This is a genomic window from Novosphingobium rhizosphaerae (assembly GCF_050920675.1).
In the GTDB taxonomy this organism is placed as follows: domain Bacteria; phylum Pseudomonadota; class Alphaproteobacteria; order Sphingomonadales; family Sphingomonadaceae; genus Novosphingobium; species Novosphingobium rhizosphaerae.
In genome coordinates, this window is record NZ_CP137861.1 from 3,371,969 (window position 1) to 3,429,639 (window position 57,671).

Genomic DNA, 57,671 nt, shown 5'->3' on the forward strand with positions numbered 1-57,671 from the left:
TCAGATGGGTCTTCATGCCTCTCCCCGCCCCGCCATCTTTCGCAGGTGCTAGGTTTTATCCTAGCACCTGCACGGTATTTTCGCAATTCTTTGCGTCGTCTGCGCAAGCCTATCCTTGCCCCACAGATCGCGCGGTCCGCCAGAGGCTGCCGGCCACATGGGAGAAGGAAGTTGGACGCGACCCCAGGACAGTCCACGCACGCCAATCGCCTTGCCGTTCCGCAGGCCGGGCCGCGATCGCGTTGGGCCGCAAAGCCTCTCGCCTTGGAAACGCGCGCATGAATCTGGCGCGCATGGCGGCCGAAGCCGAGGTCATCGTCGTTGGCGGAGGATCCGCCGGCTGCGCCATGGCCGCGCGGCTCGCCGAGGCCGGGGTGGCGACCTTGCTGCTCGAGGCCGGGAAAAGCGACGTGACGCTGCGCAGCTACGTTCCCGCGCTGACGTTCGCGGTGGTCAACAACCCGGCTTTCGACCGCAGCATTGCGGCCGAACCCGATACCAGCCTGGGCGGGCGGCGCTACCTGTGGCCTGCGGCGCGGCGCCTGGGCGGTGGCAGCGCGATCAACGGCATGATCTACGTGCGCGGCCATCGCCGCGACTATGACGGCTGGGCCGAGCGCGGTGCAACCCGGTGGGGCTTTGACGATGTCGTGCCCTATTTCCGGCGCATGGAACGGGCCGAGGCCGGTGGCGACGCTTGGCGCGGCGATTCCGGCCCGATCACGGTGGCGCGCAATCGGATGTCGTATCCGGTGGTCGATGCTTTCATTGCGGCTGCTGGCGCGGTCGGCATCCCGCGCAATCCCGAGCAGAACGGGCGCCTTTCTGGCGAGGGCGCGTTCCACTCCGAGGCCACCCAGCACGGCGGGCTGCGATGCAGCGCGGCGCGCGGCTATCTGCGCGGCGCGATCGACACCAGCCGCCTGCGCGTGGTGACGGGGATCGACGTCCTCAAGGTGATCATCACCGCTGGCCGCGCCACCGGCGTCCTGGTGCGGCACGAGGGTGTCGAGCAGGTGCTGCCCGCGCGCCTGGGCGTGGTGCTGTCGGCCGGCACGCTGAACACACCGCGCCTGCTCATGCTCTCGGGCATCGGCCCGGCCGCCGACCTTGCCCGCCACGGCATTGCCTGCCACGCAGACAGCCCCGAAGTCGGCGCCAACCTGCAGGAGCACGTCGGCGCGCACGTCGTGCTCGCCACCCGCAGCCGGTCGATCAACAGCGATACACGGGGATGGCGCGCCCTTGGCGAAGGGCTGTCGTTCCTGCTGCGTCGGCGCGGCGCGCTGACCACATCGATGTGCCACGCCAACGCCTTTGCGCGCACTTCGGCAGAGGCAGACATTCCCGATGTGCAGATCTCGTTGACGGCGATGGCGTTCACCTTCGGGCCCAACGGGAGGGCGGTCCTGCTCAAGCGCCCGGCGGTAAGCGTCACGGTTTGCCTTGCCCGCCCGGAAGGGCGCGGGCGCGTGGAGTTGCGGTCTGCCGATCCTGATGCCCCCCCGCTGGTGCAACATCGCCTGCTGGGCAGCGACGCCGATCTTGAGCGGCTGGCTCGCGGCATTGAAATCGCCCGCGACATCGCCGCGCAACCGCCCTTGGCAGACCTGGTGGAGGCCGAGCTTGCCCCTGGCCGAGCGGTATCCGGCCCAGCGCTGCGGGCGCATCTGCGCGACAACGCCATCCCGCTCTACCACCCGGTCGGCACCTGCAGAATGGGCAGCGACGCGGCCGCTGTGGTCGATCCCGACCTCGCGGTACGCGGGGTGGCAGGGCTGTGGGTGGCCGATTGCTCGGTCATGCCGACGCTGCCGGTCGGCAATACCAACGCGACTGCGATGATGATCGGCGACAAGGGCGCCGACCACGTCCTCAAGGCCATCCGCCAGGCTGGCATGGCCCGCGCTTCATAACAACGGGGAGAGAAGAACCATGACTGATCGTACCGCCATTGCGCAACGGCGCGTTGCCCGCGCCGCCTGGCTTGCCGCCGGCAGCGCGTTTGCACTCGCGGCCGCGCCGGCTTTCGCGCAGGACACCGCCGCCGCGCCCACGCAGGCCGGCCCGGCCGAGGCCGAACGCACCCCGGCGATCGAGGAAATCGTCGTCACCGCGCAGTTCCGTGGGCAGAAGGTGCAGGATACACCGATCGCGATCACCGCGATCAGCGCCAGCACGCTCGCCGCCAAGGGGCAGCTCAGCATCACCGACCTTGGCGCCACGGCACCCAACGTCAATCTTTCCAGTTCGACCGGGCTTAACGGCAGCGCCGTCGCTGCGTTCATCCGCGGCGTCGGCCAGGGCGATTCCAGCTTTGCGCTCGAACCTGGCGTGGGCATCTACATCGACGACATCTATTATGGCACGACCTACGGCGCGGTGATGGACCTGACCGACCTCGATCGGGTCGAGGTGTTGCGCGGCCCTCAGGGCACGCTCGCCGGCAAGAATTCGCTGGGCGGCGCGATCAAGCTGTTCTCGGCCAAGCCCAATGCCGATGCCGGCGGTTTCGTCGAAGGCACCTATGGCCGCTTCAACCGCGTCGATTTGCGCGCCAGCGCCAACATCCCGATCACCGACGGCGTCTATGTTCGCCTATCGGGCGTGTCGAAGCACACCGATGGCTACATGCAGTTGCTCGACTACGGCTGCGTCAATCCCGGTAGCGGCATCGCCCCGACCACCGGCAACAACGATTGCCGCAACGGCACTGAAGGTGGCATTGATGTCAAAGCCCTGCGCGCCGCGCTGCGCATTGCCCCCGCCGGCTCGAAGCTCGAGGTCAACCTCGTCGCCGACGTGGCGCAGAACGATTCCGAGCAAGTCGCGACCAAGCTGGTTTATGCGAACAACCCTGGCGTGCGCAGCTATGTCGCCGGCGATCCGGCGGGCGGCGTGCCGTTCGACAGCCGCTTTATAACCTGCGCCCATTGCTACACCTCGTATGCAAACTATACGAGCGGCGGCAATTACACCTCCGGCTTGCCCAAGGTGTACCCCTTCACCCTGTTTCCCAACCTCCAGGTTGCGCCGGGCGGTTTTTCCACCAGCCCCAAAAGCGCGGTGAAAAGCTGGGGCGCGGTGGGCACGATCGACTATGCGCTGTCCGATGCGCTCTCGATCAAGTCGATCACCGGCTACCGCTCGGCCAAGGGCACCAGCGGCATCGACCTTGATGGCTCTCCACTGGCGATCCTGCTCCAGGAATTCGGTTATGAACACCGTCAGTTCACCCAGGAACTGCGCCTCTCGGCCAAGTTCGGCAGCCTCGCCGACCTGACGCTGGGCGGCTACTATTACGATGCGCGCGACCATCTCACCGGGCGGGCGCAGATCCCCAACGTGGCCTTCGACTTCCGCACCGACGATCCCGTCAGCAACGTCAGCAAGTCGGTGTTCGGGCATCTCGAACTGCACCCGATCGCAGACCTGACGGTGATTGGCGGCCTGCGCTATACCAATGACCGCAAGACCTACACATTCGGTCGCCGCAATCCCGACGGCAGCGCAATTTCCCCGGCCAATTTCCCGCTCAACATCCTGCTGCTCGGCCTCGACGGGGCTAGCTCCACCTTCCGCGGCGAGCGGGTCGACTATCGTATCGGCGTCAACTACCGCTGGAGCCCGGAATTGATGACCTATGCCCAGGTCTCAACCGGCTACAAGGGCGGCGGCATCAATCCCCGCCCCTATTTCGCCAGCCAGGTGCAGCCCTTCAACCCAGAGACGCTGACGACCTACGAAGCGGGCTTCAAGTCGGATCTGCTGGGTCGTGCGCTGCGCCTTAACGGCGCTGTGTTCTATAATGATTACAAGAATATGCAGATCCAGTTGCAGGTCTGCCCGGCCTTCACCGATCCGTTTCCGTGCGCGGCGATCGGCAATGCCGGCAATGCCCACGTCAAGGGTGTCGAACTGGAAGCCACCTTGCGCCCGGTGCGCGGCCTGACGATCGATGGCAACGTCGGCTATCTCGACTTCCAGTATGCCTCGGTCAATGCCAACACCGGCATCAGCCGCAGCATGAAGGCCCCGTTCAACAACAAGTGGCAGGCGTCCGGCTCGGTCCAGTACCAGGCAGACCTCGGCAGCGCGGGCACGCTGACCCCGCGCCTCGATTGGACCTACCAGTCGAGCTTCTATTACAACGCGGTCAACACGCCGCTCGATCTCGTCGCCGGGCGCAGCCTGTTCAACGCCCGCCTGACTTACGAAGATGCCCGCAAGGCCTGGTCGGCAAGCCTTGGCGTCACCAACCTCGGCAACAAGTTCTATTACCTCGGCACCAGCTACAACGCCACGTACGGCGTTGCGAGCGGCGCCGTGGGCCGGCCGCGCGAATGGTCGCTGACCTTGCGCCGCACGTTCTGACCGGGCGGGGAGACGCGGGCGGGGTATCGACACCGCCCGCGTCCAGCCCGCGTCTCGCGTCAGCTCCCAGCCTCGATTCCGATACGCAAGGAATGCCCGACATGCCCCATGCTCCCGTGCTGCCGAACCTGCGCCATCCCCATCACCTGTTTATCGACGGTGCGTGGCGCGAGCCCCACAGCCGGGAGCAGACGCACGTGGTCTCGCCCACCACGGGCGCGGTGATTGCCACGCTTGCAAGCGGCGATGCCGACGATATCGCCGCCGCTGTCGACGCCGCACGGGCCGCTTTCGATCACGGCCCCTGGCCGCACCTCTCCCCGACAGAGCGGGCCGCGTACTTGCGGCGGATGGGCGAGCTGCTGCGCGCGCGCATTCCTGACCTCGCCAATGCCTGGATCGAGCAGATCGGCGCACTTGCCGGGGTCGCGCCGCTTGTGGTGGGCGGTGGCGTCGCCTGGTTCGACAGCTATGCCGACTTGGCCGACCGCTATGCCTGGAGCGAGACGCGCGCCCTGGCCGATGCGCCGGGCACAGCCCTGGTGGTGCGCGAGCCGGTCGGCGTCGTTGCCGCGATCGCGCCGTGGAACAATCCGTTCGGGATCATGGCGGGCAAGATCGCCCCGGCCCTGCTCGCCGGGTGCACCGTGGTGATGAAGCCCGCGCCCGAAACGCCGATCGAAGCCTGGATCATCGCCGAAGCGGCACAAGACTCCGGCCTGCCGCCAGGCGTGCTCAACCTCGTCGTTGCCGATCGCGCCGCGTCCGACAGCCTCGTGCGCCATCCGGGCATCGACAAAGTGAGCTTCACCGGCTCGGTCGCGGCCGGCACGCACATTGCCGCGGTCTGTGGCGCGCGCATGGCGCGCTGCACGACAGAGCTGGGTGGCAAGTCGGCTGCCATCGTGCTCGACGATTTCCCGATCGAGACGGCGGCGCGCACGCTCGCGCGCACTATCACCATGTCGGCCGGGCAAATCTGCGCCGTGCTGAGCCGCGCGATCGTGCCGGAAGCCCACCGTGCGGCCTTCGTCGCTGCAGCGGTGGACGAAATGCGCCGCGTGCGCATCGGCCACCCGCGCGATGCCGCGGCCGAGATGGGCCCGCTGGCCATGGTCCGCCAACGCGAGCGGGTCGAGGCCTTCGTTGCCCAGGCGATCGCCGAAGGTGCCACGCTGGCCACCGGCGGCGCGCGCCCCGCCCACCTGCCCGATGGCGCCTATTACGAACCCACGCTGCTGACCGATGTCGACCCCGCCAATATCGCCGCGCGCGAGGAAATCTTCGGCCCGGTGCTCACCGTCTTGGGCTATGACACGCTCGATCAGGCGATCGCACTGGCCAATGCCACGCCCTATGGCCTCTACGGCACAGTCTTCACCCACGATGCGGCGGCTTTTTCCCGCGTGGCGCGCGGCGTGCGCAGTGGTACCCTTACCCAGAACGCCTTTCGCTTCGACAGTGCCCTGCCCTTCGGCGGCTTCAAGCTGTCTGGCTGCGGGCGCGAGGGCGGGAAGGAAGGGCTCGACAGCTTTACCGAATACAAGGCGGTCATTCCCGCTGCAGCAGCACCGGCCGGTCATTCGGTGCTGTAACGCGGTTTGCGCATCAGCCGCCGGTCACGGCCACCACGTTGTCGTCGCTCTTGCGATCGATAAAGGTGTTGTAGGGATCGACCCCGGCATAGGCCGGCTTGCGACGACTGGTCAGCACGATCGTGGCGGTGCCATCGCGCAGGCGATGCCGTTCCATGGCGATGACGTCGGCCGCCCCAAACGCCCCCTCGCCCGGCTGCGCGGTGAACAGCCCGATGTCGACATCCTGGTCGAGCGGCGTGGGCGTGCTTGCCCCCTTGCCATCGTCGCGTGCCATGCTCGCCGTCAGCGTCAGCGTGGTATGCCAGGTCCCGTCGGGCATGCGGCGGGTCACGGCGCGATCGGCCTTGAAATCCCACACCGTGATGGTTTCCAGCAAGTCGTGCACCAGCGCATGTTCCTGCGCGGTACGGGCCAGCGCATGGGAGCCGCGCACAAGGTCCATCGAGGTGGCGTAAGGTGGCCCCTGGAAGCGATAGCGTGCGAGGATCTGCCGAAGCATGCCGTTGACCCGCGCTTCGCCCAGCCGATCCTGCAGCAGGTAGAGCGCCACGGCACCTTTGCGATAGTGGATGTAGGGCTGGTCCTCCACCCGCGCCAGCGGCACTTCCTCCACCGCTTCGCGCCCGCGCGAGGCAAGGTAGCGATCAAGCTCATAGCGCAGGAAGCGGCGGATCTTGTCGGGCCCGTACAACTGCTTCATGACCATCAGCGCCGAATACTGCGCCAGCGTCTCCACCATCATCGTGCCGCCCTGCATCTCGGCGCTGATTTCCTGGTGGCCCCAGTACTGGTGCGACAGCTCGTGCGCGGCGACATAGGTGGCGTAATCGATCTTGTCGGGATCGCTGAAGTCACCCAGAAAGCCGATCGATTCCGAGAACGGCATGGTGCCGGCAAAGGCTTGGGCAAAGCTGGCATAGCCCGGAAATTCCACGATGCGGGCATAGCCGAACTGATAGGGGCCGAATTCGCGGCGATAGTAGCCGAGCGCCACGCGCGCGGCGCGCTGCAGCCGGGCCACGTTATAGGCGTGGCGCGGATCGAAATAGATCGAGACCTGCACGCCATCGGCATCGCGCGTGTCCACGCCATAGCGGGCAGACTGGATCGACCAGAAGTTGAGGATCGGAACGCGCGAGACGAAGCGCGCGGTGCGCCATCCGCCCTGCACCGTATCGGCAACCTTGTCACCGGGCGCCAGCGGCACCTGGTCCGCCGCTGTGGTCACCGTGATGTCGCTGGTCACCCAACTGGCGTTCGACAGGTAATTGAAATGCCGCGCGCCCTGATCTTCCAACTTGGCCATGCGATGCTCACCGGGCAGGCCATGTTCGCGGCGCTTGACCGGATCGCTCAACATCGCCGCCCGCTGGATGCCGATCGTGGGCGCGATCTGCGTGGAATCGAGGAACGTGCCGTTGGCAAGCAAGCGGGTATCGTCGCCCAGCGGATTGAGGCCCGGCTGCCAGCGCTGCACCTTGAAATGCATCAGCGTCGTCTGCCCCGGGCGCAGCGGATGGTCGAACGTGAAGAAGCGCACCTGGCGGCGGTCGTCATCGTGGGTGGCGCGGGCACCGTCGATCGTCAGTGCGAGCACGTCGCGGTCGTGCTGGGGCAGCATCAGGTGCACGGTGCTGAGCGGCGCGCCGGTGGCATTGACCAGGGCATATGTCCCTTCGGCTTCCATCCGCGGCTGCGCCGGATCGATCGTGACCTTGAGCGTGACATGCGTGACGCTCGGTTCGGGCGCATGCTCATAGCGGGCGTAGAGCTTTTCGAGATCGGCGGCGTCGATCTCCTGCTGCGCACCGTTCTCGTAGTGGTTGCGAACGTCCATCTGGTAATAGAGCCAGGCCCCCGTGGCGGCCATGCCTGCCAGTGCGGCAAGGATCAGCACCCCGGCCGGGCTACGCAGCCGGCGCAGCGCCTGGCGGCTGCGCACGCCGACGCCATCGTTGGCACCGCGCGGCCAGAGCAGGTGGGCCGCGGCCATCAGCGCCACGAGCAGAAAGCCCCAATAAAGGCGCAGCCACCAGTTGGTCACCCAGCCCACCCGCGCACCGTTCATATCGGTCAGCGGGTTGGGCACGCTCGACGCGTATTGGTAGAGCGGATGGTCCCAATGCATCGCCGACGCCACGATGCCGAAGACGAACCACACCAGCAGCAAGCCCCAGCCAACATACTTGCTGGGCGAAACGACCTGCAGGAACACGGCAAGGCCGGCGAGCAGCACCATGTCCATTGCTGTCGGCACAAGGTACCACCACAGATACTGCCCAGGTTCGATCGCCGTGAAGCCGCTTGCCAATTGCACGCCGATGCCGACCAAGGCCCCCAGCGCCACGGTGACCACCAGGACCAGTGCGAGCGCCAGCACCTTGGGCAGCAGCAAGGCCCAGCTTGGCAAGGCGCTGGCATCGATGATCGCGCTGATCCGGCGCTCGCGATCGCGCCAGACGAGTTCGCCTGCATAGAACGCGGCGATCACGATCGGGCCGAGCGTGAACGCGCCGCGCAGTGCCGTGACCTGCAGGAAAGTCGCCGGGTAGCTTTTGCTACCATAGAGGCTGTCGCTCAGGCTGAGTGCGGCAAGCGCGTTGATCGCCCCCACCGCCACCAGCACCAGGAAGGCCGGACTGCGCAGGATCATCCGCGCTTCGAACGCAATGCGTGCAAACAGACGCGGCCAGCGCGCGCGGGCCTGGTCGGGATCGGGCAAGCGCGCGACCCGGCTTGGCGTCGCCACGGCGAGCTTGCGTGCGCGTTTCGCCTCGCGCCGCAACTGGCGCTTGCTGGCGGCAGGCGCGGTAAAGCTGAAGCGCCACCACGCCATGGCAAGCGCCGCGATCGTCACGGCCAGCCAGATCGCACGGTTTTCGAGAAACAGCGTGGAGAACGGAAAGGGCCGTGTGTTGATTTCGGCCAGGGTCCAGTACCGGGTTTCAAGCGTGATGGCGACGACGCCGAACGGATCGGTGAGCGCCGCCAGCGTGCGCAGGTCGGGATGGCTCGACAGGATGCCGCGCGTCACGCCCCAGATCAGCAGGCTGGCAACCACTGCAACATACGTCGCCATCATCGAGCGCGTGAGCGTTGCCACCGCGAAGAAAAACGCGGCGCACAACAGCAACGTGGGCATCGCCACGATCACAAAGGGCCGCAAATAGGCGTCGATCCGGTTGGGACCGATCGTTTCAGGGTCCAGCCAGGGCATCAGCGAACCCACGAAGCTGCCCAATGGCACCGCCGCGAAAACCAGCAGAGAGACCAGGTAAGCACCAGCGAAACGGCCCAGCAGATAGTCGGCCTTGCGCACCGGCGTGGCGCGGACCAGGGGGCCAAAGCCGCTGTCATCATCCCTGACGATCACGTTCGCGACAAAGGCCGTCGTCGCAAACAGCGCGAAAATGGTCATCACGCCCTGGGTCATCGTCAGCGACAGCGTGCCGTTCTGCCACGCGTTGTCGGGCGTGCCACCGATGGTCAACTGGCTCGATGCCATGGCGCCATAGGCCAGCAGGAAGAACAGGGCAAACACCACCCAGAACACCGGGCTGCGCAGCTGATAGCGGATCTCGAAGGCGGCGATGCGGCCGAGCATGGCGGTGCCCCTTACTGGTTCAGGCGCCGACGGCCGGCGCGGCGGTGCGGGCAGCAAGCAGGGCGGAGAAATAGACGTCCTCGAGCCCACCGGGAACAGCCACGAAGCCGTCACCAGGGATGGTCTCGGCAATCACGTGCACGACCGTGCGCCCGCCGCGCAGGCGGGTGGAAATCACGCGATGTTCGGCGCTGACCGCGGCGAGGTCAGCCCGGTCGATCGCGCGTTCCCACACCTGGCCGGACAGCGCAGCGATCAACGTGGCCGGCGCGCCTTCGAGCAGTATCTGCCCCTGGCCCAGGATCGCCATGCGCGGGCAAAGGTCGGTGACATCGTCGACGATATGGGTCGAAAGGATCACCACCACGTTCTCGCCGATCTCGGCCAGGAGGTTGAGGAAGCGATTGCGCTCTTCGGGATCGAGCCCGGCGGTCGGTTCATCGACGATGACGAGGCGAGGATTGCCGATCAGCGCTTGGGCAATGCCGAAGCGCTGGCGCATCCCGCCGGAATAGCCGGCCACCGCCTTGCGCCGCACATCCCACAGATTGACTTGCGCAAGCAGCGTTTCGACCGTGTCCCGCCGTTCGCCGCGCCCGGCGATGCCCTTGAGCACCGCCATGTGGTCGAGCAGATCATAGGCGCTTACGCGCGGATAGACGCCAAAGTCCTGCGGCAGGTAGCCAAGCTGGCTGCGGATCGCCTGGGGATCGGCGATCACGTCGATGCCGTCGAACGTAATGCGCCCGCTGCTGGGGATCTGCAGCGTGGCAACCGTGCGCATCAGGGTAGACTTGCCGGCGCCGTTGGGGCCGAGCAGCCCGAACATGCCCTTGGGAATTGTCAGCGTGACGCCGTCGAGCGCACGGGTGCCGTTGCCATAGACGTGCGAAACACCCTGAAGTTCGAGCATGTTCTCAAGTGCCTCGCTGCCATGGTCGGACGAGCGCAGGCTAGGCGGCAGGCAGCGCGATGGCAAACGCGGCTCGACGAACGCCTTTTGACGGGCAGGTCGGGCCGCAACGCCACGCGCAATCGTGCGTCCTTGAGCTTTGCGAGACCAAGCCCGCGATCATCACAGCGCGGTCGGCAAGCCGATCCGCCGCTTGAGCTGCTCTCGCGAAGCGCGCAACGCAATCGATGCCGTCTCGTCGTCCAGCGTTCGGGCCAGGGTCATGGCGCCGACCATCTCGGCCAGGACCGAGGCCGCCAGCACGTCCGGTTCGGACGCGCCAAGCCCGGCCAGGGCCTTTGCCAGCGCGGCGCGAAACGCGGCAATGCCTTGGGCAAAACGCTGGCGAGCGGCCTCCGGCATGCGGCTCGATTCCCCCCCCAGGCTGGGGATCGGGCAGCCCACATCGGTCCGCCGCCGCGCTTCCTCGGAAAGGTAATAGTCGATGAGCAACGACAGGCCCCTCGCCGGCTCGTTCCCGGTGAGATATCGTCTTACCATCGCATCGCTATCGCCAAACATCCGGTCCACCGCATGGGCAACCAGATCGTCACGGTTTTCGAAATGCGCATAAAAGCCGCCATGCGTCAGCCCCGCGCGCTTCATCAGCGCGGCAACGCCGATCCCGTCGGCACCCTTTTCGCGCATCGCCTTTGCCGCTTCATCCAGGATGCGCGCGCGCGTGCGCTCCTTGGGCGTCATGGTCTCGCTCATCAGCTTCGTGGCTCCCATCCTCCGCCCAACGCACGAACGGCCGAAACGGATGCGCGCGCCGCCTGGGCGCGTGCCTCCGCAAGGTGGTCGGCGGCATCCAACAGCGCGCGGTCGGCATCCAGTACGTCGATCAAGGCCAGCGCGCCACCCTCGTAACCCTGCCGCGCCTGATCGCGCGAACGGGTCAGCGATGCAACCTGCTGCTGGCGCAACGCGATTTCCGCCCGCGTTTCGGCAAGGCGGGTGATCGCGGTTTCCACCTCCTCGGTCGCCTTGAGCACCGCGCCGCGAAGCTGCGCCAGCGCCTCGGCCTCCTTGCCGCGTGCCTGCGCCACTTCCGCATCGGCACGGCCGAAATCGAACAGGCGCCACCGCAGCGCCGCGCCGCCGCTCGCCTGCAGGGCATTGCCGGCAAACAGGCCGCCGGTGCCGATACTGGCAAAGCCGAGCAGGCCGTTGAGGGACAGACGCGGGTAATAGTCGGCCATGGCCGCCCCGGTCCGGGCGCTGCTCGCGGCCAGATGCCGTTCGGCTGCCACCAGATCGGGGCGCCGGCGCATCAATTCACCCGGGATCGCGCTGCCGCTGGGATCGGGCGCGTCGGGCACGGGCTGCGCCGCAGCCACATGCAGCAGGTCCGATCCGGCCTGCTGGCCGGTCAGCACATCGAGGCGGTTGATCTGGCCGGCGATCGCCGCGCGTAGCGGCGCCAGCGTCGCCTCCAATCCAGCGCTTTCGCCCAAGACCCGCTGGTGTTCGCGTTCGGCAACCAGGCCCTGCGCCGCCTGTTGGCCCAGAAGGTCGGCCAACTGGCGTTCGGTCGAAAGTTCGTGCGAGACGACATCGTACCGTGCCTGCAACCCACGCAACTGCAGATAGGCATCGGCCGTTTCTGCAGCAACGCTCAGGCGCACGGCGTCCTCGCTTGCCGCTGCGGCGGCAAAGTCGGCCCGCGCCGCCTCGCGCCCGCGCCGCAAGCCGCCGAACAGGTCGATATCCCACGATGCCTGCGGGCCCACGGTATACAGAGAATAGTCGCGCGGCAGGTCCAAGCGACTGGACACCGCGCCAACGGGCGTGCGCAGCGACTGGCGCGTGCGTTCGGCCGAGGCGGCAAGGCCTGCCTGGGGCAGCAGCGCCGCACCACTTTCCTGCACGGCGGCGCGCGCCTGGCTTACCCGCGCGGCCGCGGCGGCCACATCGAGATTTTGCGCCAGCGCCATCTCGACCAGGGAATCGAGCACAGGATCGCCGAAACGGCGCCACCATTGCGCATCCGCCGCCGCGATGGGCACAGGCGCATGATAGGCAGGGGACAGGGCAATCTTGGGAGGAACATAATCCCTGCCGGCGGTGCAGCCAGAAAGGGCCGAGACGGCAAGCAGGATAGCGGCAAGGCGCATGGCAAAGAACTCCTCAGTGCGCCAGATCGGGCGACGGCGGCGTGGCATTGGCGGGTGGGCGGCAGAACGGCACCATCACCAGCGCGGCGATGAACATCCAGGCGAGCAGCCGGAAGACGTCGTTGAAAGCGATGGTCAACGCCTCGCGGCCAACGACTTGGGCAAACAGACCTTGTGCCATCGTCAGGGCCTGGTGCGGATCGGGGGTGGCTTGCGCCAGGCGCTGCGCGATGCCCGCGACCATGTCCGACGCCGCGCCGGACTGATGGCCAAGCGCTTCGCCGATCCGGCTTGACGCGATGCGGGCATGGTCACGCAGCAGGGTATTGACCACGGCAATGCCGATGGCGCCGCCCAGATTGCGCATCAGGTTGAACAGGCCAGAGGCATAGCGCAGTTCGGCTGGCTGGAAGCCCGACAGCGCCATGCTCACGCTGGGCACGATGCACAGCATCAGGGCAAGGCCACGCACGGCTTGCGGGAAAAACAGCTCCCAGAACCCCCACGCGCTGGTCATGTTGGACGTGAGCCACAGGCTTGCGGCGAACAGCGACAAGCCAACCGTGATCATCCAGCGCATGTCGACCCGCTGGCTGAGATAGGCGCTGACGACCACGCTCAACAGCTGCGTCACGCCCACCACGAACACCGTGGTGCCGATCTGCAGCGAATCGTATCCGCGGATGCGTGCCAGGTAGACCGGCACCAGATAGATCGCCGAATACATGCCGATGCCGATCACGAAATTGAACGTGCAGGCGAAGGCGAAGGTCGGCCGGCGGAACGGCTGCAACCGCACCAGCGGATTGCCGGACCGGAAGGAACGCTCAAGAAACAAGACGAAAGCGACGGCCGAGCACCAGCCGGCGATGGCAATGGTGGGATCGCCGAACCAGTCCTTGCGTGGTCCTTCCTCCAGCACATATTCAAGGCCGGCAAGGAATACCGCCATCGCCACGAAATGGCTCCAGTCGATCCGGCCGAACATGGATGGATTGGCCCGATCCACGCGAAGAATCTGCCAGGCCAGCAATGTCACCACGATACCGGGGATGATGTTGATGAAGAACAGCCATCGCCAGTCGAGCGCCTGGGTGATCGCGCCGCCGGCACTGGGCCCCAACGTAGGTGCCAGCACGCTGACGGTGCCCAGGATGGCGGGGATCAGCGCCCGTTGCGCGCCGCTGAAGATCGTGAACCCCACCGCGAAGACCAACGGCACCATCGCCCCGCCGGTAAACCCCTGCAGCGCGCGGAAGGCGATCATCGATTCCATGTTCCACGACAGCCCGCACATGAGGCTGGAGAAGGTGAACATCCCCGCCGACATGACAAACAGCCAGCGGGTCGACATCGCCCCGGCGAGATAGCCCGACAGCGGGATCATCACGAGCTCGGCCATCAGATAGGCTGTCTGCACCCAGCTCACTTCATCCGGGCCGGCAGCGAGCCCTGCCTGCACGTCGCTGAGTGAGGCAGACACGATCTGGATATCGAACAGCGCCATGAACTGGCCGAACGCCATCACTCCAAAGATCAGGAACTTGCGCGCCGTCGGCATCGCCGAAGGGTCTGCCGACCAGTCCTGACCAAGTTCCATCAGCCATCCCACGAACCCGCTTCCTTTCCGATCGCCGAAATATGACTCGACATATGATGAACGTCATATGATATGATACTCATCATATGCGCAAGCAATCTCTGCAAGGAGGCGCGCGGTGAGCGCAAAGCCAATGGATGAACAATCGGAAGGACAGCAGCAAAGCGAAGGCTTGCCGCCAGCTGCGCAGAGTGCCGGCGCGCCCGCGAAGGCGCAACGCCGCGGGCCCGGCGGCCGCACGTTGCTGGTTTCGGCACTGGCGCTGGCGGCAGCGGCAGGCGGCGCCCTGTGGATCATGGCGCGTCCATCGGTCGAAGCGACCGACGATGCTTATGTCGCGGCCGATTCAACCACGGTGGCGCCGAAAGTTCGCGGCCTGGTTGGCGCCGTGTTCGTACGCGACAACCAGGTCGTGCACGTCGGTGATCCCCTCGTGCGGATCGATTCGGAAGAATTCGATGCCAAGGCGGCGAGCGGGCGTGCCGATCTGGCGGATGCGGAAGCCGATGTAGCCGCAGCGCGCGCGGCGCTCGTCAGCCTTGACGCAGAAGAGCGGTTGGCCGCAGCGCAGGTTACCGCGGCGCGCACCACGATCCCTTCGACCGCCGCCGAGGCTGAGCGCGCGGAAACCGATCGCCAGCGCTATGACGCCCTGGTTGCCACAGGCGCTGTCGCACGCCGCGATGCCGAGACCTATCGTGCCACAGCGATCGACGGCGCGCAGGCGGCCGCCCGTGCCAAGGCACTGCTGGCCGTGTCGCGGCAGCAGGCAAGCGTGACAGCGGCACGCCGCCCCACCTTGCTCGCCGCGCTCGAAAAGGCGCAGGCAACACGACAGCGCGCGATCGCCGCACTCGATCTCGCGCGTCAGGATCAAGCCCATACGATCATCCGCGCCGCTGTCGATGGCGTGGTGGGCAATCGCCAGGTCCACGTTGGGGATTATGTTCAGCCCGGATCGCGTCTGCTCACGCTGGTGCCCATGAACGCCCTTTATGTGACGGCGAACTTCAAGGAAACACAGACCCGCGACATGCGGGCCGGGCAACGCGCGACGATCAGCGTCGACGCGCTCGACCATGCGCTCTCCGGCCGTGTCGAAAGCTTTGCACCGGGCACCGGCTCCAGTTTCTCGCTGCTGCCGTTCGAACCCGGCACCGGCAACTTCACCAAGATCGTCCAGCGGGTGCCGGTGCGCATCCGCTTCGACCCCGGGCAAGCCGCCAGCCCGGTGCTGCGGCCCGGCCTGTCCGTCACCGCCAAAGTCCGACTGTCCAACTGACTCGCTTTACAGGAGAATGACCATGTCCCTCGGAACAGCTCTCATCACCGGCGCATCCACCGGCATCGGCGCCATCTATGCCGACCGCCTCGCCCGCCGTGGCCACGATCTCGTCCTCGTCGCGCGCGATGTCACCCGGCTTGAAGCGCTGGCAGCGCGCCTGCGTTCGGAAACCGGCGCCCATGTCGACGTGCTGCCCGCCGATCTGAGCGATCGATCGCAACTCGCCAAGGTCGAGGCGCGCATCGCCTCGGACGAGACGCTGACATTGCTGGTCAACAACGCCGGCATTTCGCTTGAAGGCACGCTGATCGACACGCCCGCGGTGACGATCGAGCACCTGATAGCCATAAACGTAACCGCGCCAACCCTGCTTGCCGGCGCAGCGGTGCGGGCATTTGCCCCGCGCGGTGCGGGCGGGATCATCAATCTTTCGTCGGTGCTCGCCCTCGCGCCGGAAATGTTCGACGGCACCTATAGCGCAACCAAGGCCTTCATCCTGAACCTGACCCAGGGCCTTGCCAAGGAAGTTGCCGACAAGGGAATCCGCGTGCAGGCCGTCCTGCCGGGGGCAACCCGTACCGAAATCTGGGCGCGGTCGGGCAAGGACATCGATTCCTTCCCCGCCGAATGGGTGATGGACGCCAGCGACCTTGTCGATGCGGCGCTGCTGGGCTTCGATCGTGGTGAGACGGTCACCATTCCGCCTCTCGCCGACGAGGCAAAGTGGCACGCGATGCAGGAAGCGCGGCTCGCCATGGCATCCGAACTTTCCCGCCGCGATGTGGCACCGCGCTATCGCGTATCCGCAGAAAGCGCGGCGGTGTAAAAACGGAGCGAGGCCGCGGCACGGGGGCGCAGGCCGCCTTCGGCCGCAGTAGCCCAACGTGGCAATCCCGTGCCGTCAGTGGAAGGCGGTCACGACCAGCATCGCGGCCATGGCCAGCATGGTCGTGCCGACAATGGCATCCAGCACGCGCCATGCGGCGGGCCGGGCAAAAAGCGGCGCCAGCAGCCGCGCGCCATAGCCCAGCAGGGCAAACCAGCAGGCACTGGCCGAGGCCGCCCCGGCAATGAAGAATGGCCGCAGGGGAGCGGGATGGGTCGCCCCTGCCGCACCCATCAACAAGACCGTGTCGAGGTAGACGTGCGGGTTGAGGAACGTGAACCCGGCAAGCGTGGACAACACCTTGCCCAGAGACTGCGCGCTTCCCGCGTCCACCGAAACCGCCTCGCCCTGCGCCATGCGGCGAAAGGCGAGAAGGCCGTACCAACCCAGGAACATCGCCCCGCCCAGCGAGAGAATGCGCGTCAGTTGCGGCATGGATTTGAGAAAGGCTGCAACGCCGCTGACGCCCACGGCGATCAGCGACGCGTCGGCCGCAATGCAGAAACCAACCACTGCAAGCACGTGGCGCCGCAGCAATCCCTGCCGCAGCACGAACAGATTCTGGGCTCCAATGGCAACGATCAGGGCTGCGCAGAGCGCGAAGCCGGCGGAATAAGTGGCGGTGATGCTGTTCATGGCAGGCGCTATGGCCAAGTCTTAATCTTAAGAGAAACTTGATCTCCTTATCCAAATGAAGCTATGCTTCATCACATGCTCGATTATGCGGCGCTCTCGGTCGTGGCGGCGGTGGTGCGCGAAGGTACGTTCGAACGCGCCGCTGCCGCGCTCCACATCTCGCCTTCGGCCGTGTCGCAACGGGTGCGGGCGCTGGAAGAACGGCTGGGAGCGATCCTTGTGCAGCGTAGCCAGCCATGCCAGCCCACCGCGCTCGGGCGGCGTTTGTGTGCCCATTTCGAGGCCGTGCGCCTGCTCGAAACCGACCTGCTCCCAGACATGGGCGCCCCGCAGACGGCTGCCTCGCCGCCCGTCACGCTCAAGATCGCGGTCAATTCGGATAGTCTGGCCAGTTGGATGGCCCCTGCCATCGTCGGATTCTCCCGCGAAACCGGCCTTCTGGTCGAACTCGTCGTGGATGACGAGGCGCACACCGCCGATCGTCTGCGCGGCGGGGATGTTGTGGCCGCGATCACATCGGAAAGCGCACCCGTGCAGGGATGCCGCACCACCCGCTTGGGCGCCTTGCGCTACCTTGCCTGCGCCAGCCCTGATTTCGTCACGCGCCATTTTCCCACCGGCGTGACCGCACAAGCGCTCCTGCATGCCCCGGTGATGCGCTTTGACCGGCGCGATGATTTGCAGGCGCGCTGGGCGATGGACCATGTCGGGGCGCCCGTGGGCAACCAGGTGCACTGGATCCCATCGACCCGCGCGTTCCTCGATCTGGCGCTGCGCGGCCTGGCCTGGGGCATGCAGCCAGCCGTCCTCGCCCTCCCTCACCTCGATCAAGGCACGTTGGTGGAACTGGTGCCGTCCACCCCGATCGGTGTCACGCTCTACTGGACGGTTGCCAGGCTGCATGCCGCAGCGCTTCGCAAATTGACCGAAGCAGTCCGGCATGCGGCCGGGACCGTGCTGGAAGATGCTGCCGGGTCCGGCGTCCCCGCCTAGCAGGCATTCCGCTGCGGGCAATCGATGGCATGATCGTTGACCATGCCGACGGCCTGCATGAAAGCGTAGACCGTCACCGCGCCCACGAACTTGAAGCCACGTTGCTTGAGCGCTTTGGACAGCGCGAGCGAGGTGGGATCGCTCGCCGGGAGCGTCAAGCCATCGCCCAGTCGCGGCACGCCATTGACGTGGGACCAAACGAATTGCGCAAAATCCTCGCCCTGCTGAGCCATGCGCAGATAGGCGCGGGCGTTGCCGATCGTCGCCTCGATCTTGGCCCGCGCCCGAATGATGCCCGCATCCTGCATCAGCGCGGCGATCTTGGCCTCATCATATGCGGCCACCACCTCCGGCACGAAGCCGTCGAAAGCCCGCCGGAATCCCTCGCGCCGGTGCAGGATCGTGCGCCACGAGAGGCCTGCCTGAAAGCCTTCAAGCATGAGCATTTCCCACAGCGCGCGGGATTCGTGCAGCGGGATGCCCCACTCCGTATCGTGATAGGCGGCCATCACCGGATCGCCATCGGCCCAGGTGCAGCGTGCAAGGGCGGTCATTTTTCTGCGCAAACCTTCCAAGATGCATTTCGCCGTCGTGGCCCGGATCGACCACCAGCCGGCCAACTGTAATCCGCCGCTCCTGATTGCGCCAGTCAAGCGATCCGCCATTCGTGGCCTCCCAAGAGCCTGGCACGGCAGCGATCCAAGTCGGCACTTGCCTGCAAACTTATCAATGATTAGATAGTGCCATTCAACAAGCGCCGTCCCGCGCCAGACAGGGCCGGCGGAGAGAGGAATGCCATGGGCCTTTGCCCGCCACCGCCAGCACCAGCGCTAACTTATAAGGAGATCGGCGTTCATGGCCGCGCCTGAAACCAATCCACCGCCCGCCGCCGGAATGGCGCAAGGCGTCATCGTCATCCTGGCGGGTTTCCTGCCGATCCTGGCCATCGTGGCGCTGACGCCGGCGGTGCCGCAGATGGTTGCCCAATTCGCGCAGGTGCCCGGCGCCAGCACGCTCGTGCCTCTTGCCGTTACCGCCCCTGGGCTGATGACCGCGCTGTTCTCGCCGCTGATGGGCTGGTGTGCCGATCGCCTGGGCCGTCGCAGCTTGCTGATCTGGGCCACGGCGATCTACGGGGTTTTGGGGATTGCGCCGTTCTTTCTCGACAGCCTGACCGCGATCTTTGCCACCCGGCTGGCCCTGGGCATATGCGAGGCGGCGATCCTGACCGTCACCAACACGCTGATCGCGGATTACTATCCCGAAGCGGGGCGGCGGAACTGGTTGACCGCGCAAGCAGCGTTCGGGCCGGTGTTCGGCGTTTCGGTTTTGATCGGTTCGGGTGCCCTGGCTGCGGTGAACTGGCACTGGTCGTTCATGATATACGCCGTCGCGCTGCCGATGGCCGTTGCGATGGCGATCTGGCTGTTCGAACCCGCGCACAAGCGCCAGGAACAAGGTGCCAGGCCGGCGCCCTTCCCCGCCCGCCACGCGGCCGCGTTCGGCGCCGTCACGCTGTTTTCGGCCTCGCTCTATTATGTCTACATCGTCCAGATCGGGCTCGCTTTCGAAGGGATCGGCCTGCGCGCTGCAGACAAAGTGGGCATGCTGGTCGGGCTGGCCAATATCGGCGTGTTCCTGGGCGGGCTGGCCTTCAAGCCGCTGTCGCAACGCTTGAATGCGGCTGGGCAGGTCGCGGCGTTTCTTGCCTTTGTCGGCGCAGGGATGATCGGCATCGGCCTTGCGGGCAGCGTGCCGGTCATGACCACCTTTGCCACCATCCAGCAATTCGGGGCCGGCATTCTGATCCCCGCGCTCGTGTTGTGGGCGATGAAGGATGTGCCCTCGCACCACCGCGGGCGCGTGATGGGCATCTGGAGCGCCTGCTTTTTCCTGGGCCAGTTCACCAGCCCTCTCGCAGTTTCGATAGTGCGGTTGACCGGCCTTTCGATCGGTGGGGCGTTTGCAGCGTTGGGCGGGACGGCAATCGCCGCGGGGATTATCGCCGCGGTCAAAGCCCGCCGCAACGCCTGATCGGGGGGGCACGGGCGCCGGCGGAAGCAAGTAAGCGTGCCCGGCACCCGTGCCCGATTATTGCGCGCAAGACAGGAATGAAAGCGCCATCAGGGCCAGATCCTTCTTGTACACCATCCACTGCTGCGGCTGATGGTCTTCGCGCGCGCTGCCCAGCCCCAGTTGCCGGCACAGCACGGCATAAATCGCACGATAGATCGTGTCGGCCTTTTCCTCTGCCCGGTTGCCACCGAAGCGATCGCGATACGCCAGCAGGGCTTGCACCACCCGCTGCGCGGCGCGTTCGGCCTGGGCCTTGCCAATGGCGCTGATCACGGGATCATGTTCGGCCCGGTCCATGCACAGGCGCAAGATCCGGGCGTGCCGCTGCAGCACCTGGGAATAGGATTCGATGAACGCCGAGAGAAACCCGGCAAGATCCACGCTATCCCGGCAGAGTTGCGCCATCATCGCCGCTTCTTCCTGCTCGACCACAATCAGCCGACGCTGCATGGCCGCGCGGATGAGATCGACCTTGGTCGGAAAGCGAAGATAGATCGAGCCGACGGAAACACCACCGATCCGGCACACTTCGAGCAAGGTGAACGCCTCGCTCTGATGGTCCGTCATCAAGCGGTCGGTGGCATCGAGCATCCGTTCCAGCGAGGCAGCACTGCGTTTCTGCCGCGCGACGTGATCCTGCCTGGGCACACAGCCGCTTGCGCAAGGGACACCGGGATCGGGGACAAGATCGAAGCTCATGCGCCTGCCCCCGAAGATTGCCTGACCGGCATCACCACACCTTCCCTTCGCCCCGGCGCGGCAACGCGATGAGCAATGCCTGGCGCCCGGTTCCTGGCACAGACATGCCCGCTACCATGGCAACCATGGCAGCGGGCGCTGCCGGGATCAGTAGCTATAGGCGATGCGCAGGCCATACGTGCGCGGCGGCATGAACTGATAGGCGTTGATGTAAGGCGTTGCCGTGAAATTGCGCTGGGCATTGGCGAACACCACCTTGTCGGTGAAGTTGCGCACGAACGCGGTTACGGTCAGACCCTTGGCTGCAGGGGCATAAGTCAGCGACAGGTTGCCCATGGCAAAGTCCGCCTGGCGGGTGTCGGCGTTGTTGAACACGTCGAAGTAGTAGTCCGAGCTATACTTGCCATCGATCCGCGGCGTCAGCGAACCCGCGCCACCCATGTCGATCTTGTATTCAAGCCCGGCGGATACGGAAAGCGCCGGCGCATTGGGCAAGCGATTGCCGATCACGTTGCGCGATACGCTGCCGCCGGTCGCCGGGTCGGTGGTCAAAATGGCCGCCGTGCCGCTGCCGAAACGGGTGTGGAGATACGTGCCATTGAGATCCAGGCGCAGGCCGCCGCGGGCAACGACAAGCTGGGCTTCCGCGCCATAGATCTTGGCATTGCCCACGTTGAAGACACCGCTGCCGCTTGAAACCGCCGGCGTCGCCTGCGAAGCCTGGTAGCCGGTGTACGTCTGGTAGAACACGTCGGCATTGAAAGTGACCGCGCCGCCAAGGAAGCGGTTCTTGGTCCCCAGTTCCCACGCCGTCACGTTTTCCGGGCCATAATCCACCGAAGGCGCCGAGCCGTTGGAATTGAACCCGCCCGACTTGTAGCCGGTGGAGAACTTCCCATAGACCATGTTGGTATTGGTGGGCGTCCAATCGAAACCAGCCAGGTAGGTCGGCTTGGATTGCGAGACATAGCCGTTGCCCAGGCCATAGTACGTGGGCAAGGTCCCCACGCAGGGCACGAATGGCCAGACAAATGCGGGGATGCCCGCGATATCGCACCGCAGCGCCGATTGGCCGGTGCGCTGCTTGACGTCGTGGGTGTAGCGAACGCCCGCCGTCAGGTGCAATTGCTCGGTCACGCGGTAATTCGCCTGGCCGAACACGGCATCGGACTTGGTCTTGATGGCATAGTCGAATGCGATCAGATCCTGCCCGGCATATGTCCCGCTCAGTTCCCGCAAACCGTTGCGCAGCGTGTTTGCTTCCTGGAAGTGGAAGAAGCCCACCTGAACCGCCAGCGGGTTGGTCTGCGGCGTGGCAAGCCGCACCTCGTGATTCCAGGTTCGGGGCGCTTCGGCCTGATAGAACGTGGCCCGCGACGTTGCCGACCCACTGGCATCCAGCTTGTGGCGCCAGTCCTGCGCATCATAGCCACCGGCATATGTCAGCGTGGAATCGAGCGGCAGACCGCTGAGCGTGAATTCCCACCGCACGCGATTGCCGATCAGGCGGTTTGAAGTGGGCACGTAATTGGCAAAAGTGCGCGCGTCATAGTTGGTCAAGACCGTCCCCACCGCGCCGGACAAGGCAACGTCACCGACGTTGTCGATATTGTCGTGCTGGTATTGGATAAGGCCCTCGAAATTGGCAAAGGGCTGAAACGCCAGCGTGGCGCGCCCCGAAAGCGTCGCATCGTCATCGCCGCGCCCGCCCAGCACGGTCAGATTGCGATAGCCATCGTGGCGAAGCGAAATGCCGGCAAAGCGCAGCTGGATTTTGTCGCTCACCGGAAGGTCCACCCCGGCGTCCACGTTGATCGCACCGAAATTGCCGGCTTCGATCGCCACGTCGCCACCCAGCGCCTTGCCCGGCTTGCGCGTGATCAGGCTGATCAGGCCACCGGTCGAATTGCGCCCGAACAGCGTGCCTTGCGGCCCTTTCAGCACTTCCACGCGCTGCAAGTCGTACATCGACGTGTTGATCGAATAGGACCGGTTGGTGAAAAAGCCATCGCGCGCAATCGGCACCGATGGGTCACCGATTTCCGTCACGTCGGTCGATGCGATGCCGCGCACGGCAACATAACCAGTGCCGTTGCGGGCCGTGAAGTTCACGCTGGGATCGATCCGCTGCAAGGCGGACACGCTCGTCACGCCAGCGGCCGCCAATTGATCGCCGTTGTACACGGTCAGCGCGATCGGGGTTTTCTGGGCGCTCGAGGCAACGCGGTTGGCGGTGACGATGATATCACCCGTCGGCACGGATCCGCTGCCGTCGGCCGGCGCTTCCTCGGCATGGCCAGCCATACCCCAAAGACACGCGGCGCCAGCCATCAGCTTGATCAAAGACCTGTCCACAAACCCCTCCCTAGGTTGAATTTATCGGTTCGTCGCCGCGGCCCGGAACCAGGCCGCGGCGACCACGGGCGGACTAAGGGCCGGCGGGCAACCTGCAGGAAATCCGAAGACTGCAGGATCGCGTCGCGAGGAATCACCGTGTCCGCGCTTTCATAATTAATCGTCGATTAGATTTGATATCCAGACGCGTCAAGTGCCATTGCGGCAGAGCGCTCCGGACGCTTCTGTTTGCCACGAGCGCCCGCTCCCAACGAACGAAGAAAGCGTCTTTATCTCACCACGGCTTTTGGCTATGCGCCACACCTGATCATTGATTAGATACATTCAATAGGTGCAAGGCCGGCGCCCCGCCGCTCAGCCTTGCGACCCCATCGCGGAGATCACCATGAAATTGGTTCGGTTCGGCCCCTTGGGCCAGGAAAGGCCCGGCATCGTCGACCGGGAAGGCGCGCTGCGGGACCTTACGGCCCATGTCCCCGACATCACCCCTGATGTGCTTTCCCGCGCGAGCCTGGAATGGCTGAGCCAACTCGACACGGCATCGCTGCCGATCGTTCCGGGCACGCCGCGCCTGGGCAGGCCGCTGGTCGGCACGCAACAGTTCATCGCCATCGGCCTCAACTATTCCGACCATGCCGAGGAATCGAACATGCCGATCCCGGCCGAACCGGTCGTGTTCACCAAGGCGGTGTCCTGCATCCAGGGCCCGAACGACGAGGTGCGCCGTCCGCGCAATTCGGAAAAGATGGATTGGGAAGTCGAACTGGGCATCGTGATCGGCTCGCGCGCGTCCTACGTCGATCCCGCGCAGGCGCTCGACCACGTTGCCGGCTATCTGCTGTGCGACGATCTGTCGGAGCGGGCGTTCCAGCTTGAGCGCGGCGGATCGTGGGACAAGGGCAAGGGCTGCGAAACATTTGGCCCGATCGGCCCATGGCTGGTCACGGCAGACGAAGTGGGCGATCCCCAGCAACTGGGCATGTGGCTCGACGTCAACGGGCAGCGCATGCAGACCGGCAACACCGCGAAGATGATTTTCGATTGCGCCACGATCGTGAGTTATCTCAGCCAGTTCATGGTGCTCCAACCCGGTGATATCATCACCACCGGAACCCCGCCGGGCGTGGGACTGGGCAAGCAGCCCCCCGTCTACCTGCAGGAAGGCGATGTGATCGAACTGGGCATCGACAAGCTCGGTACCCAGAAGCACAGGGTCATCGCCTGGAACGAGGGGCGTTGAGGCGATGGCCGGGCGCCTGGCAGGAAAGACCTGCTTCGTCACCGGGGCGGCGCAGGGCATCGGCCGCGCCATCGCCGATCGCTTCGCCGCCGAAGGCGCGCGGGTTGCGGCCGCCGACTTGCGCTTTTCCGAAAGCTTCGCCTCGTCGGCGATCACCGCCGTGCCACTCGATGTCACCGATGACTGCGCGGTGGCACAGGCGGCGGCCGAATGGCCCGATTGCGCAGTGCTCGTCAACTGCGTCGGCTATGTCGCCAACGGGTCGATCCTGGACTGCTCGATGGCCGAGTTCGCGCGCAGCGTGGATCTCAACGTGACGTCGATGGTGCGCACTATCCAGGCATTCCTGCCACGCATGCTGCAAAGGCGCGAGGGTTCGATCATCAACATCGCCTCGGTGGTATCGTCGGTGATGGCTGCTCCCAATCGCTGTGCCTATGCCACGACCAAGGCCGCGGTGATCGGCCTGACCATGGCCGTCGCACGCGATTTCATCGCCGATGGCATCCGTTGCAACGCGATCAGCCCCGGCACGGTGGAATCGCCCTCGCTGCTTGACCGCTTTGCTGCAACCGGCGATGCCGAAGCGGCGCGCAGCGCCTTCGTGGCGCGCCAGCCGATGGGGCGCCTGGGCGAGACAGCCGAAATCGCGGCCGCGGCCGTCCTGCTCGCCAGCGACGAGGCGCGCTTCATGTCGGGTAGCAACATGGTCATCGATGGAGGAATGAGCCTGTGAGCAAACCCCTGGCCCTGTTGACCGGCGGCAGCACCGGGATCGGCCACCATCTCGTCACGGCATTGGTCGAGGCCGGCTATGCCGTGGCGTTCAGCTACCGCGCGTCGCCCGCACCGGCCGAGGCCCTGGCACAAGACCTTGTTGCCCGTGGCCATGCCGCACGCGCCCTGGCCTGCGACGTGGGCGACAAGGTGCAAGTGGAAGCGTTCGTTGGCGCCGCGATCGCCTGGGCTGGGCAGCCGCCCAGTCTCCTGATCAACAACGCCGGCATCCAGGCCTGGGCACCGCTGCTCGATCTTGCCGAGGACCAGTGGGACGATGTGCTGCGCACCAATCTCAAGGGCTGCTTCCTCAACACCCAGGTCGTCGGCCGCATCATGGCCGAGGCCGGCCAAGGTGGCGCGATCGTCAATATCGGCTCGGGCTGCAACAAGCTCGCCTTCCCCAACCTGGTGTCCTACACCGCCTCCAAGGGCGGGATCGAGCAATTCACCAAGTCCGCAGCGGTCGAGCTGGGCCGCTATGGCATCACCGTCAATTGCGTGGCGCCCGGCGCGATCGCGACCGAGCGAACCGCCGAGGAAGCGCCCGACTACGCCGCGAGTTGGGCGCCGATAACACCGCTGGGCCGTGTCGGCACGCCCGAGGATATCGCCGGGCCGGTGCTGTTCTTCGCCGGCCCGGGCGCGCGGTATGTTACCGGCCAGACCCTGTGGGTCGACGGCGGGGTGTTCTCGCGCGCCGCTTGGCCCTATTCCTGAGGCGCGAACCGCCCCGCCGAGACTGCCGGAGATCGATCATCTCGCTTGTTCATTCGCTGCGCGCCATCGTCGGGCGACGGCACGTCCTGACCGGGCGCAGCCGCACGCGCCGCTATGATACCGGTTTTCGCCATGGTGGCGGCGAGGTGCTGGCGGTGGTGCGCCCCGGCACCCCGCTCGAGCAGTACGATGCGTTCTGCGCCTGCATCGCCGCGGGCGTGATCGTCATCGTCCAGGCCGCCAACACCGGCCTCACCGGCGGTTCGACACCCGATGGCCAATACGATCGCCCCGTGGTGATCATCAACACCATGCGGATCAAGGGCGTCCATGTGGTGCGCGGCGGCGCGCAAGTCGTCTGCCTGGCTGGATCCACCTTGTTCGAACTCGAACGGGTGCTGGCGCCCCTTGGGCGGGAGCCACATTCGGTGATCGGTTCCTCGTGCCTTGGCGCCTCCGTGGTGGGCGGGGTCTGCAACAATTCTGGCGGAGCGCTGGTGCAGCGTGGCCCGGCCTATACCGAATATGCCCTGTTTGCGCGCGTGACGGCGGATCGCCGGGTCGAGTTGGTCAATCACCTTGGCATCGCGCTGGGCACCGATCCGCGTGCCGTCCTCGAAACCCTGGCCAGGGGCGAACTGACCGACGACCTTGTGCATGACGAAGGCCGCGCGGCGTCCGCGCGCGGCTATGCCGAAACGGTGCGGGCCATCGATGCCCCCACGCCCGCACGCTTCAACGCCGATCCGCGCCACCTGTTCGAAGCATCGGGCAGCGCCGGCAAAGTCATGGTCCTGGCCGTGCGGCTCGATACCTTTGTGCAGGAAGCCGATGCCGCCACGTTCTACATCGGCACCAACGATCCAGACGAGTTGGAAACGCTGCGCCGGCGTATCCTGGCCGAATGCGCCGACCTGCCGGTTTCGGGCGAATATATCCACCGCGATGCCTTCGATGTCGCCGCACGATACGGCAAGGATATCTTCGTCGCGATCGAGCGGCTGGGCACCGACCGCCTTCCCGCGCTGTTCGCGCTCAAGGCAGCCGTCGATGGCTGGGCGCGGCGCATGCGCATCCTGCCCGATCACCTGTCGGATAAACTGATGCAGGGGATCAGCCGCCTGCTGCCCCAGCATCTTCCCCCGCGGATGCGCGCTTGGCGCGACCGCTACGGGCATCATCTCATCCTCAAGATGGCCGGACCAGGCATTGCCGAGGCGCGGGCCGTGCTCGACACCATGTTCCCCAGCGCCACGGGGGCGATGTTCGCCTGCACCCCGCTGGAAGCGCGCAAGGCGTTCCTGCACCGCTTCGCCGTGGCAGGCGCCGCGATCCGCTATCGGATCATGCATGCCCGCCACTGCGGCGAGATCATCGCGCTCGATATCGCGCTGCGCCGCAACGATCGTCAGTGGCGCGAGGAATTGCCGGCACAAATCGCCGATGGCATCGAAATCGCGCTCTATTACGGGCATTTCTTCTGCCACGTGTTCCATCAGGACTACATCTTGAAGCAGGGCGTCGACCCACTGGAAACCGAACACCGCATGTGGGCCGTGCTCGACGCGCGCGGGGCGGAATACCCAGCCGAACACAACGTCGGCCATCTCTATCATGCCAAGCCCGCGCTGGCCGCCCACTATGCCGCGCTCGACCCCGGCAACCATCTCAATCCGGGCATCGGGCACACCTGCCGAACCGCCTGCTAATCGGCCGATTTCTCAATTTGAATTACGGCTGTCCGGCCATGCGAGGACCTGCCGCTGTCGCGTCGGTCCTCTTGTCAAGCCGCGCTCAGGAATGCGTTGACGTTGGCAAACCGTCGGAAAGTGCTGACAGCAGGCAGCGATCCACCAGTGCCTCGGCAATATCAATCGAGGGCAGCGTGCGCGGATCATGGGGACGGATCACCCCTTTGCGGCGCATCGTTGCAAAACCATAGATGCCCGACCAGAACGCCACGCTGCGCACATCGGCCTCCGCATCCGCAATGCCGGGCAATGCCGCCACGATCTGGCTACGCAGCGCATCGTGGCCCATCAGCTGGAACTCGAGCAGGCCGGGATCGAGCGTCGGCATGGTCAACTCGCTTTCGTACATCAAGTCGATCAGGTTTGGATTGTCGTCGGCAAACTTGATGAACAGCACCCCCATGCGGCGCAGCTTTTCCTCGGGCGCCATCTTGCTGGCAACGACGATCGTGGTGCCCGCCAGCATGTCGCGAAATCCTTCCTTGGCCAGCGCCAGCAGGAACGAGCGACGGTCGGGAAAGTGATAGTACGGGGCGCCGGGTGATACGCCCACTTGTTGGGCCAAAGTGCGTATCGACAGGTTGATGTGGCCGTTTTGCTTCACATATTCGCGCCCGACATTGAGGAGATCGTTTCTCAAATCTTCCCGATGATACGGCTTTTTCTCGCTCATGGCGTCCCTCTGAATTTTCCGGTCCTTACCTATCATCAAACGCCGGCAATGCCAGCGACCATCTGATCACGGCATAGCCCCATGCCGCGCAAGTCGCGAAAATTGGCCCCTTGCCCGCAATGTAATCACTGATTAAACCGAAGATCCGCCGGGAGAGATTGCCTTACGCCACCGGCGCCCGCCCCGACCGCCGCCCTGCCGGGCCATTAGCCGTCCGATGATGACAGGACCCTATTCGATGTTCCGATCACACCGCCTCCGCTCCGTCGCTCCGCTCGCCCTCGGCCTTGCCCAGATTGCGGCGTCGCCTCCGGCTGCGGCGCAATCCATGGCCCCCGATGGCTCCACCCCCGAACAGCAGGCGATTGTGGCCAAGGACAAGCCGTTCCAGGCACAACCACTCACGCTGGTCAGCATTCCCAAGCCCGCCGGCCGCCGCATTGCATTGTTCAACGGGCGCAATTTCGATGGGTGGGATTCCTGGCTCGGCGTGCCCCAACCGATGATGACCTATGCCTTCACCAAGGACCGCCCGATCGGCCTCAACCGCGACGCCACCGGCGTTTTCAGCGTGGTGCAGGAAGACGGGCGCCCGGCGTTGCGCGTCAGTGGCAAGATCTTTGGCGCCTTGATCACCAAGGGCGACTATCACGCCTATCACCTGCATGCCGAATTCAAGTGGGGCACCTGGCAGCTTGGCACGATCCCGCGCAACAATGGCATTCTCTATCACGCCCATGGCCAGCAGGGCTCGTTCCTCAAGACCTGGAGCCCCTCGATCGAATTCGAACTCGTGCCACAGCACTTTGGCATGCTGTTGACCCCGGGCGATTCGAGCAAGGCAACCTCGTTCAACGATATCTTCTGGAACGTCAGCGCCCGCTCGACGGTCGGTAGCGATCGCACGATCCCCTATCCGTGGCGTCGCTTCATGCCTGATGGCACGCCGGCCGAGGTGGGCAACGTCGCTTTCGATGTCGATGCCGCTTCCGACGCGGAACGCCCGCTGGGGCAGTGGAACACGATCGACCTCTACGTCGTCGGCGATGCCGCCGTGCACGTGGTCAACGGTGTCCCGGTTCTCGCGGCCACCGGCATGCGCACCCGCGCCACACCCGGTTCTCCCGCCCAGCCCCTCACGCACGGGCGCATCCAGTTGCAGTCTGAAGGCGCCGAAGCGTTCTTTCGCAACGTCACGATCGAGCCGATCCGCCATCTGCCACGCGTGATCGCCAAGCGCTGACAACGGCGGCACCGAAACAGAGAGGGGCTGGACATCGCGCGATGTCCAGCCCCTCTCTGTTTTCCGACGCCGTGTGCGGCCAACCCCCGGGCCCTGCAGTGCCCAGGGGCCAAGGCGGTCAGGGCAGGACGATCGTCAGCAGGCGGTTCCAAGGCATCGTGTGCGGCTGCAACTTGGGCGGGAAATAGGGATAGCGTACGCGGCAGCCCACGTAGACTTGGTGGATACCCGGTTCGAGACCGCCGGGCCGGGGCACGATGATCGTGGCAGGATCGCCCAGTTCCCAGCGCACGTCGGACGCCGCGCGCAGTTCTTCGAGCGAAAAGGTCCGCCCGTTCAGCGCGAACAGGTTGTTTTCATACCCAAAGCGCTCCCCGTCGACCGCCACGTCGACCCCGTCGAGCAGCGAGATGCGGAAGCCGCGGTAGTTGGGCGTGCGGATGCGGATTTCAAAGCCTTCGCGCGCATCGACGGGACCATAGTTCCTGAATCCCGTGCTCTGGATCGGCGCTTGTTCAAGCAACATGTGTGATTTCCTGTTATCTGGAGCGATGGATCGAGCGATCAGGCCAGCCGGCCTTCGTCGAAATCCTTTTCGAGCTTGCGCATCAGCAACTGTTGCCGGCGGACCTGGTCGATCGCGACCCACGGATCGCGCACGCCTTCGTATTCGCTCGACAAATAGCCGGAATACCCGGCGCGCTTGAGCGCCGAGATAACCTTCGGCAGCGGGATATGCTCATCCTCCAGATCATCGTTGATGTGATGGAACTTGGCCTGGATGAACGCCACGTACTGGATGATATCGAGCAGTTCCTCGGGATTGACCTTGATGCCGTTGAGAAAGGCGGTGTCGAATTCGCGCATCTCGGGCGTTTCCTGCGGCCAGAACGGCAGCGGGCGATCCTGGAAAATGCCGAAATCGATTAGCAGCGCGAAATTCTTCGTGCCGGTGCGCTCGATGAACTGGATATAGTTCTGCGTCACGCGATGGCTGATCGGCGTGGGTGCATGAATTTCCGGGCAGATCACGATGTCGAGCTTGTGCGCCAGATCCAGCACGCGTTCGACCGCGCCTTCCCAGATCGGATCGGGATCGAGATCGGACGTCACCACGCCGAACTTCGGGCGCAGGAACTTGAAGCCCAGGCGATGGGCAAGCGTGAGGTCGCGCTCCAGTTCCCCCGCGCCTTCCTCGACCGTGAGATTGCGTTCAAGATGCAGGCGCGTGTCCACCCAGGAACACATGTTGGTCGGTTCGAGCTGGTATTGGTCGAGCAGTCGAAACCAGGTGTCGAGCCATTGGCTCGACGGTTCGGGGTAGCCTTTCACATGCGCTTCGCCCAGTATCTCGATCCCGGTTGCACCGGTCCCGGCAACGGCATCAAAGCCTTCCTCAAGCCCCATGATCGTGCCGAAGTCATCGGTGTAACTGTAAAGCGAAACGCCATATTTGAACGAGGCTGTCATCATCAACTCCCTGGGCCCGTGTCGAGCCCCGTGTTCCCTGGTCCCGCTCCATGCCGATGGACGGGTGACCCTGAGCGTCATTTAATCGGCGATCAAATTTACTGCAAGGCTTTTGAATCCAACGAACGCAGCAGGATCCTGGACAAACCAGTTGCATTCAATCAATGATCAGATAGCGACTGCCCGGACCGGGACGGGCACCAAGGGGACCAAGCATGGACGAGCCACACCACGATAGCGACCTGGCGATTGCGCGGATCGAAGCAGAAGTCGCGGCGCTCGAACTGGCGCATTTCGACCTGGACGATGCCTGGTGGCTGGGCTGCTATCTGCGCGAGCGCGCCGCGCGCGAAAACCTGCCCATCGCCATCGAGATCCGCCGTGGCGTGGCCACGCTGTTCGCCTGCCTCCTGCCCGGCGCCTCGGCCGACAACAGCGAATGGCTTCGCCGCAAGCTGGCGCTGGTGATGCGTTTCGAACGCTGCACGTATGTCCTGGGCCTCACCTTCCGGCGCGAGCCCGGCCTGTTCGAACGCCATGGTCTCGATCTGCGGGATCACATCGCGGACGGCGGCGGCGTGCCGATCCGCCTTGCCGGCACCGGAACGATCGGCGCGCTGGGCATCAGCGGGCTGCCGCAGGAAGACGATCACCGCCTGGCGATCGAGGCGCTTGGCGCGCTGCGCGCCCATCAGGCCAGCAGCGAAAGGACCATGGCATGAGCACGGTTCGTTGGGGCATCCTTGGCCCCGGCACGATCGCCCGCGAATTCTTCCGCAGTGCCGCTGCCTGCGCGTCAGGCGCAGTCGTCGCAGTCGCATCGCGTTCGCCCGATCACGAGCGGCTCGGGCGCGCGTTTCCCGGCGCTCGGGTGTTCGACGATTACGAGGAACTCCTCGCCGATCCTGGCATCGATGCGATCTATATCGCAACGCCCCACCCCTTCCACGCGCGCTGGGCCATCGCCGCTGCCGCGCAGGGCAAGCACGTGCTGAGCGAAAAGCCGATGGCGATGAACGGGGCGGAAGCCCGCGCAATGGTTGCGGCTGCCCGCGCCAACGATACGTTCCTGGCCGAAGCCTACATGTACCGCCACCACCCGCTCACCACGTTCCTGCTCGACCTTGTACGCGGCGGCACGATCGGTGACGTCGTTCTGATCAAGTCCAGCTTTGGCTTTGCCCATCCCACCGGCGGCGCCGATCATCGCCTGTTCGCCAAGGACCTGGGCGGCGGGGCGATCCTCGACGTCGGCGGCTACCCGGTGACGATGGCCTGCCTGATTGCCGGCTATCGCGAGGCCGACCGCGCCGTGCAGCCGGTTTCCCTCAGTGCGGAGGGGCTGATCGGCCCGACCGGGGTGGACGAAGTATCCAGCGCCCTGCTGCGCTTTGCCAATGGCATCGTCGCGCAGGTTTCGTGCTCGATCGCACTCGTTCAGGACAACGTGCTTTCGATCATCGGCACCCGTGGCCGTCTGGAAGTGGACGACTTCTGGTTCGGCACAGGGGTGACCGGCGGCACCAAGATCGTGCGGCACGTGGCCAACGATGGCACCGTCGAGGAATTGCCGCTGACCGAACCGCGCGATCTTTACAGTTTCCAGTTCGATGCCTGCAACGCCGCGATCACCGCAGGCCGCCGTGAACTGTCCTATCCGCAGCTGGACCTGGCCAGCAGCATCGCCACGGCCGACATCCTCGATCAGTGGCTGGCGGCCGTTCACGGCACCGCCGCGACATAGACGTCGGCCCTCGGAGGAAAACCATGTCAAGAATACTGGGTGTCGGGATTATCGGCACCGGGCCGGTTACCCAGGGGCTTCATCTGCCCACCCTGATGCGCCTGCGCGACCGATTTCGCGTGGTTCACATCGCCGGCCGCACCGCATCGACCACCGCGCATGTCGCCGCGTGGCACGGCGCGCGGGCCGGTACCGACGTGGACGCCCTGCTGGCCGATCCGGCGGTTGAGGTGGTTGCGATCAATTCGCCGTCCGACCTTCATGCCGACCATGCGATCGCCGCGCTGGAGGCAGGCAAGGCGGTGCTGGTCGAAAAGCCGCTCGCCACCTCCGCTGGCGACGCGCAACGTATTCTCGACTGCGCGCGGCGCACCGGTGGCCATGTCCAGGTCGGCACGATGCATGTCTACGATCCGGCATGGCAGGCGGCACTGGCACGGCATCGCGATCACATGGCGGCGGCCACGATGATCCGCTCCACCATCGTGCTGCCGCCCAATCCCTTGTTCGAAGACTGGTCCGGCCAGATTATCGGCCGCAAGGGCTATCCGCCGCCGTTCGATCTCTCTGTGGCGCCGGTGCGGGCGGCGATCATGCGCGCCACGATCATCGGGCTGGCGGTGCACGAACTGCCGCTGATCCGCGAAATCGTGCCGGACTGGGGCGATCTGCGTGTCCTTTCGGCCCGGCCGCTGCCCCCCTTCGCCTACGATATCCATCTCGCCATCGGCGGGCGCCTGGTCCAGTTGACCGCAACGCTTCACACCCACCGCTGGTCGGAATGGTCGATGGCCTTTCTTGGCGCGGACGCTGAAGTGCGCGTGGATTTCACCCCATCTTATGTGCCCGCGGGATCGGGCCGGGTTACGCTGGTTTCTGATAGTGGGACGGCGATCGTTCCGCCGGTCACGGCCAATGGCTATCTCGCCCAATGGGTCCAGCTTCACGACGTGGTCTGCGCTGGCGCCGCGCCGCTGCACGGCCTCGCCGCAGCGGTCGAGGACATCGACCTGGCCGTGACCTTGGCCGACCGGTGCAGCGCCTGGGCCATGGAGCACGCCGCATGACAGCTTCCCGCCCCATTCTCGTCTGTGCCGACACCGGAACCGACCACGTCCTGGCGACCGTTATTGCCAGTCTGCCCGACACGCTGGCCCTGGCCGCAAATGGGCAACCTCCACAGGCACGGGCGATCAGCGGCAGCGGTGACTGGTGCGCGGCTGTCCTCGCCGCGCTTGCCCATGGCACCCGGGGCATCGTGCTCGATCGCCCCCGCCCGGCACCGGCCACGGCAATCGCGCAGGTCCGCGCGGCCGCCCAGGCACAAGGTGCAACGGTCGTGGTGCGCGGCCAATGGTCGTCGCACGCCACGGTCGCGCAGTTGCGCTCGGCCGCCAGTGCGGACGAGGCACCGGTCCTGATCGATTGCCTGACGACCGGCCGCTCTGCCCGGCCGCACGCGCTGGCCCTGTTCGACCAGTTGCACTTTGTCACGACGCTTGTGGGCCCGGTGGAGCACGTGGTGACCGAGAGCGCCATGCCCAGTGCCACGATCGCGCGTGGACGGCTTGCCGGCGCCGGTGCCCAGATTGCATTCACGGCGGTCGAAACGCCCGGCCAGCTGACGTGCGACCTGCGCATACACAGCCTGGATCGCATGCGCCGGATCGTGCTTCCCGATAGCAGCGAATGGGACCCGGCCCTGGCCGTGGTCGCCACGCGCGAGGGGGAGCTATCGCTTCCCGCGCATTACGAAAGCGCCGATCGCGCGGCCTGGCTGCGTCTTGCCGGCCTGATCGACAGCGCCGGCGGCAACACCGATGATCTCGCCACCCTCGCCCAGATCGCGCGCCATATCGAGGCGACTTGACCGCCTGAACGCGTTGTATGAGTTGCACTTGAAGATCGACGTGACCGAGTTGAGCAGTACCGCCAGCTTGCCGATCTGCACCGACGGTTACGTCGTCACATAGACGATATCAAGGTCGCGCATCTGGAAGTTTTGCGCCAGCAGCATGCCTTCGGCCGATCGGAAGTCCACGTGGTAGACCACTGGCACGGTGTCGCCCAGCGTCAGATAGTCGGGCAGCGGGGCGGTCCGCAGGCGCCCCGCGATATCCGCGCGTTCGTACCGCAAGACATAGACGCCATAAGGGGCGGCCTGCCGATCGGCGAGGCCGCCGCCATTGCCGATCGCCTCGGCCAAGGTCAGCCGCGCCTTGCCGAAGAACACCTCGCTCTGCTTGTTGGTGGCGCCCAGCACGACCACTCTTTGCGGTGCGTGGTCCAGGGTGACAAGATCGCCGGGACGCAGGAAAATGTTCTGCGTCGGATCGCGCAGCACGGCGGCCATGCGCAGCGACCGTACCTGGCCGCCGCGCATCAATTGCACAAGCATGTCGCGCGCCTGCCGGTGGTGCCCGAACGCCAATCGCTCAGAGGCCGCCCAGCGCGACGTATTTCGTCTCCAGGTATTCCTCGATGCCAACTTGCGCGCCTTCCCGGCCGAGCCCGGAAGCCTTGACCCCGCCGAACGGGGCGACTTCGGTGGAGATCAAGCCTTCGTTTACCCCCACCATGCCGAATTCGAGCGCCTCCACGACACGGAAAATGAGGCCAACGTCGCGCGCGCAGACATAGGCAGCAAGGCCAAACGGCGTATCGTTGGCCAAGGCCACGGCCTCGTCCTCGGTTTCGAAGCGGAACACCGGGGCGACCGGCCCGAAGGTTTCCTCGCCGAATATCCTGGCTTGGCGTGGCACATCGGCCAGCACGGTGGGCTCGAAGAAATTGCCGCCCAGCCGGTGGCGCTTGCCGCCTGCGGCCACGCTCGCCCCCCTGGCAACGGCGTCGGCAATGTGCTCCTCCACTTTGGCAAGCGCGGCTTCGTCGATCAGCGGGCCGATGGCGGCATCGGGTTGCGTTCCAGCGGCCACTTTGAGCCGCGCGGTCTCCTCTGCCAACCGCGCGACAAATGCGTCGTGAATCCCGGCCTGCACCAGGAAGCGGTTTGCGCCGATGCACGATTGGCCACTGTTGCGATACTTGGCTACCAGCGCCGCCTTGATGGCGCCTTCCAGGTCGGCATCGTCAAACACGATGAAGGGCGCGTTGCCGCCCAGTTCCATGCTGGTCCGCTTGATCGAAGGCGCGCACTGTTGCAGCAGCTTCGCGCCGATTTCGGTCGATCCGGTGAACGACAGCTTGCGGACCAGCGGGCTGGCGGTCAATTCCGCACCGATCGCGCCTGCACTGCCGGTGACGATGTTGCACACCCCGGCCGGCAACCCCGCGCGCTCGGCCAGCACGCCCAGCGCCAGCGCGGTAAGCGGCGTCTGGCTGGCCGGCTTGATTACGCCCGTGCATCCGGCAGCCCAGCCCGGCCCCGCCTTGCGCGTGATCATCGCGGCAGGGAAATTCCACGGCGTAATCGCGGCAAAGACGCCCACTGGCGCCTTCTGCACCAAGATGCGGCGGCCGTGCAGGTTCTGCGGGATGACCTGCCCGTTGACCCGCTTCGCTTCTTCGGAAAACCACTCGATGAAACTGGCTGCATAGAGAACCTCGCCCCGCCCTTCGGCCAGGGGCTTGCCCTGCTCCGAGGTGATGAGCAGCGCCAGATCATCGATGTTCGCGATCATCAGATCGAACAGCCGGCGCAGGATGGCGGCGCGATCCTTGGCCAGCGCCGCACGCCACGCGGGCAGCGCGCGCGCCGCCGCATCGATCGCACGCCGCGTTTCGGCCGCGCCACCCCTGGGCACGCAGGCGATCAGCGCGCCGGTAGCGGGATTGCGCACCTCGATCGTCTCGCCACTGTCGGCGCCGATCCACTGGCCATCCACCAGCATCGCCTGCCGCAGAAGCGTGGCATCCTTGAGCGGCAGCACAGTGAGCTTGTCCATAAGGGCTCCTTTCACGCCGGGTTCCGGCCGATGAAGAACAGCGCGTCGGCATCGGCGGTGGGATGCAGCCCCGCCGCTTCCTGCCCCCGCCGAAGCGCGACCATGTCGCGCTGATAGACGCGCGCGGTGGGGTGGCGCAGTGGCCCGCCGTTGTAACCCTGCAGCCAGCCTTCATACTTCCACATCATGCGGTTGATCAGGCCGTTGCCGGCCTGCGGCACGCTGGCAAACGCCTTGCGCGCGGGATCGATGCGATGAAATTCGGCCGTCGCCTCGTCAAAGCGCCGGGCTTGCAGCAACGCGAACACCCGCGGGAGCACCGGGCCGAAAAAGGCCGAGAAGTTGGTGCCGCAGAACGGCACGTCGATCAGTTGGGCCAGCGGGATGAATTCGTGCTCCATCGGGAAAGAGATCACGACTTCATCATGGAACGCGCGGTGAACCTCGATCGGCCCCATGATGTTGGGCATCCCGCCTTCGGCCTTGATCGCCACCACGTTCGGGCAATCGTCGACCAGGCGGCGCAGCAGGTCTATCGGCATGTCGATCGGGCTGAACCGGCCAAAGCCCCAGGTGGGAATGGGGAACAGCATCACGGCCATGTCCACCGCATCGCAGAACACCTTGGTATAGGCATAAACTTCTTCCAGCGATTGCGGATAGAAATATGGCGGATAGCCGAGCAGAACCAGTTCCGCGCCGGCGGCCTGGGCCAGCAAGGCAGCCTCGATATTGTCTTCAAGGGTGTTGAACACCGCATGGTGCACCACGAAGATGCGCCCGGCGGCCTGCTCCACCATCACTTCCACGAAGCGACGGTATTCCGCCATTGTCATCGCCACTTCCGAACAGGCCAGGGTGCCGACGAAGCCGTGCGCGATGGTCTGTTCCACATCGTGCCGCACGGCGGCCTCGTTGAGGCGCTTGAAATCGCCGGTCATCGTGGGGATGACCACGTTGGCGACGCCAAGCATCTTGTCGCGCGCCCAGGCGCGGGCGTCGGAGCGGGTATAGCTGGGCATGGAGACCGTCCTCTTACTTGCTCTTGTCCACCGGGCGGACCTGAGCGGGAATGGAAGTGCCAAGACCGGCAGCGCGGGCCCGATCGACGCAGAGCGCGGCGATGGCGAGGTCTTGGATGGCGGCGCCGACCGACTTGTAGAGCACGATCTGCTCTGCCACCGTGCGCCCCGGATGCGTGCCTGATATCACGGCCTCTAGGCTCACCACCTTGTGGGCAAATGCCACGCCCGCCTGGCTGGCCGCGATCATGTCGCCAGTGTCATCGGCCACTTCTTCGACCATGTCGGCGACGATCAGGTCCGCCCGGGCGATTGCCTCGGGATCGAGTTCGCGCTGCTCGGGCAGGGTCGATCCAATCGAGATCACGGTCATGCCCGGCCGCAGCCAGTTGCCCAGCACGGTGGGGCTTTCATCGCGCGATCGTGCCGCGCAGAGGACCAGGTCGGCCTGCGCCACAGCCGCCTCGGCACTTTCCGCAGCCGTCACCGCGATGCCCTTTTCCGCCATGCTTTGGCAAAACGCGGCGCGGCTCGTTTCGCGCGGGCTGAACACCTGCGCCGCGCCCAGCGCGCCGGAACGCGCCAGGGCTTCAAGATGCGTGCGCGCTTCGAAACCCGAACCGATCACCGCCACGCGCGGCGCAACCTCGCGGCACAGCCGCCGTGCCGCCAACGCAGACGTTGCCGCGGTGCGCAGCCCCGTCACGGAAGCGCCGTCGAGCAATGCCGTCAATGCCATGGTCGCGCCGTCGAACAGCGGGATGAGATAGGACGCGGCCTGTGCCGTCATCGACGCGGCGATCAGCTTTGCGCCGATCACCTTCTGGCCAGGCAGCACGCCCGACAGCGTACGCAGCCACAAGCCATTGCCGCGCGCCATCGTCCGCGGTGGAAACTGGGCCGCGGCCACGGACGCGCCATAGGCAGCCGCCAAGGCATCGACCCCTGCCGCCCAGTCAAACGCCAAACGGACATCGGCGTCCGAAAGCAGCAGGGTTTGCGGCACTGGCAGCATGAAGCGATCCTTTCGTGGTGCCGGCCACACCCGAGTCCAGACCGGTTTGATCAGGCGTATATCCGTGATTGATGCATGTCAATTTTCATATTGATTGGATATCGTGCAGCGGCCGGCTGTGATACGGCGTGGCTACGGAGGATTTCTTGGCCGAAGACGAAGACCTTGCCCGCTTGCGCGCTTTGCTGGATGAAACAGCCGCGCGGGGTGAAGAACGGCTGCCGCCCGAACCGCGCCTGGGCGAAACGCTGGGCGTCTCGCGCGGGCGGCTGCGCACGTTGTTGCGTCGGCTGGAGGAGGAAGGCGCGATCTGGCGCCATGTCGGCAAGGGCACTTTCATCGGGCCGCGCCAGATGGTGGAAGTGCGCGATTTCGCAGCGTCATTCAGCGTGGGGGATATCCTGGGCGCGCGCCTGATCCTGGAGCCGCAACTGGCCGCCGAAGCCGCCATCCACGCCACCGACGAAGATCTGGCTGCGATGGACGCCTGCCTTGCCGACATGGCCGAGCCGCCCAGCTTCCTTCACTGGAAGCGGCTGGATGAACGGCTGCACCGGGAAATCGCCAAGGCGGCGCACAACGTCCTTCTGGTGCTGCTTTACGATACGCTGCGCACGCAGATGAAAGCCACGCTCGACCGGCGATTGGAACAGGTTTTCGGCGCAGAACCTGGCCCCAAGACCGATACCGACGCGCACCATGCCCACGTGGTGGCGGCCATCCGCCAGCATGACCCTGCGGAAGCAGAACGGGCGATGCGCGAGCACCTGGTGGCCGTGCGCCGCCACCTATTCGGGGTGCGCCAGGTCTAGCGCCCAGCCCGCAGGCGGGCAGAGGGGACATCCGCACGTTGCGGTAAGGCCGCAAGCGCATTCCCCCCATGCCGGGCTCAATCCGTTGGCGTTGACGGAGCGGCGGGCAAGGCCGGCGCGAACGAACTGGCACGATCGATCGATCCGTGGCCGATGTAGCGGGCCACGCGGGGAAAGGGGAACACGGGGCGGCTGCGCGGCGCCAGCGCGGGGGAGGACGCTTGCGGCGCAGGCGGCGGCATGGCCGGGCCACCGGCTTGCGGCAAACCACCTTCCCCCCGACGGAGGCCCGCCGGTGGCATGGGCTGCCCATCTTGCGTGGGTGAACTGCGATGCGCCACCAGCCGGTCCGGCGCAGCGCCGCCCTCCACCCACGCCATCAGCGCGGCAAGGAGCGGGAACGTGTTCGGCCCATCTCCGCCCGAGCAGTGCCCCATGCCGGGAAACAGGAACAGGCGGGCAAACGCATCGCGCCGATCGGGCCCCATCGCCGCACCGACCTGTTCGAAATAGTCGATGCTGTTGAGCGGACTGATGTGCGGGTCCGCCCAGCCATGCCAGAGGATCAACTTGCCCCGGCGCGCAGCGAACGCGTCAAGGCGTGGATCATCGGCGTCGTAAAGCGCACGGGCTGCCTGTTCGTTGCGCTGCGTCTCGGCCGTGAACGGGAAGGTCTGCGGGGTGAAGCCCGGACTGGCGCCAGGCGCGAAGATCAGGTGATTGATGGCCTGCCCGGCGATCATCGCACTCAACAGCGGCGCGCCAGGCGCTACCGGCACGAAGACGCCGGCCCAGCCAAGTTCGCTGCCCGGCATCAGCGGGCCAACTTCAAGGGTTTGACCCTCTGCCGTGCGGGCGCCGGCATAGATGGCGCGCGCCGTTTCGATCTTGGCAAGGGTCAGGCAGCGGCCGGGCTGGTAGGCGCCCTTGCACAGCAGGACGCCAGGATCGACGCGGCAGGTGCGTGGATCGGTGATCTGGCCATCGACCAAGCCGTCAAGCCCATCGCAGGCGGCCAGTGCGGCGCGATGCAGCGGGGCCAAGTCTGCGGCAAGCAGGATGGGCTGCCCGTCTGCCGCCGTGTTGGCACGGGCCAGCCAGGCGTGATGGAACGAATTCTGCACGGAGAAATGCAGCGCCGGGGCGCCAGCGGCGATACCATCGAAATCCTGCGGGAAACGCTGCGCTTCCATCAGCGCTTCGCGCCCGCCGTCCGAACAGCCCGAAAAGTAGGAATAGCGGGGCGGGTGGCCATAGAACGCCGTGGTCAATGCCTTGGCGACCAGCGCGGTGAGATGCACGCCCCGCCAGGCGAAATCCTCGCGCTGCTGCGGGTTGGCGCCCCAGGCGGCATCCATGCCCTGGTGGCCCATGTCGGTGCTGGCAAGCACGATGGCGCCATCGGTCACCGGCGCGCAGCCATCCGCCTTGCCGGCATCGATGCGCAGGTTTCCGCAAAGCCCGCCGCAGCCGGTCTGGAGATAGCGCTGGGTCCAGCCCGACAGGGGCAGGCGCACCTCGAAGCGGATAGCGGGCGCGACCGTGCCCGATACCCGGCAATAGGGATGCGTGCCGGTAACGACCTCGGCGGTCTGCGTGGTCGCACCGGCCACGCGGGTGAGATCGACCTTGGCCAGCGCCGCACAATCGATCGCCGGCGCCACGGGCGCCAGTTTGGCAAGGCCGGGCGCAGCCGGCTGTGCTTTGGCCGGAACAGCCGCCGTTGCCGGCGCTGCGGCGGTCAGAAACGCCAGCACGAACGCCAGCAGCACGAAACATCGCTTCAACATGGGAACAGTCCTTTGCGAGCGCGCGGGAATGAAAGTCACGGTCGGCCCTCGCGGATGGCCAGGGCACATAGACCGGTGATCAGCATCGGCAGGCAGAACATGCCGAAGATCGCCACGAGCGGAAGGCCGAGCCCGATCGCCCAGCCCCCGATCATCGGCCCCAGCAGCGCGCCGCCGCGGCCGATCCCCATGGCCCAGCCGATGCCGGTGGCGCGCACGGGCGCCGAATAGACCGTGGCGGCCAGGGGATAGTTGCAATTGACGCCGCCCTGGAGCGTGATGCCGATCAGGAAGCAGACGGTGAGCACGCCGGCGAGCGGCATGGCCATGGCCCCGAACACCACGAAGAGCACGCTGGCGCCGCACAGCATCGCGAACATCAGCCACCTGAGGTTCCAGCGCGTGGCAAGGAAGCTGAGCGCGATCGTGCCGACGAAAGCGCCGGCATTGTAGATAGCGCTGGCAATGATCGCATCGGTGGGGGCAAGGCCGGCCTGGATGGCAAGCTTGGTGATCCAGCTGGCAATGAAATAGAGCGCCATGAAGCCGTTGATCGTGCACAGCCACAATAGCATCGTGTTGCGCCGCCGCGGGCCGCCAAGCGCCGCTGCAATCCCAACCTGGGCGGTTTCACGGCGCCCCAATTCCTCGCTGCCGCGCGGCGCCTCTGGAAGCGCATACCAGCAAACCGGGAGCAACAGCAGGCTTACCAGCCCGGCGCCAATGAACATCGCCTGCCAACCTTGGAGCGGCAGGAGCCGGGCCACCACGAAGCCGGCCAGCGTCGCCCCCACCGGATAGCCCGCCTGGGGCACGCCGGTGGCCACGTGGCGCATCGCATCGGGCGCGAACCCGGCCGAAAGCGCGGTGATGCTGGCCAGCACCGCGCCGATGCCGATACCCACGAAAATCCGCGCCAGCGCCAGCGTGACGATGCCGGTGGCCAGCCCGCTTGCCATCATCGCGGCGGCCATCAGCACCAGCGCGAAGAGCACCACCGGCCGCCGCCCGACGCGATCGGCCAGCGGCGCGACCGCCAGCCCGCCGATCGCCATGCCTACCAGGCCCGCGCTGAACACCACCGCCAGCGCGGGGGCACCAACGCCAAAGGCCCGCTGGAGCGCAGGGGCGACGTAGGTGAGAACGAAGACATTGACGCCGTCCACCATGTTGAGGGCAAAGCACAGCCACATCACGGCGATGCCGCGGGTGGACCAGGTCTGGGTTGTGGCCATGGGTGGCACGGGTTCCGTTTGCATGAGTTTTGTGCTGCGGGGCCGGGTCAGGCGATGCCCCGCGGCCATCGATCAGAACTTCACGCCAAGGCGCACGCCATACAGCCGAGGCAGCGAGGTGGAGAAATTCACCGACCCGACCGGGAAGGCGGTGCCATCGGCTTCCGGCGCGGCGACGCTGCCGGTAAAGCCACCGTAGGTTCCGTTGTAGCCGTTGGGTCCGAATGTCTTCTGCAGCTTGTTTTCGATGTTCTCGACGAAAAGCTGCACGGTCAGTCCATCGTCCTGCGTCGCATAAGTGATGCTGGCGTCGCTGCGGGTGAACGGGCTCTGGCGGTATTGCACGGCATTGGCATAGTCGCTGAGCAGGTAGGAGGTGCTGTACTTGCTTGCCGCGCGCAGCCGCACTTGCGCCCCGTTGGCAAGATCGATCGTGTGCGTCAGCGCCCCGTTGAGCGTGAAGGCCGGCAGGTTGGGCAGCGCATAACCAGACCAGTCTGCAAAGACGCCCGTAAGATATCCGAGGTAGCCGGTCTTCAGGGAGCGGATGCGCGAGTGGGCATAGGCCGCGCCAATGTTGACCGCGGTGTTGCGGTCGACCTGGTAGCGCAGTTCGTTCTCCCAGCCATAAATTTCGACCGGCGCCAACTGGGTATAGAGCACGCCGGTAACACCCGCGGCACCCACGAACAGCGCCAGACCGTTGATCTGATCCTTGGCATAGTCGTAGTAATAGGCGCTGGAGGTAAAGGTCAGCCCGCGCGCGGGGCGCCCCTTGTAGCCGATCTCGTAAGCGGTCATCGACTCCGGGCCATAGGGCACGACCGAAGCGCCGGTGGCAGGGTCATAATCGTTGAAACCGCCCGCCTTGAACCCCGTCGCGACCGAGACGTAGAACAGGTCGTTCGGGGTTGCCTGGTAGTTGAGCCCGACTTTCCAGGTCACCTTGTGGTCTTTCTCGCTGCCGCTGTTGGCCCCGCCGATGCAGTCGTTGGGATAAGTGCACGCCGGGTTGCTGGCGGTGGCGACGTTGACCGCGAACGTGCCGACGCGGGCGTTCTCGTTGTTGCTATAGCGCAGCCCGCCGATCGCGCTGAAGCGGTCGGACAAGTGCACGGTGGCCTGGCCAAACACGCCGTAGGACTTGTGCGTGGTGGTGTTGACGGGATCGATCGCCGTCAGCCAGGTCGACGTGTCGGTCCAGGTGTCGACCGGCACTTTCCAGTTGTGGTCGCTCTCGTGGATCTTCTCGTAATAGTAGTTCACGCCCGCCACGTAATCGATCACGCCCGGTTCGGCGTTGGAGATGCGTGCTTCCACCTGCGAAGTGGCGAAGCGGCCGGTATACTGGTCGAGCAGGAACACACCCGGCGCATCGGCGCTGCCGGTGTCATAGGGGTTGGCGTTGCCGGTCACTTGGTTGCGCGCGCTGAAATGCTGATAGCTGCCCAGCACGTCGAACTGCACCCCGCCGGCGCGGGCGGTGACTTGCCCGTTGACGTTGACGAAGTCGTTATCCTGATAGGCCGGGATCGGATTGGGGATGATCTCGAACGCCTTCTGCCCGCCGGCCTCGAGATTGGACAGCAGCGCGTTGCCTGGGCCAACGCCGCCGATATGACCGACGGTGGTGACCAGCGTGGCGCTGAAATCATCGCTGGGCTTGAGCAGAACCGAGAAACGCCCTGTGCGGTCCTTCTGGTCGCCCTTGGCCGGCTGGCCCGCTGCGGACAGGCGCGTCGTGCCGGTGGCGCCGCTGACGGTGATGTCCACCGGGCGGAGGTAGCCATCGCGATCGTTCATGTTGCCCGCAATGCGCACCGCCAGGATAGGGGAGATCGGGATGTTGATTGCCGCCTCGGCCCGGCGGGTGTCGTAATTGCCGGCTTCCACCCGGGCGTAGCCTTCGAACCGGTCGAGCACCGGCTTGCGCGTGATCACGTTGATGGCGCCGCCGGTGGAACTGCGCCCGTAAAGCGTGCCCTGTGGCCCGCGCAACACTTCGACGCGGTCGATGTCGAAGAAGGCAACCCCCTGCTCCTGACCGCGGCCGATGAACGCGCCATCGATGTTGAACGCGATGCCCAACTCACCCTTGGAAGTCTGGTCGCTGCTGGTCACGCCGCGGATGGTGACGTTGGTGCCGAACGAACCGTTGCCCACAACCACGCCGGGCACCAGGTTCTGCACATCGTTGACCGAATTGACGCCCACGGTGCGCAGATCCGCGCCGCCCAGGACCGCGATCGCCGCCGGCACCTTGAGCGAGGTTTCGGCACGCTTGAACGCGGTGACGACGATATCGGGCCCGGCAACGTCGGGCGAAGCCGAAGCGCCGGTGGCGGATGGCGCCACGGCCGAAGGCGCCGGCGAGGCGCCCTGGCTCGTTGCCTGGGCCTGTGCCGCAGGCGCAAGCATCAAGGCCATTGTCATCGCCAGGCCGGACAGGCCGGTGCGCAGCGGCAGTCCGGCGGCGCATCTATCGGATTTGGACCGGGCACGGCTCATCGTTTCCGCAAACGCGGGTTTCCGCCATTCGGACATCGCTCACTCCCTATTGATTTTCTTCATTGCAGCCGCAGCAGCGGCCCCGGCCTGTCGCTTAGCTTGCCCGGCAGGCAAAAGCGCCTAGACATAGGTCGAGCCGGCCACCGCTTGCCCGCCCGCACCAAGGCCGAGTAGGCTTGGCGCCCAAGCAACAATGGACCTTACGCAATGCACAGCGGGCCCGAACCAGCCCCCGATGAGTCTGCGGCAGCCATTCGCCTGCGTGTCCTGCTGGTTGATGACCACCCGCTGTTCCGCCAGGCGCTGGCCGCAACGGTGATGCAGATCGCGCCGGGTCTGGAAATCGAGCAATACGACACGCTGGGCGCCGCGCGGCAGGCGCTTTCTCCCGATGATCGCAACGTTTTGGTGCTGCTCGATCTCAAGCTGCCCGATAGCCAGGGCGTGGCCGGGCTGCTCGGCCTCAAAGCCCACGCGCCCGCAGCGACCGTGGCGATCGTTTCGGCCACCGACGATGCCGAGACCGTGCTCACTGCCCGCGCCTGCGGGGCGGCAGGGTTCCTGTCAAAGGCGGCGGGCGTGGAGGAGCTATCGGCCGCGCTTGAAAGCCTGTTTGCCGGCGAGGCGTGGTTCGTCTCGCTTGATAGCGATGCCGCGCGCGAGCCCCTTACCCCGACGCAGGGGCGCATCCTCGACGGGGTGCAGCGCGGGCTGATGAACAAGCAGATCGCCTACGAACTCGGCCTCACCGAAGCGACGATCAAGTACCACCTTACCGGATTGTTCCGCAAATTCGGGGTCCAGACCCGCGCGCAACTGCTGGCGGCGATGCGCGACTGAGCGCCGCGCCACGGCCCCTTGTCAGCCGGCCGCGGCGGGGGCGTGGCGCACCAGCAACGCTTGCAGCGCCAGTGGCGGGGTCGGCTTGTCGAGCAGCACGATGCCTTCGGCCTCGAGGGTTTCGCCCCAGCTTTCATCGGCCGTCGCGGTGACGAGAATGCGCAGCGGGCAGCGCCCGGCAAGCGTGCGCAGCAAGTCGAGCCCGTTGCCTTCGTCCAGCAGGTAATCGGCAATGGCCGCGTCCCATGCCCCGTTGGCCGGCACTTCGGCGAGCGTTCGGCACCGGGTCACCACACCGCCCCAGCGCTCGATCAGCGCGCTCATGGCGATGAGGATGTCGGCGTCATCGTCAAGACACAGCACGCGGATGCCGGCAAGATCGGCCATCGCCGGAACCGACACAGCAACGCGCGGCGCCGCCGGCGTCAATGGCCCATGCAAGGCAAAGACGCTGCCAGCACCTTTCCGCGAATGGACATCCAGCGGATGCCCCAAGGCGCCAGCGATCCGCGCCACGATGGCCAGGCCCAGACCTGTGCCTTCGGCCAGGCTCTGCCCCTCGGGCAGGCGGCTGAACTCGCGGAAAGCCAGCGGCAGCTCGCTCTCGGCCATGCCCACCCCGCTATCGCGCACCTCGATCCGCAGCATCGCGCCGCGCCGGCGTGCCAGCATGACGATCCGCCCTTGCGGAGTATAGCGCAGCGCATTGACCAGAAGATTCTGCAGAATCGAGCGCAGCAGGTCGCGGTCGCTGCGCACCCAGTGCCGGGTGGGCAGGACAACCAGCTGCAGCCCGCGCGCCGCGGCCACCGGCGCAAACTCGGCCGCCAGCGCATGGATCACGGCGTTGACGTCGACCGCCTCCTGGCGCGGTTGCAAGGCGCCCAGTTCCAGCCGCGAGAGCGTTAGCAGCGCCTGGAGCATGCGGTGCGCGCCTTCCACCGCCTGGTCCGCCTTTTCCAGCAGATCGCGCTGCTCGGCACCGCTGACGCCCAGCGTGGCGTTGCCGATGAACAGGCGCGCGGCATGCATAGGTTGCACCAGATCGTGGCTGGCCGCAGCCACGAAACGGCGCTGCGCCCGGGTCGCCTGCTCAGCCGCGCGGCGTGCTTCTTCCAGCGCGCTGTTGGCATGCGTCAACGCCCGCGTGCGCTCGTCCACGCGCTTCTCAAGCACCGATCGATCCTGGGTCAGGATCGCCTGGGCCCGCTTGATCTCGGTCACGTCGTCCACCGTCAGCAGCACGTCGCCCCCGGCGATCACCTTGCGGGAGACGGCCAGAACGCGCCCGTCGGCACGGGTGATCTCGGTCTTGGCCTGCATCGCCGGGCCTTGCATCTGCGCAAGGCCGGCGGCCGCAAGCAGCCCGCCATGGCTGCGCCCCACGGCCACGGTATCGGGCGGAATTCCCATCAGGGCCATGTACTGCGCGTTCCACACCACAAGCTGGCCTTCGGCGTCGAGCACGCAGACCCCCTGAGGCAGGCTTTCCAGCGTGGTCTGCAGCAGTTCTCGGCTGAACTGCACGGCGTGGCTGGCCTCATCGAGAATACGACCGATCTCTTCGGCATCCCGGCCGCCCTGGGCCATGGCGATCGCCACCACGTTGCGTGCAGAGGGCGCCCCGATCACGCCGGCCAGCACGCGCTCGCCAGCGCGGACCAGCGCGGGCGAAACCGGCGCCGCATCGGGCGCAATCGTGCGGCGGGACTGCGCGTGGAAATCGGCCAGCGTGCGCTGGGTCTCGGCCACGCCGATGAACTGTTCGAGCAGCCGGCGCAAGTCACCCACACTGGCGCCGATGTCATGGCCACCGCGCTCGTCCACGGCCACGGGATCGAGCACGAACCGGTTGGCCTGGATTTCGTCGATCAGGCGCGGCCGCGCGCCCAGGGAAAAAGCGATGAAGCACGCGGTGTTGATCAGCAGGCTGGCGAAGATGGCAAGGTTGACGAACAGCGCCTGCGCCACCGGCCACATGCCGCTGCCGCCCCCCGACACCGGCCCGGCTGCCGCGGTGAACGCAGGGATGGCGATCGTGCCCAGCCAGACCAGGATGCCCGCCGCCACCCCGGCAATGGCGCCGCGCGCGTGGGCGCGACGCCAGTATATCCCGCCGATCAGCGGCGGAACCAGCTGTGCCGACGCGGTCAGCGCGGTAAGGCCAAGCTCGGTCGGGCTCTGGATGTCACGAATGCCAAGGTAATAGAACCAGGCCAGGGCGGCCAGCAGCACCACGGTGACCCGGCGCACGGCAACGACCACGGCGCCGATCGCCTGGTCCGCACGCCATCGGCGCAACTGGCCCGCCAGGATCGGCAGGATTACCTCGTTGGACACCATGGCCGAAATGGCCGTGAGTTCGACCACCACCATCGCCCCGCCCGCCGACAGGCCGCCGAGCAGCGCCAGCGCCGACACGACACTTTCCTGGCGCTGCATCGGAATGGCGAGCAGTTGCAAGTAGGGCGCCACGCCCGTGCCACCCAAGCCGGCGCGGATGCCCATCGCAATCGTCAGCGTGGCGAGCACCCAAAGCGCGAAATAGGCCGGAACCACCCGCCGCGCCCACCGAATGTCTTCGGCGCGCTCCAATGTCACAAAGCCCAGGTGAAACTGGCGCGGCAGCGTAAAGGCGGTGATCGTGCACAAGGCGGTGAGCGTGGCAAAGCTTGGCAGCGCGGCCGCCTGCAAGGGCGGCAACACGCCCGACAGATGCGGCGTCGCCGCCGTCGTGCCGCCCGCAACTGCGCCGGCTATCAGCATGACGACCAAGGCTGCCACCGCACCAAGACCGGCAAGCTTCACCAGCGATTCCACCGCGATCATGCTGACGAAGCCGCGGCTGTGCTGGGTCAGGCTGGGCCGCCGCGTGCCAAATGCCATCGCCAAAACCACCAGTACGACCACGATCGCCAGCGCACTTGCGCCTTCGCTGTCACGGCGGGCGGAGGCAAAGCCCCATACATCGGCCAGCACCTTGAGTTGCAGGGCGATGTAGGGGAGCGCCGCGAGCGTTGCCACGAGCGAGGCAAGAATGCCCAACGCCCGGCTCTTGCCAAAGCGCGCGGCGAGGAAATCTGCCAGGGAGCCGACATTTTCCTGCTTGGCGAGCAGCGCGATACGGCGCCACACCGGTGCCAGCAGCGTCAACGCCAGGACCGGGCCAAGCGCATTGGCGACGAACAGCCAGCTTCCCTCGCTGGCATCGCCCACGGCGCCGAAATAGGTCCAGGCGGAACACAACGTGGCGAGCGACAACCCATAGCGCATCCCGCGCCATCGCCCCGACGCGCCCGCGGCGGATGCCGGCCGCCGGTCTGCCCGCCAGCCGATCACGCTCAACACGCCGACATAGACCGCGATGGTCGCCAGAATGGGGGCAAGATCGGTCAAGCGCGCAAGAGCCTTGGCAAGGGGACAACCCCAACCATGCACTGCGGGGCCGGGCCGGAGCAAGCGCCGGCGAGTCTAGGCCCGATGAAAGGCATTTGCCCGCCATGCTGCAACATGACCCGCGTTGCCCCTGCGGCACCAGCAGCGGCGTGACACCATGTTGCGGGCTTTGCAGGGTGCCCGCTATCGCGCCGCGAACGCGGCCAGCCGCCCCGCAATCAGCGTTTCTGCCTCTGCCACGATCCGCTCGATCAGATCGCGGCACGTGGGCACATCATGGATCAGCCCCTGGACTTGTCCCGCCCAGATCAGCCCGGCATCGAGGTCACCGCTTTCCAGTGCCGTTCGCCCGCGCGCGCCGGATACCAGGGGGCGAATGTCTTCGAACACCGCGTCAGGATCGCGCGAGCGCGCGATCACCGCGTCAGACACGCTGTTCTTGGCCACCCGCCCGGTATTGCCAAAGCGGCGGAAGATCAGGTTGGTCGCGCGCTCGTCATTGGCGACGAGGAAGCGCTTCACCGTCTCGTGGATCGGCGCTTCGACCGTTGCGCAAAAACGGGTACCCATGTTGATGCCCTCGGCCCCCAGCGCCAGCGCCGCGATCAATCCGCGCCCGTCGGCAAAGCCGCCACTTGCCAGCATCGGCACGCGCACCTGGTTGGCGGCGGCCGGAATCAGCACCAGGCCCGGCACGTCATCCTCGCCCGGGTGCCCGGCGCATTCGAACCCGTCGATAGAGATTGCGTCGGCCCCCATCCGCTCGGCCGACAGGGCATGACGGACGGCCGTGCATTTGTGGATCACGGTGATGCCATGCGCCTTGAATGCTGCGACATGCTCATGCGGGCGGTGGCCGGCGGTCTCGACGATCGTAACGCCGCTCTCGATGATCGCCTGGCGATAGGCGGCATAGGGCGGTGGCGAAACCGAGGGCAGGATGGTGAGGTTCACACCGAACGGGCGATCGGTCATTGCCCGGCAGCGATCGATTTCGCGCCGCAGGTCGTCAGGGGTGGGCTGGGTCAACGCGGTGAGCATGCCCAGCCCTCCCGCGTTCGATACGGCAGCGGCAAGCTCTGCCCGCCCCACCCACATCATGCCGCCCTGGACGATGGGATGCTCGATGCCGAGCAGCTCGGTGATCCGCGTGCGCAGCGCCATCACAGCGCCTCGAGGATCGTGACGTTGGCGATGCCGCCGCCTTCGCACATGGTCTGCAGTCCGTAGCGCTTGCCGCGGGCGCGCAGCCCGTGGATCAGCGTGGCCATCAGCTTGGTCCCGCTGGCGCCAAGCGGATGGCCGAGCGCGATCGCCCCACCGTTGACATTCAGGCGCGAGGGATCGCCGCCGACATGCTTGAGCCAGGCAAGCGGCACGGGCGCGAACGCTTCGTTCACTTCGTACAAGTCGATCGCGTCGATCGAGAGCCCCGCCTTGCGCAGCGCCCGATCGGTGGCAAACAGCGGCTCTTCAAGCATGATCACCGGATCGCCGGCGGTGACGGTAAGGTCAACGATCCGCGCGATCGGGGTCAATCCATGCGCTTTAAGCGCGCGGGCGCTCACCACCAGCACGCCGCTGGCGCCATCGCAGATCTGGCTGGCATTGGCGGCAGAGATCACGCCGCCTTCCTGCAGCAGCCGCACCGCGCCAATCCCCTCCAGCGTCGCGTCGAACCGAATGCCCTCATCGCGCAGATGCGGTTCGCCATCGACCAGCACTGGCACGATCTCGTCGGCAAAGGCTCCCGCTTTGGTGGCGGCCGCGGCGCGGCGATGGCTTTCCAGTGCATAGCGATCGAGCGTCTCGCGATCGAAGCCGTGCTTGCGCGCGATCATCTCGGCGCCATGGAACTGGCTGAACTCGGTTACGCCAAAACGCGCGGCGATGGCAGGGCTGACAGGGCCGATGCCGATGCCCTCACGCTGGTGGAACGCCAGGTTGGAGAACATCGGCACCCGCGTCATGCTCTCGGCCCCGGCGGCAATGACAACATCCTGCGTGCCCGACATCACCGCCTGGGCCGCGAAATGCACCGCCTGTTGCGACGATCCGCATTGCCGATCGATCGTCACCGCCGGCACGCTGACCGGCAGCTTGGATGCGAGCACGGCATTGCGGGCGAACGCGAAGGCCTGTTCACCCGCCTGGGTAACACAACCCAGGATCACATCGTCGACCGCCGCCGGATCGATGCCGCTGCGATCAACCAGTGCGTTGAGCACAGTGGCAGCCAGATCGGCGGGATGCACCCCTGCCAGGCGGCCGTTGCGGCGGCCGCCAGCGGTGCGAACGGCTTCTACGATATAGGCTTCAGCCATGCTCATACTCCCTGAAAATTTGATTTGCGGCCCGTGGCGATGCTGGCGCCACGGCGATGGTCAGCAGCCCTTCCACATGGGCGCGCGCTTTTCGGCAAAGGCAGCCGGGCCTTCTGCCGCGTCGTGCGACAACAGCATTGCTTCCAGCGCGGGGTAAGACCATTGTTCGGCCATGGCTTGCTCGGCCGGCGTATCCAGCCCGCGCAGCACCGCGTCCTTGGTCGCCCGCACGGCCATTGGGCTGCAGGCCAGAATGTCTGCCGCCCATTGCCGGGCGAGCGCGAGCACGTCTCCGTCCGTCACCGCGTTGACAAAGCCCAGCCGCATCCCTTCCTCGGCCGCTACCCGCCGGCCGGTGAGCATCATGCCCATCGCCTGCTTCAGGCCGATCGCGCGTGGCAGCCGCTGCATACCACCGGCGAGCGCGGCCAGCCCCACCCGCGGCTCGGGCAAGGCGAACACCGCGCGCGATTGTGCGACGATAATATCGCAGGCCAGCGCGATCTCGAACCCGCCGCCCATGGCCACCCCGTTCACCGCCGCGATCACCGGCTTGGCCAGGTCGAACCGCGCGGTAAGGCCGGCAAAGCCGCTGGGCGGCGTTGCCATGCCACCGCCCGATGCCTGCTGCTTCAGGTCATGGCCGGCGCAGAAGGCCTTTTCACCCGCGCCGGTGATGATCGCCACCCATTGGTCGGGATCGGCAGCGAACGCATCGAACGCTGCCGCCAACTCCTCGTGTGCTGCAGCATGCAGCGCGTTGTGCGCCTCGGGCCGGGCAAGGGTAATGATCGTGAGGGGGCCGTCACGCTCGACGGTAATGCTTGGGCCGGTCACAGACGTTCCTTCCTGGTGCGCTTGATCGCCTTGCACGCGAAGATTGCGGAACAGCGCGGGCGCACTGCCTTCTGCTGCGCAGGCCGCGTCGCGGGGTGAAACCGCGCTTGCGCGAACGCGTGGACATCATCGCGGATCTGCCGCTGCGGTTCGTTGGGGATCACGTGGCCTCTCCATTGGCATCCGTTGCCCGGATTGCGATGAAATGGGGAATAGCGAACATCGGGCGATTGGGCTTTGTCCGGGCGGTGCGCGGATTTTGACATTTCTTGCGCGCCGGTTGCTGCCCGCCCCACGCGCGTGGTTCCTCGCCAGCACAAGAGCAAAGGAGAGGAAACATGCACCCGGCCGATCATGCCGCGCGCAACCCGCACAAGGCCGCCCTGGTGCTGGCCGAAACCGGCGAGACGATCTGTTTCGGCACGCTGGAGGCGCTGTCCAACCAGAGCGCATGGCAATTGCGGGCACTGGGGCTGCGGCGGGGCGACGTTGTCGCCACCTTGTTCGCCAACGCGCCCGAAGTGTTCGTGTTCGGCTGGGCCGCGCAGCGATCGGGGCTGTACCAGACGGCGATCTCCAACAAGCTGAGCCCGCGCGACATCGCCTATATCCTGCGCGATTGCGGCGCGAAGCTGTTGGTGGTTTCAGCCGAGCATGCCGAACTTTCCCAGGCGGCGCTGGCCGACCTGCCGAACCTTGCCGCCTATCGCTGGACCGGCGCCGACGATCGACTGGGCGACTGGCAGGCCGCAGCCGCGCGTCTGCCCGAAACCCGGATCGCCGATGAAAGCGCCGGGACCGACCTGCTCTATTCCTCGGGCACCACGGGCCGCCCCAAAGGCGTGATGCCGGCGCTGCCCGATGGGCCGATCGGCGCCGAAACGCCGCTGATGCGGATGGGCGCCACGCTTTATGGGATGGACCAGCACACCGTCTATCTCTCCACCTCGCCGCTTTACCATGCTGCGCCGTTGCGCTGGGCCATGGCGGTGCAGCAATTGGGCGGAACGGTTGTGGTGATGGAAAGGTTCGATGCCCAAGCGACCCTGCGCCTGATCGAACGCAACCGGATCACCCACGCCACATTCGTCCCCACCCATTTCGTGCGAATGCTCAAGCTGCCCGATGCAGTGCGCGCCGCGCATGATCTCTCTTCCCTGCGCGCCGTGGTCCATGCCGCAGCCCCCTGCCCCGTGCCCGTCAAGCGCGCGATGATCGATTGGCTCGGCCCGATCGTGCACGAATACTATTCGGGCACCGAATGCTGCGGGATCACCGCCCTGTCCTGCGAGGAATGGCTGCAAAAGCCTGGCTCCGTCGGCCGTGCCGTGCTGGGGCAGTTGCACGTTCTCGATGAAACGGGACAAGAGCTGCCGCCAGGCGCGATCGGCTCGGTCTATTTCAGCGACGGGCCGACGTTCGAATATCTCAACGACCCGGAAAAGACGGCGGAAGCGCATGACGCGCGCGGTTGGGCGACACTGGGCGACATCGGCCATGTCGATCGTGACGGCTTCCTGTTCCTTTCGGATCGCAAGAGCTTCATGATCATTTCGGGCGGGGTGAACATCTATCCGCAGGAGATCGAAAACCTGCTCGTCACCCATCCCGCCGTCGCCGACGTGGCCGTAATCGGGGTCCCGTGCGAGGAAATGGGCGAACTGGTGCTCGCCGTGGTCCAGCCGGCCCCTTCCATATCCGCCGACGCTGCACTTGCCGAAGAACTGCGCGCTTTTGCCCGGCGCGAGCTGGGCTCGGTCAAGACCCCGCGCCGGATCGATTTTACCGATGCCCTGCCGCGCGAGCCCACCGGCAAGCTGTTCAAGCGCCTGCTGCGCGAGCGCTACGCGCCCCCCACCGGTTGAAGGGCGCGCGCCAAGCTTAGGGGATCAGCACGACCTTGACGCAATCGCCCCGCTTCTGCGCCAGAACAGCCTCGTTGATCGCGGCAAGCGGAAACGTCTTTACCAGCCGGTCGAACGGAAATTGCCCGGCCCGGTGCGCCGCGATCAGTTCGGGAATGAAGCGCTGCGGGTCGCTGTCGCCCTCCATGATCCCGACGATGCGCTGGCCATAAGTGATCATACAGGCCAGGTTGATCGCCAGGGCGTCTTCTGCGCGCGCGGGCACGCCGACGAGCCCGAGCATCCCCCGCGCGGTAAGCGCTCCCAGCACGGCCTCGATCGCCTGCACCCGGCCGCTGGTGTCGAAGGCGAAGTCCACGCCGTGTGGCAGCAGCGCACGCAGCGCGGCAGTCACGTCTTGGGTGGCGGGATCGATCGTGTGCGTCGCGCCGAGTTCGCGCGCGAGTTGCCGCCGCGCGGCCACGGGCTCGATCAGCACGATCTGCGAACAGCCCTGGATCACCGCGCCCATCACTGCCGCCAGGCCGACAGGTCCTCCGCCGACGATGGCGATCGTCGATCCTTCCGGACAGGCCATCGAGCGCATCACGCCCCCAGCCCCGGTCTGGAATCCGCAACCAAGCGGCCCGAGGATTTCCAGCGGCGCTTCCTGATCGTCGATCTTGACGACATTGCGCGCGCGCACGATCGCGTACCCGGCAAAGCTCGACTGGCCGAAGAAGTGCGAAGAAACCGCCTCATCGCCGCAAGCATAGGCCTTGGAGCCGTCCTCCAGCCGCATTCCGGCGTAGTTGAGCGGAGGAAATTCGCGGCAATAGCTGGGCAGTCCTTCATCGCAGCGCGGGCAGTGGCCGCAACTGGAAAAACCCAGCACCACGCGATCCCCGCGCTGCAAGCCGCTGACGCCCTCGCCCACCATCTCCACGATCCCGGCGCCCTCGTGGCCTAGCACGGCCGGCAACGGATAGGGCACGAACTGGTCGCGGAACACGAGATCGGTATGGCACAGCCCAACCCCGACAATGCGCACCAGCACTTCGCCCGCGCGCGGGGCATCCACGGCCACCGTCTCGATCGAAAATGCGCCATGGGGCTCACGGGCGACGGCGGCGATAGTCTGCATCAGGTTCCTCGAAGCTATTGCGGGGGATGTCGCCAACTGCTCGGGGTCTGGCCGGCATATTGGCGGAAGGCGCGGGTGAAGTGGCTCTGGCTGGTAAAGCCGGTCATGTCGGCGACCTGGGCCACCGACAGGTCGGACTGCCCCAGCAGGTCGCGCGCTCGGTCAAGCCGCGCTTTCATGACATATTGGTGGGGAGACACACCGGTCGCGCGCTTGAACACGCGGCAGAAGTGCGATGGCGTCAGCCCGGCCTTGGCAGCCAGCGCTTCCAGGCTGTGCTCGGCTTCCGGGCGCGCCAGGATGTCGTTCATGATCTGATGGATGCGATAGGCGGAAAAATCCGCGCTGGGAAACGCGCCTTCGTTGCTCAATGCCGAACCGCGCAGTGTGTGCGCCTTGAGCGCATCGAGCAGCGTGCCGATATAAGCAGTGCGCTCGGGCGTGGGCGCTCCGTAGAGTTCGCCCAGGATCTGCCGGGTCAACGCTATGCCCAGCGGATCGGCAAAGGCGAAGCGCATCTCGCGAAACTGGCTGAAAGCCTGCTCCTGCTGCAACTGCGACAGGGGAACGGAAACGGTGACCACATCCAGTTCCCCGTCGATCCGCCAGCCGGTGCGGCAGCCCGCCGGCACGATCGTCGCACAGCCAGGGATCGAGCGCGCCGCGCTCCAGTGGTCGGCTTCCCACAACCGGGTATCGGGCTTGCCGCCGACATGGACCACGAACACCGGATCGACGAGCGCGGGCAATTCGTAACTGCCGATGAACTGGCGCCACCGCGCGAACTGCCACGCACCGATGTTCACGCTGCGATCGGGTGCGCGCCCGATCGTGTCGGCGATGATCGTCTCGTTCGTCGTCTGCCGGTTGCCCATCGCGCCTCTCCTCAGGCAGGCCGCAGATTGACGTCGAGGTTCTTGAGGCCGTTAATGAAGTTCGACCGGAACCGTCGCGGCGGCGCTTGCACTTCGAAAGAGGTAACACGATCGGCCAGCATGTCGAAGGCCACGCGCAACTGCATCTCGGCCAGTCGCGAACCGACGCAGACATGCTGACCCGATCCGAAACCGACGTGTGCCGCGCCGCGTCGCGCCACCAGGAAGCGGTCGGGCTCGGCAAACACCTGCTCGTCGCGATTGCCCGATATGTACCACAGGACAACCTTGTCCCCCTTCGCCACCTTCTGCCCGCCGATGACCGTGTCTGCCATGGCGGTGCGGCGCATGTGCATCACCGGGCTGGCAAAGCGCACCATCTCGGCCGTCGCGGTCTTGAGCAGGTCGCGATCCGTCCGGATCGCCTGCCACTGGTCGGGATGGGCGGAAAAGGCGGCCACGCTGTGGCTGAGCGAATTGCGCGTCGTCTCGTTGCCGCCCACCAGCACGAGGATGAGATTGCCGACGAAATCGCGGAACGGCACCGGCACGCCGTCGACCTCCGCATTGGCAAGCAGCGACGCGATGTCCGGCGTCGGCTCGGCACGGCGGGCGTCGAACAAGTCCTGGGCGAAAGCGAAGAACTCGCCCAGGGTGGCTGCCATGGCATCGGGGCTCTGGCGGAACTCCGGATCATCCTCGCCCACGAACGCGTTGGTCCAGTCATAGAGTTTGGGCCAGAGGTCACCCGAAACGCCCAGCAGTTCTGCCAGCGTCATCAGCGGCAGTGGCGCCGACAGCAGCGGAACGAGATTGACCGGCTCCCCCAGCGGGATCGCATCGATCAGCCGCGCCACCCGCTCGCGGATGCGCGCCTCGATATCTCCCAGCCGCCCGGGCGCCAGGGCGGGCATGATGAACTTGCGATAGCGGGTGTGGAGCGGCGGATCGCGCGAGATGAAGGGCACCCCGATCGCGGATTCGCCAGCGCCCGTAAGCCCCACTTCGTTCTCGTTGAAAATGCGGTGGCCACCGTTTTCGTAAGCCGACGAAAACAGCTGCGGCTGGCGCGAAACCTCCACGATGTCGGCATGGCGCAGCACCGACCAGAAGCCGGCACCGTCGGCCTCGGGTGTCCAGTGGACCGGATCGTCCCGGCGCAGCGCGGCAAAAATGTCCCAGGGAACACCGGCCTCGTAGAGGCCGGGATCCTTCAGGTCGGTGCGAATGGCCGTGCTCATCGTCAGAAGCCCACCCGGATGGACGCGCCGTAAGTGCGCGGCATGGCCGGAACCAGGAAGTTGTAGGGAAAGCCCGCCCCGCGCAGGTCG

The 57,671-nt window shown here is 66.0% G+C and carries 47 protein-coding genes (2 of these 47 running past the window's edge); 19 read left to right on the forward strand and 28 right to left on the reverse strand.

All coding sequences use genetic code 11. From position 1 onward, the window contains the following. Positions 1 to 16, reverse strand: partial view of a LysR family transcriptional regulator gene (locus tag R9J51_RS15330; RefSeq protein WP_169474676.1) — the start only. The gene continues 971 nt to the left of window position 1, outside the view; the window shows 16 of its 987 coding nt (coding positions 1-16); it begins with the start codon at positions 14 to 16; the stop codon falls past the left edge of the window. Positions 17 to 278: 262 nt separating this feature from the next. Here R9J51_RS15330 and R9J51_RS15335 point away from each other — a divergent pair, with 262 nt between their 5' ends. The 3 genes from R9J51_RS15335 (at position 279) to R9J51_RS15345 (ending at position 5,969) form a co-directional block, all read left to right on the forward strand. Next, on the forward strand, positions 279 to 1,916 hold the full coding sequence (locus tag R9J51_RS15335) for a GMC family oxidoreductase (RefSeq protein WP_432787556.1): 1,638 nt from the start codon (positions 279 to 281) through the stop codon (positions 1,914 to 1,916). A gap of 19 nt (positions 1,917 to 1,935) precedes the next feature. After that, positions 1,936 to 4,374, forward strand: a complete 2,439-nt coding sequence (locus tag R9J51_RS15340; RefSeq protein WP_168555225.1) for a TonB-dependent receptor — start codon at positions 1,936 to 1,938, stop codon at positions 4,372 to 4,374. A 101-nt stretch (positions 4,375 to 4,475) separates the two neighbouring features. Beyond that, positions 4,476 to 5,969, forward strand: a complete 1,494-nt coding sequence (locus R9J51_RS15345; protein ID WP_179504960.1) for an aldehyde dehydrogenase family protein — start codon at positions 4,476 to 4,478, stop codon at positions 5,967 to 5,969. 13 nt (positions 5,970 to 5,982) lie between these two features. Here the strand turns inward: R9J51_RS15345 and R9J51_RS15350 are convergent, their stop codons facing one another. The 5 genes from R9J51_RS15350 to R9J51_RS15370 all read right to left on the reverse strand — a co-directional run bounded on the left by R9J51_RS15350 (position 5,983) and on the right by R9J51_RS15370 (position 14,245). Further along, positions 5,983 to 9,576 carry an ABC transporter permease subunit gene (locus R9J51_RS15350; RefSeq protein ID WP_179504961.1) on the reverse strand — a complete coding sequence of 1,198 codons (3,594 nt, stop codon included), beginning with the start codon at positions 9,574 to 9,576 and terminating at the stop codon, positions 5,983 to 5,985. A gap of 19 nt (positions 9,577 to 9,595) precedes the next feature. Continuing rightward, positions 9,596 to 10,489, reverse strand: a complete 894-nt coding sequence (locus R9J51_RS15355; RefSeq protein WP_168555228.1) for an ABC transporter ATP-binding protein — start codon at positions 10,487 to 10,489, stop codon at positions 9,596 to 9,598. A gap of 162 nt (positions 10,490 to 10,651) precedes the next feature. After that, positions 10,652 to 11,242: a TetR/AcrR family transcriptional regulator gene (locus R9J51_RS15360; protein WP_179504962.1), complete on the reverse strand. Its 591-nt coding sequence runs from the start codon at positions 11,240 to 11,242 to the stop codon at positions 10,652 to 10,654. After that, positions 11,242 to 12,645 carry an efflux transporter outer membrane subunit gene (locus tag R9J51_RS15365; RefSeq protein WP_179504963.1) on the reverse strand — a complete coding sequence of 468 codons (1,404 nt, stop codon included), beginning with the start codon at positions 12,643 to 12,645 and terminating at the stop codon, positions 11,242 to 11,244. Before R9J51_RS15365 ends, R9J51_RS15360 begins: the two co-directional genes overlap by 1 nt. A 13-nt stretch (positions 12,646 to 12,658) precedes the next feature. Beyond that, complete coding sequence (locus R9J51_RS15370) at positions 12,659 to 14,245, reverse strand: DHA2 family efflux MFS transporter permease subunit (protein WP_218843492.1); 1,587 nt, start codon at positions 14,243 to 14,245, stop codon at positions 12,659 to 12,661. Positions 14,246 to 14,363: 118 nt separating this feature from the next. Between R9J51_RS15370 and R9J51_RS15375 the strand changes: the two genes are divergently transcribed. Next, complete coding sequence (locus tag R9J51_RS15375) at positions 14,364 to 15,527, forward strand: HlyD family secretion protein (protein ID WP_432787559.1); 1,164 nt, start codon at positions 14,364 to 14,366, stop codon at positions 15,525 to 15,527. Between the two features lie 22 nt (positions 15,528 to 15,549). Continuing rightward, positions 15,550 to 16,356, forward strand: coding sequence for an SDR family NAD(P)-dependent oxidoreductase (locus R9J51_RS15380; RefSeq protein WP_432787560.1), 807 nt, complete (start codon positions 15,550 to 15,552; stop codon positions 16,354 to 16,356). A gap of 75 nt (positions 16,357 to 16,431) precedes the next feature. On the opposite strand, the gene R9J51_RS15385 is transcribed toward R9J51_RS15380, so the two are convergent. Next, positions 16,432 to 17,052 carry a LysE/ArgO family amino acid transporter gene (locus R9J51_RS15385; RefSeq protein WP_179504965.1) on the reverse strand — a complete coding sequence of 207 codons (621 nt, stop codon included), beginning with the start codon at positions 17,050 to 17,052 and terminating at the stop codon, positions 16,432 to 16,434. A gap of 75 nt (positions 17,053 to 17,127) precedes the next feature. Between R9J51_RS15385 and R9J51_RS15390 the strand changes: the two genes are divergently transcribed. Next, positions 17,128 to 18,045 (forward strand): LysR family transcriptional regulator ArgP, encoded by a 918-nt coding sequence (locus R9J51_RS15390; RefSeq protein ID WP_179504966.1) that lies wholly within the window; start codon positions 17,128 to 17,130, stop codon positions 18,043 to 18,045. Here the strand turns inward: R9J51_RS15390 and R9J51_RS15395 are convergent. Further along, positions 18,042 to 18,599 (reverse strand): DNA-3-methyladenine glycosylase I, encoded by a 558-nt coding sequence (locus R9J51_RS15395; protein WP_179506511.1) that lies wholly within the window; start codon positions 18,597 to 18,599, stop codon positions 18,042 to 18,044. The two genes, R9J51_RS15390 and R9J51_RS15395, sit on opposite strands and share 4 nt — an antisense overlap. Before the next feature lie 301 nt (positions 18,600 to 18,900). Between R9J51_RS15395 and R9J51_RS15400 the strand changes: the two genes are divergently transcribed. After that, on the forward strand, positions 18,901 to 20,079 hold the full coding sequence (locus R9J51_RS15400; protein WP_179504967.1) for an MFS transporter: 1,179 nt from the start codon (positions 18,901 to 18,903) through the stop codon (positions 20,077 to 20,079). A 57-nt stretch (positions 20,080 to 20,136) separates the two neighbouring features. Here R9J51_RS15400 and R9J51_RS15405 read toward each other — a convergent pair whose 3' ends face one another. After that, positions 20,137 to 20,820 carry a TetR/AcrR family transcriptional regulator gene (locus R9J51_RS15405; RefSeq protein WP_179504968.1) on the reverse strand — a complete coding sequence of 228 codons (684 nt, stop codon included), beginning with the start codon at positions 20,818 to 20,820 and terminating at the stop codon, positions 20,137 to 20,139. Between the two features lie 147 nt (positions 20,821 to 20,967). Next, a complete protein-coding gene (locus R9J51_RS15410; protein ID WP_179504969.1) occupies positions 20,968 to 23,175 on the reverse strand; it encodes a TonB-dependent receptor domain-containing protein in 2,208 nt (735 codons plus the stop codon). Positions 23,176 to 23,560: 385 nt separating this feature from the next. On the opposite strand from R9J51_RS15410, the gene R9J51_RS15415 reads away from it, so the two are divergent. Genes R9J51_RS15415 through dld form a run of 4 tightly spaced genes read left to right on the forward strand, consistent with a single transcriptional unit; the run spans position 23,561 to position 27,621 of the window. Next, positions 23,561 to 24,415 (forward strand): fumarylacetoacetate hydrolase family protein, encoded by an 855-nt coding sequence (locus R9J51_RS15415; protein WP_179504970.1) that lies wholly within the window; start codon positions 23,561 to 23,563, stop codon positions 24,413 to 24,415. A gap of 4 nt (positions 24,416 to 24,419) precedes the next feature. Continuing rightward, complete coding sequence (locus tag R9J51_RS15420; protein WP_179504971.1) at positions 24,420 to 25,151, forward strand: SDR family oxidoreductase; 732 nt, start codon at positions 24,420 to 24,422, stop codon at positions 25,149 to 25,151. Next, positions 25,148 to 25,912 (forward strand): SDR family oxidoreductase, encoded by a 765-nt coding sequence (locus R9J51_RS15425; RefSeq protein ID WP_218843493.1) that lies wholly within the window; start codon positions 25,148 to 25,150, stop codon positions 25,910 to 25,912. The genes R9J51_RS15420 and R9J51_RS15425 overlap by 4 nt, the downstream gene beginning before the upstream one ends. Then, positions 25,897 to 27,621 carry a D-lactate dehydrogenase gene (gene dld, locus R9J51_RS15430; RefSeq protein WP_432787561.1) on the forward strand — a complete coding sequence of 575 codons (1,725 nt, stop codon included), beginning with the start codon at positions 25,897 to 25,899 and terminating at the stop codon, positions 27,619 to 27,621. The genes R9J51_RS15425 and dld overlap by 16 nt, the downstream gene beginning before the upstream one ends. Positions 27,622 to 27,706: 85 nt before the next feature. On the opposite strand, the gene R9J51_RS15435 is transcribed toward dld, so the two are convergent. Beyond that, complete coding sequence (locus tag R9J51_RS15435) at positions 27,707 to 28,336, reverse strand: TetR/AcrR family transcriptional regulator (RefSeq protein ID WP_179506514.1); 630 nt, start codon at positions 28,334 to 28,336, stop codon at positions 27,707 to 27,709. A 328-nt stretch (positions 28,337 to 28,664) separates the two neighbouring features. Here R9J51_RS15435 and R9J51_RS15440 point away from each other — a divergent pair, with 328 nt between their 5' ends. After that, the gene (locus R9J51_RS15440) at positions 28,665 to 29,579 is read left to right on the forward strand and encodes a 3-keto-disaccharide hydrolase (protein ID WP_179562270.1); all 915 of its coding nucleotides are present in this window, start codon (positions 28,665 to 28,667) and stop codon (positions 29,577 to 29,579) included. A gap of 118 nt (positions 29,580 to 29,697) precedes the next feature. On the opposite strand, the gene R9J51_RS15445 is transcribed toward R9J51_RS15440, so the two are convergent. Both R9J51_RS15445 and R9J51_RS15450 read right to left on the reverse strand, forming a co-directional pair. Then, a complete protein-coding gene (locus tag R9J51_RS15445; protein ID WP_246865933.1) occupies positions 29,698 to 30,105 on the reverse strand; it encodes a C-glycoside deglycosidase beta subunit domain-containing protein in 408 nt (135 codons plus the stop codon). A 38-nt stretch (positions 30,106 to 30,143) separates the two neighbouring features. Beyond that, positions 30,144 to 31,049, reverse strand: coding sequence for a sugar phosphate isomerase/epimerase family protein (locus tag R9J51_RS15450; protein ID WP_168555240.1), 906 nt, complete (start codon positions 31,047 to 31,049; stop codon positions 30,144 to 30,146). A gap of 215 nt (positions 31,050 to 31,264) precedes the next feature. Here R9J51_RS15450 and R9J51_RS15455 point away from each other — a divergent pair, with 215 nt between their 5' ends. From R9J51_RS15455 to R9J51_RS15470, 4 genes are read left to right on the forward strand one after another with little or no spacing between them, the layout of a single operon-like run. Then, positions 31,265 to 31,771 (forward strand): heme-degrading domain-containing protein, encoded by a 507-nt coding sequence (locus R9J51_RS15455; protein WP_179504973.1) that lies wholly within the window; start codon positions 31,265 to 31,267, stop codon positions 31,769 to 31,771. Beyond that, positions 31,768 to 32,793, forward strand: coding sequence for a Gfo/Idh/MocA family protein (locus R9J51_RS15460; protein ID WP_179504974.1), 1,026 nt, complete (start codon positions 31,768 to 31,770; stop codon positions 32,791 to 32,793). Before R9J51_RS15455 ends, R9J51_RS15460 begins: the two co-directional genes overlap by 4 nt. Positions 32,794 to 32,816: 23 nt before the next feature. Beyond that, positions 32,817 to 33,860: a Gfo/Idh/MocA family protein gene (locus R9J51_RS15465; protein ID WP_179504975.1), complete on the forward strand. Its 1,044-nt coding sequence runs from the start codon at positions 32,817 to 32,819 to the stop codon at positions 33,858 to 33,860. Continuing rightward, the gene (locus R9J51_RS15470) at positions 33,857 to 34,663 is read left to right on the forward strand and encodes a hypothetical protein (RefSeq protein WP_179504976.1); all 807 of its coding nucleotides are present in this window, start codon (positions 33,857 to 33,859) and stop codon (positions 34,661 to 34,663) included. The genes R9J51_RS15465 and R9J51_RS15470 overlap by 4 nt, the downstream gene beginning before the upstream one ends. An 87-nt stretch (positions 34,664 to 34,750) precedes the next feature. Here the strand turns inward: R9J51_RS15470 and R9J51_RS15475 are convergent, their stop codons facing one another. The 4 genes from R9J51_RS15475 to R9J51_RS15490 are packed head-to-tail and all read right to left on the reverse strand — an operon-like array spanning position 34,751 to position 38,735. Beyond that, on the reverse strand, positions 34,751 to 35,191 hold the full coding sequence (locus tag R9J51_RS15475; RefSeq protein ID WP_179504977.1) for a hypothetical protein: 441 nt from the start codon (positions 35,189 to 35,191) through the stop codon (positions 34,751 to 34,753). A gap of 37 nt (positions 35,192 to 35,228) precedes the next feature. After that, positions 35,229 to 36,698, reverse strand: coding sequence for an NAD-dependent succinate-semialdehyde dehydrogenase (locus tag R9J51_RS15480; RefSeq protein ID WP_179504978.1), 1,470 nt, complete (start codon positions 36,696 to 36,698; stop codon positions 35,229 to 35,231). An 11-nt stretch (positions 36,699 to 36,709) separates the two neighbouring features. Then, positions 36,710 to 37,720 (reverse strand): dihydrodipicolinate synthase family protein, encoded by a 1,011-nt coding sequence (locus R9J51_RS15485; protein WP_179504979.1) that lies wholly within the window; start codon positions 37,718 to 37,720, stop codon positions 36,710 to 36,712. Positions 37,721 to 37,733: 13 nt separating this feature from the next. Beyond that, the gene (locus R9J51_RS15490; RefSeq protein WP_179504980.1) at positions 37,734 to 38,735 is read right to left on the reverse strand and encodes an NAD(P)-binding domain-containing protein; all 1,002 of its coding nucleotides are present in this window, start codon (positions 38,733 to 38,735) and stop codon (positions 37,734 to 37,736) included. Positions 38,736 to 38,881: 146 nt separating this feature from the next. Between R9J51_RS15490 and R9J51_RS15495 the strand changes: the two genes are divergently transcribed. After that, positions 38,882 to 39,547 carry a FadR/GntR family transcriptional regulator gene (locus tag R9J51_RS15495; RefSeq protein ID WP_168555250.1) on the forward strand — a complete coding sequence of 222 codons (666 nt, stop codon included), beginning with the start codon at positions 38,882 to 38,884 and terminating at the stop codon, positions 39,545 to 39,547. Positions 39,548 to 39,624: 77 nt separating this feature from the next. On the opposite strand, the gene R9J51_RS15500 is transcribed toward R9J51_RS15495, so the two are convergent. The 3 genes from R9J51_RS15500 to R9J51_RS15510 form a co-directional block, all read right to left on the reverse strand. Beyond that, positions 39,625 to 41,337, reverse strand: a complete 1,713-nt coding sequence (locus R9J51_RS15500; protein ID WP_179504981.1) for a tannase/feruloyl esterase family alpha/beta hydrolase — start codon at positions 41,335 to 41,337, stop codon at positions 39,625 to 39,627. Positions 41,338 to 41,372: 35 nt separating this feature from the next. After that, complete coding sequence (locus R9J51_RS15505; protein WP_179504982.1) at positions 41,373 to 42,572, reverse strand: MFS transporter; 1,200 nt, start codon at positions 42,570 to 42,572, stop codon at positions 41,373 to 41,375. 72 nt (positions 42,573 to 42,644) lie between these two features. After that, positions 42,645 to 45,116: a TonB-dependent receptor domain-containing protein gene (locus tag R9J51_RS15510; RefSeq protein ID WP_218847405.1), complete on the reverse strand. Its 2,472-nt coding sequence runs from the start codon at positions 45,114 to 45,116 to the stop codon at positions 42,645 to 42,647. Between the two features lie 171 nt (positions 45,117 to 45,287). Here R9J51_RS15510 and R9J51_RS15515 point away from each other — a divergent pair, with 171 nt between their 5' ends. Further along, positions 45,288 to 45,920, forward strand: coding sequence for a response regulator transcription factor (locus tag R9J51_RS15515; RefSeq protein WP_179504984.1), 633 nt, complete (start codon positions 45,288 to 45,290; stop codon positions 45,918 to 45,920). Positions 45,921 to 45,941: 21 nt separating this feature from the next. Here the strand turns inward: R9J51_RS15515 and R9J51_RS15520 are convergent, their stop codons facing one another. The 4 genes from R9J51_RS15520 to R9J51_RS15535 all read right to left on the reverse strand — a co-directional run bounded on the left by R9J51_RS15520 (position 45,942) and on the right by R9J51_RS15535 (position 52,477). Next, positions 45,942 to 49,316: an ATP-binding protein gene (locus tag R9J51_RS15520; RefSeq protein ID WP_179504985.1), complete on the reverse strand. Its 3,375-nt coding sequence runs from the start codon at positions 49,314 to 49,316 to the stop codon at positions 45,942 to 45,944. Between the two features lie 183 nt (positions 49,317 to 49,499). Next, positions 49,500 to 50,480 (reverse strand): NAD(P)H-dependent flavin oxidoreductase, encoded by a 981-nt coding sequence (locus tag R9J51_RS15525; protein ID WP_179504986.1) that lies wholly within the window; start codon positions 50,478 to 50,480, stop codon positions 49,500 to 49,502. Further along, a complete protein-coding gene (locus tag R9J51_RS15530; RefSeq protein ID WP_179504987.1) occupies positions 50,480 to 51,640 on the reverse strand; it encodes an acetyl-CoA C-acetyltransferase in 1,161 nt (386 codons plus the stop codon). Before R9J51_RS15530 ends, R9J51_RS15525 begins: the two co-directional genes overlap by 1 nt. Positions 51,641 to 51,700: 60 nt before the next feature. Then, positions 51,701 to 52,477 carry an enoyl-CoA hydratase-related protein gene (locus R9J51_RS15535; protein ID WP_179504988.1) on the reverse strand — a complete coding sequence of 259 codons (777 nt, stop codon included), beginning with the start codon at positions 52,475 to 52,477 and terminating at the stop codon, positions 51,701 to 51,703. 338 nt (positions 52,478 to 52,815) lie between these two features. On the opposite strand from R9J51_RS15535, the gene R9J51_RS15540 reads away from it, so the two are divergent. Beyond that, positions 52,816 to 54,342 (forward strand): acyl-CoA synthetase, encoded by a 1,527-nt coding sequence (locus R9J51_RS15540; protein WP_179504990.1) that lies wholly within the window; start codon positions 52,816 to 52,818, stop codon positions 54,340 to 54,342. 16 nt (positions 54,343 to 54,358) lie between these two features. On the opposite strand, the gene R9J51_RS15545 is transcribed toward R9J51_RS15540, so the two are convergent. The 4 genes in view from R9J51_RS15545 to R9J51_RS15560 are tightly spaced (at most 14 nt apart) and all read right to left on the reverse strand, a layout consistent with a single transcriptional unit that may run on beyond the window. Next, entirely contained in the window at positions 54,359 to 55,465 is a 1,107-nt protein-coding gene (locus tag R9J51_RS15545; RefSeq protein ID WP_179504991.1) for an NAD(P)-dependent alcohol dehydrogenase, read from the reverse strand. Positions 55,466 to 55,479: 14 nt separating this feature from the next. After that, on the reverse strand, positions 55,480 to 56,340 hold the full coding sequence (locus R9J51_RS15550) for a helix-turn-helix domain-containing protein (RefSeq protein WP_168555262.1): 861 nt from the start codon (positions 56,338 to 56,340) through the stop codon (positions 55,480 to 55,482). An 11-nt stretch (positions 56,341 to 56,351) separates the two neighbouring features. Further along, positions 56,352 to 57,581, reverse strand: coding sequence for a cytochrome P450 (locus tag R9J51_RS15555; protein WP_179504992.1), 1,230 nt, complete (start codon positions 57,579 to 57,581; stop codon positions 56,352 to 56,354). A 2-nt stretch (positions 57,582 to 57,583) separates the two neighbouring features. Beyond that, positions 57,584 to 57,671, reverse strand: the 3' portion of a protein-coding gene (locus R9J51_RS15560) for a TonB-dependent receptor (protein WP_432787563.1). It continues 2,135 nt past the right edge of the window; only the last 88 of its 2,223 coding nucleotides appear in the window; the start codon falls outside the window, past its right edge; it ends in the stop codon at positions 57,584 to 57,586.

Coding starts and splice junctions, on each gene's coding strand:
- R9J51_RS15500 (WP_179504981.1), bottom strand. CDS start 41,337: ATGTTGAAGCGATGTTTCGTGCTGCTGGCGTTCGTGCTGGCGTTTCTG.
- R9J51_RS15395 (WP_179506511.1), bottom strand. CDS start 18,599: ATGACCGCCCTTGCACGCTGCACCTGGGCCGATGGCGATCCGGTGATG.
- R9J51_RS15555 (WP_179504992.1), bottom strand. CDS start 57,581: ATGAGCACGGCCATTCGCACCGACCTGAAGGATCCCGGCCTCTACGAG.
- R9J51_RS15370 (WP_218843492.1), bottom strand. CDS start 14,245: ATGGAACTTGGTCAGGACTGGTCGGCAGACCCTTCGGCGATGCCGACG.
- R9J51_RS15510 (WP_218847405.1), bottom strand. CDS start 45,116: ATGTCCGAATGGCGGAAACCCGCGTTTGCGGAAACGATGAGCCGTGCC.
- R9J51_RS15465 (WP_179504975.1), top strand. CDS start 32,817: ATGTCAAGAATACTGGGTGTCGGGATTATCGGCACCGGGCCGGTTACC.
- R9J51_RS15335 (WP_432787556.1), top strand. CDS start 279: ATGAATCTGGCGCGCATGGCGGCCGAAGCCGAGGTCATCGTCGTTGGC.
- R9J51_RS15540 (WP_179504990.1), top strand. CDS start 52,816: ATGCACCCGGCCGATCATGCCGCGCGCAACCCGCACAAGGCCGCCCTG.
- R9J51_RS15460 (WP_179504974.1), top strand. CDS start 31,768: ATGAGCACGGTTCGTTGGGGCATCCTTGGCCCCGGCACGATCGCCCGC.
- R9J51_RS15550 (WP_168555262.1), bottom strand. CDS start 56,340: ATGGGCAACCGGCAGACGACGAACGAGACGATCATCGCCGACACGATC.
- R9J51_RS15355 (WP_168555228.1), bottom strand. CDS start 10,489: ATGCTCGAACTTCAGGGTGTTTCGCACGTCTATGGCAACGGCACCCGT.
- R9J51_RS15350 (WP_179504961.1), bottom strand. CDS start 9,576: ATGCTCGGCCGCATCGCCGCCTTCGAGATCCGCTATCAGCTGCGCAGC.
- R9J51_RS15445 (WP_246865933.1), bottom strand. CDS start 30,105: ATGTTGCTTGAACAAGCGCCGATCCAGAGCACGGGATTCAGGAACTAT.
- R9J51_RS15420 (WP_179504971.1), top strand. CDS start 24,420: ATGGCCGGGCGCCTGGCAGGAAAGACCTGCTTCGTCACCGGGGCGGCG.
- R9J51_RS15380 (WP_432787560.1), top strand. CDS start 15,550: ATGTCCCTCGGAACAGCTCTCATCACCGGCGCATCCACCGGCATCGGC.
- R9J51_RS15530 (WP_179504987.1), bottom strand. CDS start 51,640: ATGGCTGAAGCCTATATCGTAGAAGCCGTTCGCACCGCTGGCGGCCGC.
- R9J51_RS15485 (WP_179504979.1), bottom strand. CDS start 37,720: ATGCCCAGCTATACCCGCTCCGACGCCCGCGCCTGGGCGCGCGACAAG.
- R9J51_RS15450 (WP_168555240.1), bottom strand. CDS start 31,049: ATGACAGCCTCGTTCAAATATGGCGTTTCGCTTTACAGTTACACCGAT.
- R9J51_RS15360 (WP_179504962.1), bottom strand. CDS start 11,242: ATGAGCGAGACCATGACGCCCAAGGAGCGCACGCGCGCGCGCATCCTG.
- R9J51_RS15345 (WP_179504960.1), top strand. CDS start 4,476: ATGCCCCATGCTCCCGTGCTGCCGAACCTGCGCCATCCCCATCACCTG.
- R9J51_RS15440 (WP_179562270.1), top strand. CDS start 28,665: ATGGCCCCCGATGGCTCCACCCCCGAACAGCAGGCGATTGTGGCCAAG.
- R9J51_RS15505 (WP_179504982.1), bottom strand. CDS start 42,572: ATGGCCACAACCCAGACCTGGTCCACCCGCGGCATCGCCGTGATGTGG.
- R9J51_RS15390 (WP_179504966.1), top strand. CDS start 17,128: ATGCTCGATTATGCGGCGCTCTCGGTCGTGGCGGCGGTGGTGCGCGAA.
- R9J51_RS15545 (WP_179504991.1), bottom strand. CDS start 55,465: ATGCAGACTATCGCCGCCGTCGCCCGTGAGCCCCATGGCGCATTTTCG.
- R9J51_RS15340 (WP_168555225.1), top strand. CDS start 1,936: ATGACTGATCGTACCGCCATTGCGCAACGGCGCGTTGCCCGCGCCGCC.
- R9J51_RS15470 (WP_179504976.1), top strand. CDS start 33,857: ATGACAGCTTCCCGCCCCATTCTCGTCTGTGCCGACACCGGAACCGAC.
- R9J51_RS15365 (WP_179504963.1), bottom strand. CDS start 12,645: ATGCGCCTTGCCGCTATCCTGCTTGCCGTCTCGGCCCTTTCTGGCTGC.
- R9J51_RS15480 (WP_179504978.1), bottom strand. CDS start 36,698: ATGGACAAGCTCACTGTGCTGCCGCTCAAGGATGCCACGCTTCTGCGG.
- R9J51_RS15525 (WP_179504986.1), bottom strand. CDS start 50,480: ATGGCGCTGCGCACGCGGATCACCGAGCTGCTCGGCATCGAGCATCCC.
- R9J51_RS15385 (WP_179504965.1), bottom strand. CDS start 17,052: ATGAACAGCATCACCGCCACTTATTCCGCCGGCTTCGCGCTCTGCGCA.
- R9J51_RS15455 (WP_179504973.1), top strand. CDS start 31,265: ATGGACGAGCCACACCACGATAGCGACCTGGCGATTGCGCGGATCGAA.
- R9J51_RS15490 (WP_179504980.1), bottom strand. CDS start 38,735: ATGCTGCCAGTGCCGCAAACCCTGCTGCTTTCGGACGCCGATGTCCGT.
- R9J51_RS15405 (WP_179504968.1), bottom strand. CDS start 20,820: ATGAGCTTCGATCTTGTCCCCGATCCCGGTGTCCCTTGCGCAAGCGGC.
- R9J51_RS15435 (WP_179506514.1), bottom strand. CDS start 28,336: ATGAGCGAGAAAAAGCCGTATCATCGGGAAGATTTGAGAAACGATCTC.
- R9J51_RS15415 (WP_179504970.1), top strand. CDS start 23,561: ATGAAATTGGTTCGGTTCGGCCCCTTGGGCCAGGAAAGGCCCGGCATC.
- R9J51_RS15475 (WP_179504977.1), bottom strand. CDS start 35,191: ATGCTTGTGCAATTGATGCGCGGCGGCCAGGTACGGTCGCTGCGCATG.
- R9J51_RS15515 (WP_179504984.1), top strand. CDS start 45,288: ATGCACAGCGGGCCCGAACCAGCCCCCGATGAGTCTGCGGCAGCCATT.
- R9J51_RS15400 (WP_179504967.1), top strand. CDS start 18,901: ATGGCCGCGCCTGAAACCAATCCACCGCCCGCCGCCGGAATGGCGCAA.